Source organism: Streptomyces sp. NPDC059785, from assembly GCF_042732375.1.
Taxonomy (GTDB): Bacteria; Actinomycetota; Actinomycetes; order Streptomycetales; family Streptomycetaceae; genus Streptomyces.
This window is the reverse complement of sequence record NZ_JBHWHV010000059.1, coordinates 1-57,256: the sequence shown is the minus strand read 5'-3', so window position 1 is coordinate 57,256 and position 57,256 is coordinate 1. Positions and strand designations below refer to the sequence as shown.

At 71.9% G+C, this 57,256-nt stretch carries 46 protein-coding genes, 1 tRNA gene and 1 rRNA gene (1 of these 48 cut by a window edge); 17 read left to right on the top strand and 31 right to left on the bottom strand.

Going from position 1 to position 57,256, the window contains the following annotated elements:
• The 4 genes from ACFV6E_RS33905 to miaA all read right to left on the bottom strand — a co-directional run.
• On the bottom strand, positions 1 to 1,218 hold the 5' portion of the coding sequence (locus tag ACFV6E_RS33905) for a RelA/SpoT family protein (RefSeq protein ID WP_385164727.1). The gene continues 1,035 nt to the left of window position 1, outside the view; 1,218 of the gene's 2,253 nt are visible here — the first part of the coding sequence; its start codon is at positions 1,216 to 1,218; its stop codon lies beyond the left edge, outside the window.
• Between the two features lie 270 nt (positions 1,219 to 1,488).
• Positions 1,489 to 2,394 (bottom strand): diaminopimelate epimerase, encoded by a 906-nt coding sequence (gene dapF / locus ACFV6E_RS33900; protein WP_385164724.1) that lies wholly within the window; start codon positions 2,392 to 2,394, stop codon positions 1,489 to 1,491.
• A 182-nt stretch (positions 2,395 to 2,576) separates the two neighbouring features.
• Positions 2,577 to 3,086, bottom strand: a complete 510-nt coding sequence (locus tag ACFV6E_RS33895; protein WP_385164745.1) for a hypothetical protein — start codon at positions 3,084 to 3,086, stop codon at positions 2,577 to 2,579.
• A 107-nt stretch (positions 3,087 to 3,193) separates the two neighbouring features.
• Complete coding sequence (gene miaA / locus ACFV6E_RS33890; protein WP_385466944.1) at positions 3,194 to 4,132, bottom strand: tRNA (adenosine(37)-N6)-dimethylallyltransferase MiaA; 939 nt, start codon at positions 4,130 to 4,132, stop codon at positions 3,194 to 3,196.
• A 181-nt stretch (positions 4,133 to 4,313) separates the two neighbouring features.
• Between miaA and ACFV6E_RS33885 the strand changes: the two genes are divergently transcribed.
• Both ACFV6E_RS33885 and ACFV6E_RS33880 read left to right on the top strand, forming a co-directional pair.
• Complete coding sequence (locus ACFV6E_RS33885) at positions 4,314 to 4,676, top strand: hypothetical protein (RefSeq protein ID WP_385466941.1); 363 nt, start codon at positions 4,314 to 4,316, stop codon at positions 4,674 to 4,676.
• Between the two features lie 24 nt (positions 4,677 to 4,700).
• Entirely contained in the window at positions 4,701 to 4,970 is a 270-nt protein-coding gene (locus ACFV6E_RS33880) for an antitoxin (RefSeq protein WP_385164717.1), read from the top strand.
• Positions 4,971 to 5,047: 77 nt separating this feature from the next.
• Here ACFV6E_RS33880 and ACFV6E_RS33875 read toward each other — a convergent pair whose 3' ends face one another.
• From ACFV6E_RS33875 to ACFV6E_RS33865, 3 genes are all read right to left on the bottom strand, one after another.
• Positions 5,048 to 5,767: a class III extradiol dioxygenase subunit B-like domain-containing protein gene (locus ACFV6E_RS33875; RefSeq protein WP_385466938.1), complete on the bottom strand. Its 720-nt coding sequence runs from the start codon at positions 5,765 to 5,767 to the stop codon at positions 5,048 to 5,050.
• A 146-nt stretch (positions 5,768 to 5,913) separates the two neighbouring features.
• Positions 5,914 to 7,440, bottom strand: coding sequence for a tRNA (N6-isopentenyl adenosine(37)-C2)-methylthiotransferase MiaB (gene miaB / locus ACFV6E_RS33870; protein ID WP_385164711.1), 1,527 nt, complete (start codon positions 7,438 to 7,440; stop codon positions 5,914 to 5,916).
• A gap of 50 nt (positions 7,441 to 7,490) precedes the next feature.
• Positions 7,491 to 7,931: a MazG nucleotide pyrophosphohydrolase domain-containing protein gene (locus ACFV6E_RS33865; RefSeq protein WP_385466935.1), complete on the bottom strand. Its 441-nt coding sequence runs from the start codon at positions 7,929 to 7,931 to the stop codon at positions 7,491 to 7,493.
• Positions 7,932 to 8,284: 353 nt separating this feature from the next.
• Between ACFV6E_RS33865 and ACFV6E_RS33860 the strand changes: the two genes are divergently transcribed.
• A complete protein-coding gene (locus tag ACFV6E_RS33860; RefSeq protein ID WP_385466932.1) occupies positions 8,285 to 9,283 on the top strand; it encodes a TAXI family TRAP transporter solute-binding subunit in 999 nt (332 codons plus the stop codon).
• 19 nt (positions 9,284 to 9,302) lie between these two features.
• Here ACFV6E_RS33860 and ACFV6E_RS33855 read toward each other — a convergent pair whose 3' ends face one another.
• The gene (locus ACFV6E_RS33855; RefSeq protein ID WP_385164705.1) at positions 9,303 to 10,739 is read right to left on the bottom strand and encodes an ATP-binding protein; all 1,437 of its coding nucleotides are present in this window, start codon (positions 10,737 to 10,739) and stop codon (positions 9,303 to 9,305) included.
• A 9-nt stretch (positions 10,740 to 10,748) separates the two neighbouring features.
• Complete coding sequence (locus tag ACFV6E_RS33850) at positions 10,749 to 11,435, bottom strand: response regulator transcription factor (RefSeq protein ID WP_385466929.1); 687 nt, start codon at positions 11,433 to 11,435, stop codon at positions 10,749 to 10,751.
• A gap of 299 nt (positions 11,436 to 11,734) precedes the next feature.
• Here ACFV6E_RS33850 and ACFV6E_RS33845 point away from each other — a divergent pair, with 299 nt between their 5' ends.
• From ACFV6E_RS33845 to ACFV6E_RS33810, 8 genes are all read left to right on the top strand, one after another.
• Positions 11,735 to 12,511, top strand: a complete 777-nt coding sequence (locus ACFV6E_RS33845) for an amino acid ABC transporter ATP-binding protein (RefSeq protein WP_385164700.1) — start codon at positions 11,735 to 11,737, stop codon at positions 12,509 to 12,511.
• A 62-nt stretch (positions 12,512 to 12,573) separates the two neighbouring features.
• The gene (locus ACFV6E_RS33840; protein ID WP_385164697.1) at positions 12,574 to 13,416 is read left to right on the top strand and encodes a glutamate ABC transporter substrate-binding protein; all 843 of its coding nucleotides are present in this window, start codon (positions 12,574 to 12,576) and stop codon (positions 13,414 to 13,416) included.
• A gap of 86 nt (positions 13,417 to 13,502) precedes the next feature.
• The gene (locus tag ACFV6E_RS33835; protein ID WP_385164694.1) at positions 13,503 to 14,168 is read left to right on the top strand and encodes an amino acid ABC transporter permease; all 666 of its coding nucleotides are present in this window, start codon (positions 13,503 to 13,505) and stop codon (positions 14,166 to 14,168) included.
• Entirely contained in the window at positions 14,165 to 15,052 is an 888-nt protein-coding gene (locus tag ACFV6E_RS33830; RefSeq protein WP_385164691.1) for an amino acid ABC transporter permease, read from the top strand. Before ACFV6E_RS33835 ends, ACFV6E_RS33830 begins: the two co-directional genes overlap by 4 nt.
• A 175-nt stretch (positions 15,053 to 15,227) precedes the next feature.
• Complete coding sequence (locus tag ACFV6E_RS33825; RefSeq protein WP_385466926.1) at positions 15,228 to 17,108, top strand: FAD-dependent monooxygenase; 1,881 nt, start codon at positions 15,228 to 15,230, stop codon at positions 17,106 to 17,108.
• Between the two features lie 57 nt (positions 17,109 to 17,165).
• Positions 17,166 to 17,534, top strand: coding sequence for a putative leader peptide (locus ACFV6E_RS33820; protein ID WP_385466923.1), 369 nt, complete (start codon positions 17,166 to 17,168; stop codon positions 17,532 to 17,534).
• 101 nt (positions 17,535 to 17,635) lie between these two features.
• Positions 17,636 to 18,178 (top strand): cysteine dioxygenase, encoded by a 543-nt coding sequence (locus tag ACFV6E_RS33815; RefSeq protein WP_385164685.1) that lies wholly within the window; start codon positions 17,636 to 17,638, stop codon positions 18,176 to 18,178.
• Positions 18,175 to 18,573, top strand: coding sequence for a rhodanese-like domain-containing protein (locus tag ACFV6E_RS33810; protein WP_385466920.1), 399 nt, complete (start codon positions 18,175 to 18,177; stop codon positions 18,571 to 18,573). The genes ACFV6E_RS33815 and ACFV6E_RS33810 overlap by 4 nt, the downstream gene beginning before the upstream one ends.
• A gap of 249 nt (positions 18,574 to 18,822) precedes the next feature.
• Here the strand turns inward: ACFV6E_RS33810 and ACFV6E_RS33805 are convergent, their stop codons facing one another.
• From ACFV6E_RS33805 to recA, 4 genes are all read right to left on the bottom strand, one after another.
• Entirely contained in the window at positions 18,823 to 21,354 is a 2,532-nt protein-coding gene (locus ACFV6E_RS33805) for an ABC transporter permease (RefSeq protein ID WP_385466918.1), read from the bottom strand.
• The gene (locus ACFV6E_RS33800; RefSeq protein WP_385164675.1) at positions 21,351 to 22,016 is read right to left on the bottom strand and encodes a helix-turn-helix domain-containing protein; all 666 of its coding nucleotides are present in this window, start codon (positions 22,014 to 22,016) and stop codon (positions 21,351 to 21,353) included. Before ACFV6E_RS33800 ends, ACFV6E_RS33805 begins: the two co-directional genes overlap by 4 nt.
• 434 nt (positions 22,017 to 22,450) lie before the next feature.
• Positions 22,451 to 23,461 (bottom strand): recombination regulator RecX, encoded by a 1,011-nt coding sequence (gene recX, locus ACFV6E_RS33795; protein ID WP_385164673.1) that lies wholly within the window; start codon positions 23,459 to 23,461, stop codon positions 22,451 to 22,453.
• Positions 23,462 to 23,464: 3 nt separating this feature from the next.
• Positions 23,465 to 24,589 (bottom strand): recombinase RecA, encoded by a 1,125-nt coding sequence (gene recA / locus ACFV6E_RS33790; protein ID WP_385164671.1) that lies wholly within the window; start codon positions 24,587 to 24,589, stop codon positions 23,465 to 23,467.
• Positions 24,590 to 25,018: 429 nt separating this feature from the next.
• On the opposite strand from recA, the gene ACFV6E_RS33785 reads away from it, so the two are divergent.
• Positions 25,019 to 25,744: a hypothetical protein gene (locus ACFV6E_RS33785; protein ID WP_385164739.1), complete on the top strand. Its 726-nt coding sequence runs from the start codon at positions 25,019 to 25,021 to the stop codon at positions 25,742 to 25,744.
• A 53-nt stretch (positions 25,745 to 25,797) separates the two neighbouring features.
• On the opposite strand, the gene ACFV6E_RS33780 is transcribed toward ACFV6E_RS33785, so the two are convergent.
• Entirely contained in the window at positions 25,798 to 27,039 is a 1,242-nt protein-coding gene (locus ACFV6E_RS33780; RefSeq protein ID WP_385164669.1) for an AI-2E family transporter, read from the bottom strand.
• A 60-nt stretch (positions 27,040 to 27,099) separates the two neighbouring features.
• Positions 27,100 to 27,294: a DUF3046 domain-containing protein gene (locus ACFV6E_RS33775; protein ID WP_385164666.1), complete on the bottom strand. Its 195-nt coding sequence runs from the start codon at positions 27,292 to 27,294 to the stop codon at positions 27,100 to 27,102.
• A gap of 80 nt (positions 27,295 to 27,374) precedes the next feature.
• Between ACFV6E_RS33775 and ACFV6E_RS33770 the strand changes: the two genes are divergently transcribed.
• The gene (locus tag ACFV6E_RS33770; protein ID WP_385164664.1) at positions 27,375 to 28,328 is read left to right on the top strand and encodes a hypothetical protein; all 954 of its coding nucleotides are present in this window, start codon (positions 27,375 to 27,377) and stop codon (positions 28,326 to 28,328) included.
• 15 nt (positions 28,329 to 28,343) lie between these two features.
• Here the strand turns inward: ACFV6E_RS33770 and ACFV6E_RS33765 are convergent, their stop codons facing one another.
• The 3 genes from ACFV6E_RS33765 to ACFV6E_RS33755 are packed head-to-tail and all read right to left on the bottom strand — an operon-like array spanning position 28,344 to position 30,365.
• A complete protein-coding gene (locus ACFV6E_RS33765; protein WP_385164662.1) occupies positions 28,344 to 28,652 on the bottom strand; it encodes an AzlD domain-containing protein in 309 nt (102 codons plus the stop codon).
• Positions 28,649 to 29,434: an AzlC family ABC transporter permease gene (locus ACFV6E_RS33760; protein WP_385164659.1), complete on the bottom strand. Its 786-nt coding sequence runs from the start codon at positions 29,432 to 29,434 to the stop codon at positions 28,649 to 28,651. The genes ACFV6E_RS33765 and ACFV6E_RS33760 overlap by 4 nt, the downstream gene beginning before the upstream one ends.
• A 4-nt stretch (positions 29,435 to 29,438) precedes the next feature.
• Positions 29,439 to 30,365, bottom strand: coding sequence for an AraC family ligand binding domain-containing protein (locus tag ACFV6E_RS33755; RefSeq protein WP_385164656.1), 927 nt, complete (start codon positions 30,363 to 30,365; stop codon positions 29,439 to 29,441).
• Positions 30,366 to 30,482: 117 nt separating this feature from the next.
• Between ACFV6E_RS33755 and ACFV6E_RS33750 the strand changes: the two genes are divergently transcribed.
• The 3 genes from ACFV6E_RS33750 to ACFV6E_RS33740 all read left to right on the top strand — a co-directional run bounded on the left by ACFV6E_RS33750 (position 30,483) and on the right by ACFV6E_RS33740 (position 37,844).
• A complete protein-coding gene (locus tag ACFV6E_RS33750) occupies positions 30,483 to 35,567 on the top strand; it encodes an ATP-dependent helicase (RefSeq protein ID WP_385164654.1) in 5,085 nt (1,694 codons plus the stop codon).
• A gap of 587 nt (positions 35,568 to 36,154) precedes the next feature.
• Positions 36,155 to 36,976 (top strand): Fpg/Nei family DNA glycosylase, encoded by an 822-nt coding sequence (locus ACFV6E_RS33745; protein ID WP_385164651.1) that lies wholly within the window; start codon positions 36,155 to 36,157, stop codon positions 36,974 to 36,976.
• 106 nt (positions 36,977 to 37,082) lie between these two features.
• The gene (locus tag ACFV6E_RS33740; protein WP_385164648.1) at positions 37,083 to 37,844 is read left to right on the top strand and encodes an SDR family NAD(P)-dependent oxidoreductase; all 762 of its coding nucleotides are present in this window, start codon (positions 37,083 to 37,085) and stop codon (positions 37,842 to 37,844) included.
• 106 nt (positions 37,845 to 37,950) lie between these two features.
• On the opposite strand, the gene ACFV6E_RS33735 is transcribed toward ACFV6E_RS33740, so the two are convergent.
• The 10 genes from ACFV6E_RS33735 to ACFV6E_RS33690 form a co-directional block, all read right to left on the bottom strand.
• Positions 37,951 to 38,235: a hypothetical protein gene (locus ACFV6E_RS33735; RefSeq protein ID WP_385164646.1), complete on the bottom strand. Its 285-nt coding sequence runs from the start codon at positions 38,233 to 38,235 to the stop codon at positions 37,951 to 37,953.
• 103 nt (positions 38,236 to 38,338) lie between these two features.
• Complete coding sequence (locus ACFV6E_RS33730; protein ID WP_385164643.1) at positions 38,339 to 38,809, bottom strand: Dps family protein; 471 nt, start codon at positions 38,807 to 38,809, stop codon at positions 38,339 to 38,341.
• A 182-nt stretch (positions 38,810 to 38,991) separates the two neighbouring features.
• Positions 38,992 to 39,369, bottom strand: coding sequence for a helix-turn-helix domain-containing protein (locus ACFV6E_RS33725; RefSeq protein ID WP_055511872.1), 378 nt, complete (start codon positions 39,367 to 39,369; stop codon positions 38,992 to 38,994).
• A 109-nt stretch (positions 39,370 to 39,478) separates the two neighbouring features.
• Complete coding sequence (locus tag ACFV6E_RS33720; RefSeq protein WP_385466916.1) at positions 39,479 to 40,024, bottom strand: CinA family protein; 546 nt, start codon at positions 40,022 to 40,024, stop codon at positions 39,479 to 39,481.
• Positions 40,021 to 40,800 carry a CDP-diacylglycerol--glycerol-3-phosphate 3-phosphatidyltransferase gene (gene pgsA, locus ACFV6E_RS33715; protein ID WP_385466913.1) on the bottom strand — a complete coding sequence of 260 codons (780 nt, stop codon included), beginning with the start codon at positions 40,798 to 40,800 and terminating at the stop codon, positions 40,021 to 40,023. The genes ACFV6E_RS33720 and pgsA overlap by 4 nt, the downstream gene beginning before the upstream one ends.
• A complete protein-coding gene (gene rimO, locus ACFV6E_RS33710) occupies positions 40,797 to 42,278 on the bottom strand; it encodes a 30S ribosomal protein S12 methylthiotransferase RimO (protein ID WP_385164635.1) in 1,482 nt (493 codons plus the stop codon). The genes pgsA and rimO overlap by 4 nt, the downstream gene beginning before the upstream one ends.
• A gap of 92 nt (positions 42,279 to 42,370) precedes the next feature.
• Positions 42,371 to 43,222 (bottom strand): helix-turn-helix domain-containing protein, encoded by an 852-nt coding sequence (locus tag ACFV6E_RS33705; protein WP_385164633.1) that lies wholly within the window; start codon positions 43,220 to 43,222, stop codon positions 42,371 to 42,373.
• A gap of 334 nt (positions 43,223 to 43,556) precedes the next feature.
• Entirely contained in the window at positions 43,557 to 46,319 is a 2,763-nt protein-coding gene (locus ACFV6E_RS33700; RefSeq protein WP_385466911.1) for a DNA translocase FtsK, read from the bottom strand.
• A 233-nt stretch (positions 46,320 to 46,552) separates the two neighbouring features.
• Complete coding sequence (locus ACFV6E_RS33695) at positions 46,553 to 47,233, bottom strand: two-component system response regulator (RefSeq protein WP_385164628.1); 681 nt, start codon at positions 47,231 to 47,233, stop codon at positions 46,553 to 46,555.
• A gap of 331 nt (positions 47,234 to 47,564) precedes the next feature.
• Complete coding sequence (locus ACFV6E_RS33690; RefSeq protein ID WP_385466908.1) at positions 47,565 to 53,063, bottom strand: HAMP domain-containing protein; 5,499 nt, start codon at positions 53,061 to 53,063, stop codon at positions 47,565 to 47,567.
• A 343-nt stretch (positions 53,064 to 53,406) separates the two neighbouring features.
• Here ACFV6E_RS33690 and ACFV6E_RS33685 point away from each other — a divergent pair, with 343 nt between their 5' ends.
• The gene (locus ACFV6E_RS33685; protein WP_385164624.1) at positions 53,407 to 56,157 is read left to right on the top strand and encodes a SpoIIE family protein phosphatase; all 2,751 of its coding nucleotides are present in this window, start codon (positions 53,407 to 53,409) and stop codon (positions 56,155 to 56,157) included.
• A gap of 61 nt (positions 56,158 to 56,218) precedes the next feature.
• Here the strand turns inward: ACFV6E_RS33685 and ACFV6E_RS33680 are convergent.
• The 3 genes from ACFV6E_RS33680 to rrf all read right to left on the bottom strand — a co-directional run.
• Positions 56,219 to 56,291 (bottom strand) — tRNA-Thr (locus tag ACFV6E_RS33680).
• Positions 56,292 to 56,387: 96 nt separating this feature from the next.
• Positions 56,388 to 57,050, bottom strand: coding sequence for a DegT/DnrJ/EryC1/StrS family aminotransferase (locus ACFV6E_RS33675; protein ID WP_385164736.1), 663 nt, complete (start codon positions 57,048 to 57,050; stop codon positions 56,388 to 56,390).
• A 114-nt stretch (positions 57,051 to 57,164) separates the two neighbouring features.
• Positions 57,165 to 57,256, bottom strand: a 5S ribosomal RNA gene (rrf, locus tag ACFV6E_RS33670); the annotation flags it as partial.

Sequence of the window (57,256 nt, the reverse complement as noted above, 5' to 3'; positions counted from 1 at the left end):
GGCCTCGGCCGCCCGGTGCATCTGGTGTGTGCGGATGAGGACTTCGGCGACCTCGCCGTCCTCGCGCGCGACGGCCGTGTGCAGCGACTGGTACAGGTTGAACTTGGGGACGGCGATGAAGTCCTTGAACTCCGAGACCACCGGGGTGAAGCAGGTGTGCAGTTCGCCGAGCACCCCGTAGCAGTCGGCGTCCTCGCCGACCAGGACGAGCAGCCGCCCGAAGTCGGCGCCGCGCATCCGGCCGCGTTTGCGCGACACCCGGTGCACGGAGACGAAGTGCCGCGGCCGGATGAGGACTTCGGCCTGGATACCGGCCTCGCGCAGCACCGTGCGCACGTCCTCGGCGATCTCCGCGAGCGGGTCGCCGCCGTGCGCCGCGTTCTCGACGATCAGCTCCCGGGTGCGCTCGTACTCCTCGGGGTGCAGGATCGCGAAGACCAGGTCCTCCAGTTCGGTCTTCAGGGCCTGGACGCCGAGCCGTTCGGCGAGCGGGATGAGGACGTCGCGGGTCACCTTGGCGATGCGCTCCTGTTTCTCGGGGCGCATGACGCCCAGGGTGCGCATGTTGTGCAGCCGGTCGGCGAGTTTGATCGACATCACGCGGACGTCGTTGCCGGTGGCGACGAGCATCTTGCGGAAGGTCTCGGGCTCGGCGGCGGCTCCGTAGTCGACCTTCTCCAGCTTGGTGACGCCGTCGACCAGGTAGCAGACCTCGTCGCCGAACTCCTCGCGGACCTGATCGAGCGTCACCTCGGTGTCCTCGACCGTGTCGTGCAGCAGCGAGGCGGTCAATGTCGTGGTCTCGGCACCGAGTTCGGCGAGGATCAGGGTGACGGCCAGCGGGTGCGTGATGTACGGCTCGCCGCTCTTGCGCATCTGGCCGCGGTGCGAGGACTCGGCCAGCACGTACGCCCGGCGCAGCGGTTCCAGGTCGGCGTCGGCGTGGTGCGCGCGGTGGGCCTCGGCCACATGGCCGATCGCGTCGGGCAGCCGGTCGCGGGCGGCGGGGCCGAGCAGGGCGGCCCGGCCCAGGCGGCGCAGATCGATGCGCGGGCGGCCTCTCCGGCGGAGCGACGGGGACTTCCCCTGGGCGACCGCGCCCTCCCGCTCCAGCGACACCACGAGCGGCTCGGCGGCCGGGGCGCTGGGGACCGCTGGGGTCCTGGGGGACGACGTCACTGGGCCTGGCGTCGCGGAATTCGTCGCCTCCGCACTCATGGGCACCTCCGGCTGCGTAGACCGGCGGACGGGGTGCCCCAGGGCGTACACGGCTCGGGGGACGCTGTCGATCCCCCGTCCGGGCCGGTGCTTGATGCTACCGAGCCCACCACGCACCGCTGACCGCCTCTCGCCGAGCGTGAAACGGATCACCCATTCGAGCGACGTCGCAGGGGTTTACCGTTTCGATGTGTTCGGCAGGGCAAGGGTCGCGCCGTCCGGGAGCACGGCGCGGATGGTGAGGCATCGTACGACAGACCCGGCAGGCGCTCAGGCCCCGGCCGCGCGGAACCAGCCAGCGTCGATCTCGCCCTCCGCGACGATCACCGCGGGGCCCGTCATCTCGATCTCGCCGTCCGGGCGCTCGGTGATCACCAGCCTGCCGCCCGGGACGTCCACGGTGTACGTCGCCGGGACGCCCGTGACGGCCGGGTCGGCGCCGTCGCGTCTGGCCGCCGCCACGGCCACGGCGCAGGCGCCCGTGCCGCAGGAGCGGGTCTCGCCTGAGCCGCGCTCGTGCACCCGGAAGGCCACGTGCCCGGGGCCCCGGTCCACGACGAACTCCACGTTCACCCCGTCCGGGTAGACGGCCGCCGGGGTGAAGGGCGGCGGGGTGTACAGGTCGCCGGCGTGCGCGAGGTCGTCCACGAAGGCCACGGCGTGCGGGTTGCCCATGTTCACGTTGCGCGCGGGCCAGTGGCGGCCGCCGACGCTCACGGTCACCTCACCCTCGGGGAACGCGGCCCGGCCCATGCCGACGGTGATGTCCCCCTCGGCCTCGCCCGCACCGGAGCCGCTGCCGGCGTCGGCCTTGGCGATGTGCACGCGCTTGACGCCCCCGCGCGTGGCGATCGCGAGGTCCCCCTCGGTCACGAGCCCGGCCCGCTGGAGATAGCGGGCGAAGACCCGCACCCCGTTGCCGCACATCTCGGCGACCGAGCCGTCCCCGTTGCGGTAGTCCATGAACCACTCGGCCTCGGCCGCCATCGCGGTGGCCTCGGGGTGCGCGGCGGACCGCACGACGTGCAGCAGACCGTCGCCGCCGACGCCCGCGCGGCGGTCGCACAGCGCGGCGACGGCGGCCGGGGGCAGGTCGATGGCGTTCTCCGGGTCGGGGACGATGACGAAGTCGTTCTCGGTCCCGTGACCCTTGAGGAAGGCGATCCGCGTGCTCATGCCTCGATCGTACGGCGTGCGTACGACAGCCGACCGCGCTGTCCGGCGGGCGGACGGGAGGGCAGCTGTCCGGGACGGCAGGTGTGCGGGGACGACGGCGCGCGCGGATCCGGACGGCAGGTGTGCGGGGACGACGGTGCGCGCGGACCCGGGCCGGGCGGAGGGCGCGGACCGGTACGGGATCAGCGCAGGCGGGCCACGCGCCACACGGCGAGCACCGCCACCGCCGCGACCACCACGACGTACGCCGTCACGACCCGCCAGTCGGGGCGGCGTCCGGAGCCGCGCTGGGGCAGGCCCGGCCAGGTGGAGCCGACGCGGCGGGCGGCCATCATGCCCCAGCCCGCGGAGCAGGCGCAGATCAGCAGGCCGAGCATGGCGACCACGGCGCCGCCGTCACCGAACTCGAAGGCCAGCGGGAAGGCGAACATCAGCGAGCCGGTGGCCGCCAGCGCCACGATGGGGGCGAGCTGCCAGATCCGGAGCCTGCGCTGCGGGCGCAGCTCCACCTCGACCTCGGCCGCGGCGGACATCTCGCCCGGCGCGGGCCCGTCGGCGGTCACGCCGTCCGGCGCGTCCTCGGGACCGTCGGAGCTCAGCGGCTCGACGTCCGCCGCGAGCACCGGACGCTCCCCGCCCGGGTCGGCGCCGTGCTCGGTTTCTCGTGCAGTGTCGCGAGGGCCGGCCTCCATCGCCACGCGCCCTCCCAACTCGGACTTCACTGGTCGATCGAAGCTTGATGATGGCACGGCGCCGGAGGCCCGGATGACGGCCGGAGCGTCCCGATGCCATGACGTGATCAGGCTGTAACCGGTCGTTCGACCAACGCCAGCGCAAGCTGGGGAAGTTCTGTGACATCCGCCGCGGCACCACTGAGCCAGTGCACCCGCGGGTCGCGCCGGAACCACGAATCCTGACGGCGCGCGAAGCGCTTGGTGGCGCGTACGGTCTCGGCCCGCGCCTCGGCCTCGGTGCACTCCCCGGCGAGCGCCGCGAGCACCTGCTGGTACCCCAGCGCGCGCGATGCCGTACGCCCCGCGCGCAGCCCCTGCGTCTCCAGTCCGCGCACCTCGTCGACGAGCCCCGCCTCCCACATCCGGCCCACCCGGCGCGTGATGCGCTCGTCGAGCTCGGGGCGGGAGACGTCGACGCCGATCTGCACGGTGTCGTAGACCGAGTCGTGGCCGGGAAGGTTGGCGGTGAAGGGCTTGCCGGTGATCTCGATGACCTCCAGGGCGCGGACGATGCGGCGCCCGTTGCTGGGCAGGATCGCGTGCGCGGCCTCGGGGTCGGCGGCGGCGAGCCGGGCGTGCAGGGCGCCCGAACCGCGGAGGGTGAGCTCCTCCTCCAGGCGCGCCCGCACCTCGGGGTCGGTCCCGGGGAACTCCAGGTTGTCGACGGCCCCGCGCACGTAGAGGCCGGAGCCGCCCACCAGGATCGGCCAGCGGCCGTCGGCGAGCAGCGCGTCGATGCGGGAGCGTGCCAGCCGCTGGTACTCGGCGACACTCGCGGTGACCGTCACGTCCCAGATGTCCAGGAGGTGGTGCGGGATGTCGCCGCGCTCCTCGGGCGTCAGTTTCGCGGTGCCGATGTCCATCCCTCGGTACAGCTGCATGGAGTCGGCGTTGACGACCTCGCCGCCGAGACGCCGGGCCAGGAATACGCCGAGATCGGACTTTCCGGCCGCGGTCGGTCCGACGACGGCGATGACGCGGGGGGCGAGGGGTGCGCTGCTCACCGCCCCAGTCTCGCAAACATCACGGCCTCTTCACGAATGAGCTACGTGACGCGGGACGCCCGGAGTCGTTGCCTGTTGCGAGGTTTCAGCCGCCGGTTCGAGCGCCGGTCACCCGGGCGACGCAAACGGACGCACCGGTCGACGCGGGATTTCGCCCGCACGAGTAATGTATGGAGTGGATATGGGTGTTTTTGCACGGCTTCTCCGGAAGTCGAAGGCTACGGAGGAGGCGTCGGCCGCCGAGGCGGAGGCCGGTACAGCGACGGCCGGGGCCGCGGCCGATGTGACGGAGGCGGCGAAGAATGCAGAGGAGGCGCAGCCCGTGCCGGTGAAGACCTCACCCGAAGCCGCGACCGGGGCCGGGACCAACGCCGATACCGATATCGATGCCGACGCCGATGCCGATACCGGCACGGGGACTGCGGCCGAGGCTCCGGCGGAACAGGCCGCCGAGGCCGTCGCGCCGGACGGGCTGGACATCCCCAAGCAGCAGTCCGCCGACGAGGCCGCCGACAGTGAGGCCGGCGAAAGCGCCCGCAAATAACGGCCCCGCGCGGGAAGGTGCACCATGGGTCTCCTGGACAATTTGAAAGCCAAACTCGGCCCGGCCAAGGGCAGGGTCTCCGACCTCGCGCAGCAGCACGGGGGCAAGATCCACAGCGGTCTGGACAAGGCCGCGCGGATGGCCGACGAGAGGACCAAGGGCAAGTACAGCGACAGGATCCAGACGGGCACCGGCAAGGCGAAGGACGCCCTGGACCGGCTCGCGCACGAGGACGGTCACGGCACCGCCCACCGGACGGACGGACCGGACGGGCCGCCGCCCCCGACGTCCTGACGGAGTCCGACGGCGGACGGCCGAGGAGCACTGCCGGCTCCCGGCCGTCCGCCGTTTTCGTGTCCTCCGCGCGCCGGCTACGACCAGGCCGCCACCAGGTAGCCGACCCCGTACGGGGCGTCGTCGTACAGCAGGCTGCCGCCCAGTCCCGCGCCCTCCGCGGCGCCCGCGAGAACCTGCCAGCAGGACCGCCCTGACGCCTTGAGCTCGTGCGCGAGCTCGGCGTCCAGGGCCTTGAGGGCGGCCACGTCCGCCGCGGCCAGCGCGCGGGCCACCCCGGCGTCGAAGCCCTCCGCCCGCTCGTCGAGATAGCCCGGCGCCTTGACCGTCCGGCACGCGCTGGCGTCCCCCATCACCAGCAGCGCCATCCGGTCCGCCCGTACGGCGAGCTGTCCGCCCACCTCGACGCACCGCTCCGCGGCCAGCGGCTCGCCCACGCCCAGGCCCTCCACAGGGGCGTCGGCCCAGCCCGCGCGGTCCAGCAGCCAGGCGGCCACGGACAGCGAGGGCGGCAGCTCCCGCCCGGGCTCCCCCGCCTCCGTCACGGCTCCGGGCAGCCGTACGTCCAGATCGACGCCGAAGCCGCGGAACGTGCCGCGCGCACCGGCCGGGTGCGGGCCCCGCCCGCTCCGCCCGGCCGGACCGAGGACGATCAGCCGGTCGGGACGGGCCGCGGCGAGCACGCCGAGCGCGTCCGCGCACGCGGCACGCGCGGCGTCCAGCTCGGGTGCCGCGCCCGCGGCCACCCGGGGCACGAGCAGGGGCGGACAGGGGCAGACGGCGGCGGCTACAAGCATGATCCGCAGCGTACGCGCCCGGACCGTGACCGCCGGTCCGCCGTCGCCCGCTCCCCCGTGAGCGCGCGTGTCCCGCTCGGCCGGGTCCTGCGGTGAGCATCACGTGTCCCGCTCTGCCGGGTCCTGCCGGTCGCGGGCCGTGTGCGTCAGTCGCAGCCGCAGCCGCTGCCCGTGGCGGCCGGCAGCGGGGCGGGGACGCCGATCCTGGGGAGTCCCAGCATGACGCCCGCGGGCTTCGCGGCCTCGGCGGCGTTGCGCTTGTCCCAGGCGTCGCCCGCGCGCGTGGGACGCACGTTCAGGACCGGGCCCTCGGCGAGCAGGTGGTGCGGCGCCGCGTAGGTGATCTCGACGGTGACGACGTCCCCGGGGCGCACCTCCTGGTCCGGCTTGGTGAAGTGCACCAGGCGGTTGTCGGGGGCGCGGCCCGACAGGCGGTGGGTGGCGCCGTCCTTGCGGCCCTCGCCCTCGGCGACCATCAGCTCCAGGGTGCGGCCGACCTGCTTCTTGTTCTCCTCCCAGGAGATCTCCTCCTGGAGGGCGACGAGACGCTCGTAGCGCGCCTGGACGACCTCCTTGGGGATCTGGTTCTCCATGGTGGCCGCCGGGGTGCCGGGGCGCTTGGAGTACTGGAACGTGAACGCCTGGGAGAAGCGGGCCTCACGGACCACGTGCAGCGTCTGCTCGAAGTCCTCCTCGGTCTCGCCGGGGAAGCCCACGATGATGTCGGTGGTGATCGCCGCGTGCGGGATGGCGGCCCGCACCTTCTCGATGATCCCCAGGTAGCGCTCCTGGCGGTAGGAGCGGCGCATCGCCTTCAGGACGGTGTCCGAGCCGGACTGCAGCGGCATGTGGAGCTGCGGCATCACGTTCGGCGTCCCGGCCATGGCGGCGATCACGTCGTCCGTGAAGTCGCGCGGGTGCGGCGAGGTGAAGCGGACCCGCTCAAGGCCGTCGATCTGCCCGCAGGCCCGCAGCAGCTTGCTGAACGCCTCGCGGTCGCCGATGTCGGAGCCGTACGCGTTGACGTTCTGGCCGAGCAGGGTGATCTCGCTGACGCCCTCGCCGACCAGGGCCTCGATCTCGGCGAGGATGTCGCCGGTTCTGCGGTCCTTCTCCTTGCCGCGCAGCGCCGGGACGATGCAGAACGTACAGGTGTTGTTGCAGCCGACGGAGATCGAGACCCAGGCGGCGTACGCGCTCTCGCGGCGGGTGGGCAGCGTGGACGGGAACGCCTCCAGGGACTCGGCGATCTCGACCTGCGCCTCCTCCTGGACGCGGGCGCGCTCCAGGAGGACCGGCAGCTTGCCGATGTTGTGCGTGCCGAAGACGACGTCCACCCAGGGCGCCTTCTTCACGATGGTGTCGCGGTCCTTCTGGGCCAGGCAGCCGCCGACGGCGATCTGCATCCCGGGGCGCCGGGTCTTCATCGGGGCGAGCCGGCCGAGGTTGCCGTAGAGCCGGTTGTCGGCGTTCTCCCGGACCGCGCAGGTGTTGAAGACGACGACGTCCGCGTCACCGTCCGAGCCCTCGGGAGCGCGGACGTAACCGGCGTCCTCCAGCAGTCCGGAGAGCCGCTCGGAGTCGTGGACGTTCATCTGGCACCCGTAGGTGCGCACTTCGTAGGTCTTGGATTCCTGAACGCCCACTGCCTGGCTCCGGTCGCTGCTGCTCATGTGACAAGGGTAGGCGGTGCCCGGAGCGACTCCTGTCGCGCGTCCCGGGGCTACCCCTTCGCGGGCTCCCAGCCCTGGCGGCGCAGGATCGCGGCGACGTCCGGGGCGCGGTAGTGGTCCCCCTTGAGGACCTTGCCGTCCGCGCGGCGGGCGACCGAGCCGTCGGGCCCCACCTTCGTCATGTTGGCGCGGTGGATCTCGGCGATCACCGCGTCGAGGTCGATGCCGTGCACGAGGGCGGTGCCGTACGCCACGTACACGACGTCGGCGAGCTCGTGCGCCAGCCGGTCCAGCGGGCCGTCGACGGACACCTCGGCGACCTCGGCCGCCTCCTCGGCCAGCAGTTCCCCGCGATGGGCGGCCAGCTCCGGGGAGACCTCGGCCGGCACCGTACGGGCGTCGAGGCCGAAGGCCAGGTGGAAGGCGCGGACCAGGGAGGCGGGCGAGGGGACGGCGGGGGAAGAGTCGGGAGAGGCGGGAGACGGCTGCATCCGGCGATCCTAACGACGCGCCCGCCCGCACCGGTCCCGGTTCGTTGCCGGTGGCCGTGCGCGGCCCCGGGCCCCGCCGGTGGCTGTCCGCGGCCCCGGGCCCCGCCGGTGGCTGTCCGCGGCCCCGGTTCCCTGCCGGTGGCTGTCCGCGGCCCCGGTTCCCTGCCGGTGGCTGTCCGCGGCCCCGATCCCTTGCCGGTGGCACCCGCGGCTCCGGACCCCCGCCGGTGGCTGTCCGCGGCCCCGATCCCTTGCCGGTGGCACCCGCGGCTCCGGACCCCTGCCGGTGGCTGTCCGCGGTCCCGGGACGCCGCCCCTGGTCACCGGGGGGCCCGGCTGGCAGGATCGCGCCCATGGTCCAGGCATTCCCGCGCATCGGCAGACGTTCCGCACTGCTCGGCTCGGCGGCCGCGTTCGTGGTCTTCGCGCTGCTGCTCTGGTGGCTGCTCCCGCTGGGCGAGAAGTCCCCGGGGGGACGGATCACCTTCAGCACCGGGACGGTGACGGGGGTGTACCAGACCTACGGGGACCTGCTCCAGGAGGCCGCCGCCAAGGACATGCCCCGGCTCGACATGCGGCTGTGGACCAGCGACGGATCGCAGCAGAACGTGCAGCGGGTGGCCACCGGGAAGGCCGATTTCACCATCGCCGCGGCCGACGCGGTGCAGACGTACATCGCGGAGGACAAGCCGGGCGCGGACACGCTGCGCGGCTGCGCCCGCCTCTATGACGACTACGTGCACCTGGTGGTGCCGCGGTCGTCGCCGGTGCAGTCGGTGGCCGATCTGAAGGGCAGGCGGGTGGCCGTGGGTCCGGCCGGCTCCGGGGTGCGGCTGATCGCGGACAACGTGCTCAAGGCGGCCGGCCTGAATCCGCACAAGGACATCGAGCCGCTGCCCGACGGCATAAGCACCATGCCCGGGCTGCTGGAGCACCACGAGATCGACGCGTTCTTCTGGTCGGGCGGGCTGCCGACGAGCGCCGTGTCGAAGCTGTCGGAGAGGTTCGACATCCGGCTGGTCCCGATCGGCACCGACATCGCCGAGGAGCTTCAGGAGCAGGGCGGCGCCTCCCTGTACTACCGGCCCGCGGTGATGCCCGCCACGGCCTACACGGAGGCCCAGCAGGGCGCCACCGTGCAGACCCTCGCGGTGGCGAACCTCCTCATCACGCGCGCGGACATGGACACCGACCTCACGGAGGAGCTGACCCGCACGGTGATCGACAGCCGGGACGGGATCGGCCACAAGGTGCACGCGGCGCAATTCGTGGACCTGCGGACCGCCTTGTACACCGATCCCGTCGAGCTGCACGAGGGAGCGTCGCGCTACTACCGGTCCGTGAAGCCGTAGCAGCCCGCTCCGGGGGCCGTCACCGCGCGGGAGCGGCTCCGTCGGGACCGGCGGCGGCCGGCTCCGTACGCGGCACGGTGACGGTCACCTCAAGGCCGTGTGGCTCGTGCCGGGCGTACCCGATCGAGCCGCCGCCCGCCGCGAGCAGCGCCCGGCAGATGGACAGGCCGAGGCCCGACCCCTTGACGTTCTGGTGGGCGGCGCTGCGCCAGAAGCGGTCGCCGATGCGGGCGAGCTCCTCGTCGGTGAGCCCGGGGCCGCCGTCGGTGACGACGATCGTCGACGTCTCGCCGTTCGACCCGACCGTGACCCGAACGCTCTCGCTCTCGGGCGAGAACTTCAGGGCGTTGTCGATCACCGCGTCCAGGGCGCTGGACAGCGTGACCGGGTCGGCCCAGGCGGTGGTGGCCGGGCAACTGCCGCTCAGCCGGACGCCCTTGCTGTCGGCCACCGGCTGCCAGGCCGCGACCCGCTCTGCCGCCAGCTCCCCGATGTCGGTCAGCCGCAGGTGCGCCTCGGCGTGCTCGGCCAGTGCCAGGTCGAGCAGGTCGTCGAGGACCTGGGCCAGGCGCTTGCCCTCGGTGCGGACGGAAGCGATCTCCTCATTGCCCTCCGGCAGTTCCAGTGCGAGCAGTTCTATGCGCAGCAGCAGCGCCGCGAGGGGGTTGCGCAGCTGGTGCGAGGCGTCGGCGACGAAGGCGCGCTGCTGCTCCAGGACGTCCTCGACGTTGTCGGCCATCTCGTTGAACGAGCGGGCCAGGCGTCTGAGTTCCGGCGGGCCGCCGGCGGCCGCGACCCGCGACTTCAGGCGTCCGGTGGCGATGTCGTGGGTGGTCGCGTCCAGCACCCGTACGGGCTTCAGGACCCAGCCGGTCAGGCGGAGCGCGGCGCCGACGGCCAGCAGCATCGCGGCGATCTCGCCCGCCCCGATCAGCAGCCAGCCGTGCAGGGTCTTCGACCGCATCTGGCCGGTGGGCGAGTCGGTGACGACGACCGCGATGACGTCGCCGTCGCGGATGACCGGGGAGGCGACGACGAGCCGTCCGCGCTGCCACGGCCAGACCTGTTCGGGGTCGTGGCTGCGGCGCCCGAGGAACGCCTCGTCGAACGCGTCCCTGGCGTCGCCCTTCTGAGACGGGAACCAGCTCTGCGGCGCGTTGGCCATGGGCTCCTTGTTGCGGTAGAAGACGCCCGCCTTGATGCCGTAGACGCGGTTGTAGGTCTCGAGCTCCTTGCGCAGGGTCTCGCCGCGCTCGTCGATGGTGCCCACCCGGGAGCCCGTGGGGCGGTCGGTGACGAACTGGGCGAGAGCGGCGAACCGCGCGGTGTCGTCGATCCGGTCGACGACCACCTTCTGCTGCTGCGCGGCCGCCACGCTGGTGGCCAGCGGGACGCCGAGCGCGAGCAGCACGGCCGCCATCAGGACGATGAGCAGCGGGAGGAGACGCGTGCGCACCGGTGCCCGCTACGCCGCGGGGGCGACGAGCCGGTAGCCGACGCCGCGCACCGTCTCGATCAGCGCCGGCATCCGCAGCTTGGAACGCAGCGAGGCGACGTGCACCTCCAGGGTGCGCCCCGTGCCCTCCCAACTGGTGCGCCACACCTCGCTGATGATCTGTTCCCGGCGGAAGACCACGCCGGGGCGCTGGGCCAGCAGCGCGAGCAGGTCGAACTCCTTGCGGGTGAGCTGGACGACGGAGCCGTCGACGCTGACCTGCCGGGTGGGCAGCTCGATCCGTACGGAGCCGAGCCTGAGGGCGCCGTCGCCGGGCGCGGCGGAGTCCTCGGCGACGCTGCGCCGGCTGACGGCGTGGATACGGGCCAGCAGTTCGCCGGTGTCGTAGGGCTTGACCACGTAGTCGTCCGCGCCCAGGTTGAGGCCGTGGATCCGGGAACGCACGTCCGCGCGCGCGGTAACCATGATCACCGGTGTGCCGGTCAGCTTCCTGATCTTGCCGCAGACCTCGTAGCCGTCCTGGTCGGGCAGGCCGAGATCGAGCAGGACCACACCGTAACCGGCGCCTTCGGGGACGAGCGCCTGGAGCGCCTCCTCACCGCTGCGGGCGTGCGTGACGTCGAAGCCGTGCCGGGCGAGCACGGCGGACAGGGCTGCGGCGACATGGTTGTCGTCCTCGACGAGGAGCAGTCTCACCCCGGCCCCCTCCGGTTCATGGTTCGTACGCGGTAGGCGTGTAGAAGTCGGTTTGCGAAAGAGCGGGCACGCGCGCGTGCACCATGGCAGTCACGCCGATCGGCCAGGACGGCGTCAAGAGGCTTCGGGTCGCCCACGGCTTCCGTTACCCAGCCGGTACGCGCTCCGGTCACGCCCGTCACACATAGTGTCGAGGCGCTATCAGATCGTTATGCTCAATTCTCGCTCAGATGTAATGACGCTGGTCGTACGGGGTCACTACTGTCCTCCGAAACCGAGGAGGACGGAGCCAAATAGCGATGACCGAAGTATCGGTGGCCAAGGACGCCGTGGCCGCGACCGACGAACTGGTCGTCCTGAAGAGCGTCAACAAGCACTTCGGCGCGTTGCACGTGCTCCAGGACATCGACCTGACGATCGCCCGGGGTGAAGTCGTCGTGGTCATCGGACCCTCCGGGTCCGGGAAGTCCACCCTGTGCCGCACCATCAACCGCCTGGAGACGATCGATTCGGGCGACATCCTGATAGACGGCGACCCGCTGCCCGCGGAGGGCAAGGCGCTGGCCCGGCACCGGGCCGACGTGGGCATGGTCTTCCAGTCCTTCAACCTCTTCGCGCACAAGACGGTGCTCGAGAACGTGATGCTGGGCCAGCTCAAGGTCCGCAAGGCCGACAAGAAGGCGGCCGAGGAGAAGGCCCGGGGGCTCCTGGACCGCGTCGGCGTCGGCACGCAGGCGGACAAGTACCCCGCGCAGCTCTCGGGCGGCCAGCAGCAGCGCGTGGCGATCGCACGGGCCCTGGCGATGGACCCGAAGGTCATGCTGTTCGACGAGCCGACCTCTGCGCTCGACCCGGAGATGATCAACGAGGTCCTGGAGGTCATGCAGCAACTCGCGCGTGACGGCATGACCATGGTCGTGGTCACCCACGAGATGGGCTTCGCCCGCTCGGCCGCGAACCGCGTGGTCTTCATGGCCGACGGCCGCATCGTCGAAGAGGCGGTCCCCGACCAGTTCTTCAGCAACCCCCGCAGCGACCGGGCCAAGGACTTCCTGTCGAAGATCCTGCACCACTGACGTCCGGCCCTTCTCCCCTTGTAGAAGGCCCGTATCTCTTCACCACCAAAAGGATGTTCACCATGAAGCTCCGCAAGGTCACCGCCGCTTCGGCCGCCGTGCTCGCGCTTGCCGTCACCGCCACCGCCTGCGGCTCGTCGGACGACGACAAGGGCGACGGCGGCTCCTCGGGCGGCAACTCGATCACGATCGGCATCAAGTTCGACCAGCCCGGCCTCGGCCAGAAGACGGCGGACGGCAAGTACACCGGCTTCGACGTCGACGTGGCCACGTACGTCGCCAAGCAGCTCGGCTACAGCGCCGACCAGATCCAGTGGAAGGAGGCGAAGAGCGCCGACCGCGAGACCATGCTCCAGCGCGGTGACGTCGACTTCATCGCCGCCACCTACTCGATCAACGACGAGCGCGAGCAGAAGGTCGACTTCGCGGGTCCGTACCTCCTCGCCCACCAGGACGTCCTGGTCCGCGCCGACGAGAAGGACATCAAGTCGCCCTCGGACCTGAACAGCAAGAAGCTCTGTTCGGTGGCCGGTTCGACGTCCGCGCAGAACGTCAAGGAGAAGCTGGCGCCGAAGGCCCAGCTCCAGCAGTACCAGACGTACTCGCAGTGCCTCACCGGCCTGGAGAACGGCGCCATCGACGCGCTGACCACCGACGACTCGATCCTCGCCGGCTACGCCGCGCAGGCGAACTTCAAGGGCAAGTTCAAGCTCGGCGGCTTCAAGATGACGAACGAAAACTACGGCATCGGCGTCAAGAAGGGCAGCGATCTCAAGGCGAAGATCAACACCGCCCTGGAGAAGATGGTCTCCGACAAGTCGTGGGACAAGGCCGTCGAGGCCAACTTCGGCCCGGCGAACTACAAGAACGAGCCCGCCCCGACCATCGGTGACATCAAGAAGTGACGTAGGGCCTGACAGGTGCGTCGTCCTCGGGGGGACGGCGCACCTGCCCGCAAGTGCCCTCCACAGATGCGGAAGCGCGGGAGATCGTGTTCGACTTTCTTGAAGGTTACGACCTGCTGGGAGCCTTCTGGGTGACGGTGCAGCTCACCCTGCTCTCGGCCGTCGGCTCTCTCATATGGGGAACCCTGCTGGCCGCCATGCGCGTCGGCCCGGTGCCCCTGATGCGCGGTTTCGGAACCGCCTACGTCAACATCGTCCGGAACATCCCGCTGACGGTGATCATCCTGTTCACCTCACTGGGACTGAACCAGACCCTCAGCATCAATCTGGGGGCGAGCGATTTCGACACCATCAACTTCCGGCTGGCCGTGCTCGGCCTGATCGCCTACACCTCGGCCTTCGTGTGCGAGGCGCTGCGGTCCGGCATCAACACGGTGCCCGTCGGACAGGCCGAGGCGGCGCGCGCCATCGGTCTGAACTTCACCCAGGTCCTGACGCTGGTCGTGCTGCCGCAGGCGTTCCGCTCGGTGATCGGCCCGCTGACCAACGTACTGATCGCGCTGACGAAGAACACCACGGTGGCCGCAGCGATCGGCGTCGCCGAAGCGGCCCTGCTGATGAAGGAGATGATCGAGAACGAGGCTCAGCTCATCCTCATCGCGGCCGTCTTCGCCTTCGGCTTCGTGTGTCTGACGCTGCCGACCGGCCTGATCCTCGGCTGGGTGGGCAAGAAGGTGGCGGTGAAGCGATGAGCTCGGTCCTCTACGACGCCCAGGGCCCCCGGGCCAAGCGGCGCAACTGGATCTACACGGCCGTGTTCACGGTCGCCTTCGTCGCCGTCGCCTGGTGGGTGATCACCAGCCTTGCCGACAAGCACCAGCTCGACTGGGAGAAGTGGAAGCCCTTCTTCACCGACTCCCGCGCGTATACGACGTACATCTGGCCGGGCCTGAAGAACACGCTCATCGCGGCCGCCCTGTCGATGGTGATCGCGCTTCCGCTCGGAGCGCTGCTCGGTATCGCGCGGCTCTCGGACCACGCCTGGGTGCGCGGTCCGGTCGCGGTGATCGTCGAGTTCTTCCGCGCCATCCCGGTGCTGATCCTGATGCTCTTCGCCCTGGCGCTCTACGCCGAGTACGCGACGGGCATCAGCTCGGACGACCGCCCCCTGTACGCGGTCGTCACCGGACTCGTGCTCTACAACGCGTCGGTGCTCGCGGAGATCGTCCGCGCGGGCATCCTGTCCCTGCCCAAGGGCCAGTCCGAGGCGGCCCAGGCCATCGGCCTGCGCAAGAACCAGGTGATGCGTTACATCCTGCTGCCGCAGTCCGTCACGGCCATGCTGCCGGCGATCGTCAGCCAGCTCGTCGTCATCGTGAAGGACACCGCGCTCGGCGGCGCGCTGCTCACCTTCTCGGAGCTGCTCGCGACCGTCAGCACGATGAGCGCTTTCTACGGCGCGAACACCATCGCGAGCTTCACCGTCGTCGCGCTGATCTACGTGGCGATCAACTTCGCGCTGACCACCTTCGCGAGCTGGCTCGAGGGCCGGCTGCGGCGGCGCAAGAAGTCGACGGGCGCGGTGCTCCCGCCGGCCGCGGTGGGCGGCACGGAGGCGACCGGAGCCGCAACCTGACGGGTTGTCACCCGTTTCGCCCCCTACGGAGGCAGTGGCGTGATCGCCACTGCCTCCGTCGCTTGACGAGAGCACCGGCAATGGGTTGCATACGTTCTGTGATCGTGCACCCTGCTCCAACTCTGTGTTCATGTAAGTCACCGAGGACTCCGCTCCGGGCAGGGGGCAGCACGTCATGGATCCGGTGATCATCGTCGGAGCGGGTCCCGTGGGTCTCACGCTCGCCCTTGCGCTGGCGCGCCAGCAGGTTCCCTCCATCGTCCTCGACGAGGGCCCCGGCAAGGACGAACAGCGCCCCGCGCGCACCGTCGTCCTCCGCGAGGACACCGCCGCGCTGGTCGAGCGGCTGGTCGGCTTCCCACTCGCCGAGGCCGGCTTCCGTTGGGCCGGATGGCGGTCCATGCGGCGCAAGCAGGTGATGCGCGAGATCCGGTTCGGCGCGGGGGGCCCGCAGGGCGCGGACGGCGCGGCGGACGGTCACAGCGGCGTGAGCGGCCACGGCGAGACGGGCGGGCCGGGAGGCCCGGGCGGCCCGGGGCACGCGCCGGATCCGGGAGTCTTCGGTGGCCGAGGCGGTCCGGGCGGCGACGGATACGGCTTCGGGACCGCGGGAAGCGCCGGGGCGGCGGAAGCAGGTCCCCAGGACGCGCAGGAAGCGGGGGTGGCGGCACCGCTGCACATCACCCAGCACGTGCTGACGGCCGCGCTGCGCCGGGCCATCGCCGGTGAGCGGCTGATCAAGGTCGCCGTGGACAGCCGGCTCGACTCGCTGGAGCAGGAGAGGTCCGGGGTCACCGCCCACACCCGCGGGCCCAAGGGGACCTGGTGGCGCGGCAGTTACCTGGTCGGCTGCGACGGGCCGCGCTCGACCGTGCGCAAGCTCAAGGACATCCGCTTCCCCGGGCGCACGGCCGTGGAACGGCACGCCGTGGCCGCCCTGCGCACCGAACTCCCCTGGCACGGCGAGGCCTTGCTGCACCGGCAGCCGCCCTGGCGGACCTCCGGGCCCTGGGCGGGCGAGGTGACCGGGCGTCCGCTGCCCGACGGCGTGTGGCGCCTGGACTGGCTGCTGCCGCCGCGCAACGAGCTGGTGACCCCGGACATGCTGCTCAGCCGCATCCAGGAGACCCTCGCGGGCTGGGCCGGCGACTCCGCGCCGCCGTACGAACTGCTCGACACCGGAGTCCACACCGTGCACCACCGGCTCGCCCGCCGGTGGCGGGCCGGCCGGGTCTTCCTCGCCGGGGACGCCGCGCACCTGCTCGGCGCGCTCGGCACCCAGGGCCTGGACGAGGGCCTGCGGGACGCCGACAACCTCGCCTGGAAACTGTCCCTGGCCTGGCACCACGGGCCGCACGAGGCCCTGCTCGACAGCTACCAGGCGGAGCGCCGCGCGGTGGTCGCGGCCCGGCTGCGCGCCGCCGACCAGGCCCTGCCGGTACTGCGCGGAGGCGGCGGCCTGCGCTCGTACGTGCCCGGGTCGGCGCGCGGACACGACGCGCTGCTCACCGACGGCCACCTGGGGCGCGGGCCGCTGGGCGCGCCGGGGACGTACGGCGATTCGCCGCTCGCGCCGCCGCGCGCCGAGTCCGCGGCCGCCGTCGGCACCGCCCCGGGCGCCCCGGTGACCGATGTCCGGGTGACCGCCGAGGACGGCTCCTTCGTCCGGCTGCGGGACCGGCTCGGACGGGCGGTGCTGCTCGTCCTGCTCATCGCCCCCGGGACCGGCGTCTGGGAGCGCAAGCACTGGGTGTCGGCCGGGATCATGCCCCGGCTCGCGGCCGCCGTGACCGCGCTGCCGCACCCCGCCGAACTGCTCGTCGCCGAGAGCTACCCGGGCGCGGCCGCGCACACCGTGCTACTGATCCGCCCCGACGGCCACCTGGTCACCGCGCTGAGCGGGGTACGGCCGGCCGATCTCTACGAGGCCGCGGAAGCGACGCTGGGCGGGGCGGCGCCGACGGACTCGGGTGCGGAGGCGGAGCCGGACGCGGGGGCGGGTCCGGGCGCGGGGGCCGACAGGGGGGCGGGGACGGCGGCGGGGAGCCGGAGGTGACTGGGCGGAGGGGACTGGAGGGGACTGGCCTGAGGTGAGGGTGCGGGGCCGGGTCCCATGGGGGGCGTGTTTTGGGATGGCGGGTCCCATGGGGGCGGGCATTGGGACGGCGGGTCCCATGGGGGCGGGCTTCGGGCTTCGGGCGTCGCGGCTCTGAGGGCGGGCTTTGGGCGTCGGCTGCGGGGGCCTGGGGATTTGGGCTGGTCAGGGCCGTGCGGGGTACGGCCCGGTCGGCGCGGGCGGGGCGCGGAACGGTCTTCCGCACGCGGCGCCCGACCGTGCGGTCCACATAGTGACAGTGAGTTGAACGGTCCGCAGGGTCGTGGTGTACTCCGGATCGTGACCGACACCTGCGTGCGCCTTTGGCGGAGGGTCCACATGGACCTCATCCGCTATGCGGGCTGCGTGTGTCGTCCGTCCTGTTGATTTCGCCGCTTTTCCTTCCTCGCGCGCCCCTTGGTGCGGTGCCGCGCGCTCCCACGCGAAAACTCAGGACGGTACCCGTGTCCGTATCACCCGCATCTCCCGTGTCCCCTGCTGTCCCCTCGACCGCCGCTGTGGCCGCCTCGGTGCCGGCGCAGGCGCCCACCCAAGCCGAACTGCTGGAGTTCGTCCGCCGCACGGCCGCCGACAGCGAGCTGATCGCCTCCCTGCCGCTCGATCCCGAGGGCCGCACCTGGGTGCGGCTCGACGGCCCCGGCGGCAGCGAGGCGTGGCTCATCGGCTGGCCGCCCGGCACCGGAACCGGCTGGCACGACCATGCCGAGTCGATCGGCGCCTTCCTCACCGCCGCGGGCGAGCTCAGCGAGAACGCGCTCGCCGCCCGGCTGCCCACCGACGGCTGGCAGACCCTGGAGCTGTCCGAAGGGGTGGACCGCGAGCGGCGGCTGCCCGCCGGAAAGGGACGCGCCTTCGGCCGTCATCATGTGCACGAGGTCCTCAACGAGACGGATACGCACGCCGTTTCCGTCCACGCGTACTATCCTCCACTGCCGCAGATCCGCCGGTACAGCCGTACCGGCCGGGTACTGCGTCTGGAGCAGGTCGAGCGTCCGGAGGACTGGCAGTGAGCGAGCGTTCCGAAGCGGTCGGTATCGACGACTTGCTGGAGCGGGTGCGCGCGGGACTCGACCGCGTGGAGGCCGAGGAGGCGTACCGCGCCTTGCAGGCCGACGAGGCGCTGCTCGTCGACATCCGCTACGAGGCCCTGCGCGCGCGGGACGGGCTGATCCCGGGCGCCCTCGTCGTCGAACGCAACGAACTGGAGTGGCGCCTCGACCCCAGGGGCAGCCACCGCGCTCCGGAGGCGACCAGCCATGACCTGCGGGTGGTGGTCGTCTGCAACGAGGGGTACGCGTCCAGCCTCGCGGCCGCGTCCCTGAAACAACTGGGGCTGCACCGGGCGACGGATCTGATCGGCGGTTTCCAGGCATGGCGGGCGGCCGGTCTTCCGGTGACGGCCTGAGCCCGAGCGACGGGCACCCCCTCCGACCGGTTGAAGGGACGCCCCTTCGATGCGGTGCGAGGGGGTGCCCCCTTCGACTTGGTGCGAGGAGGCGCCCCCTTCGACTTGGTGCGAGGGGGTGCCCTTTCCGACTTGGTGCGAGGGGGCGCCCGCTATGGTCGTCTGCGGCTCAGTTCCGACGTGGCGTGAGGGGGCGCCCGCCGCGGTCGTCCGCGGCTCAGTCCGCGCTTCCTCGGTCGTTTCCGGCCGTCACTCCTGGACCGTCGCCGCGGTGACCGGGCGGGTCCGCAGGGCCACCCGGCCCGGGACGGCCGTGGCGGCCAGGGCCAGCAGCCCGGCGGTCGCGAGTACGGCGATGTAGACGAGCGGCCTGATCGCCGGGCCCGCGCCGCCCGTCATGCCGACGCTGAACGCGGTGAGCACGGCGAGGGCGACCGAACTGCCGAGTGCGGTGGCGAGCAGCAGGACCGAGAGCGCCTCGGTGCGCAGCATCCGCAGCACCTGGCGGCGGGTGGCCCCGGCCAGCCGGAGCAGCGCGAACTCGCGGACCCGTTCGGAGACGGACATGGCGAGCGTGTTGACGACCGCGATGGCGGTGAAGGCCAGGACCAGCCCCATGGCGAGGTAGTTGACCTCCGCGTTCGCCTGCTGCCGTTCGGCCTGGACCGAGTCGGCGGCCTCCGGCGCGAGAACCTCGACATCCGGGAACTTACGGAGCGTAGTCGCGAGTTGGGTCTGTGTGCGGGCGGACGAGACGAGCACGGAGGAGGCGAGCGGGTTGTCCACATGGCGTGCGACCAGGTCATGGGCGAGGGTGAGGTCGCCGAAGCCGAGACCCCTGGCGTAGACGGCGGCGACGGTGACTCTGACGGGGACGCCGTCACCGAGGGTCATTTTCAGTGTGCTGCCGGGTTCCAGGTGGAGTTGGTCGGCCGCAAGCCGGCTGACCGCGACGGTGTCGTTCGCCAGTCCGCCGAGGGAGCCCGCCGTGACGTCCGGGTCCCAGGTACGGGTGAGGCCGGCCGGGGTCATGCCCTGGGCCGCGTACTTGTCGAGGCCCACGCGGACCGTCGTACGGACCACTTCGGTGACGGTGTCGCGCTCCGCGCGGAGGGCGCGCGCCGCTTCGGCCGGGACGCCGGGGCCCTGGCCGGCCACCACCCAGTCGGCGCGGATCCCCTCCCGGGCCTGGGCCCGGGCGGCGTCGCCGAGGGTCGGCTGGACGAAGAGGACGGTGCAGGCCATGCCGATGAGGAGGGTGAGGGGTGTGACGACGGAGGCCATGCGCGTGGCGTTGCCGCGCAGATTGGCCGTGGCCAGCTTCCCGCCGGCGCCGGTCAGCCGCAGTGGTCCGCCGAGGACCGCGACGGCCGCCCTGACCAGCAGCGGGCCGAGCAGTGCCACGGCGCAGGCGAAGACGATGACGGCCAGGAACGTCACGGGGGTGGAGGCCGGTTCGGTGCGCAGCGAGCTGAGCACGCCGACGAGCACGGCGCCACCGGCCAGCAGGAGGAGACCGGCGAGCACCCGGCCCCGGGCGGTACGGGCGCCGTCGGTACGGGCCTCGGCGAGCGCTTCCGCCGGACGAATGCGGACGACCCGGCGGGACGAGATACGCGCGGCGGCCCAGGCGCCGAGCAGCGTCGCCCCGACGGCCGCGAACAGCGGGAAGACGCTGACCGTGTGCTGAAGTGTGGCGGGCACGGCGCCCATGGCGACGAACCGGCCGTGCAGCCAGGCGCCCAGCGGCAGCCCTGCGAAGGCACCCACCGTGCCGGCCGCGGCGCCGACGATCAGCGCCTCGCGTCCGAGGAGTCTGCGGATCTGGCCCGAGGTGGCGGCGACGGCCCGCAGCAGCGCGAGTTCACGGCGCCGCTGCTGCACGGACAGGGCGAACGTGCCCACGACCACGAGCACGGCCACGAGCAGGGAGGTGCCGCCCATGGCGCCGCCGATGCTGACCAGCTGAACTCGGGCCGCCGCCGCGTCCAGGAACTCGACCGGGCCCCGGTCGTCCCCGCCGGCGACCTGTGCGGTGGTGCCGCGCAGCGCCTCGGTGACCGCCCGCTCCAGGGTGGCCGTGTCCGTGCCTTCGGCCGGAAGCACGCCGAAGGCGGTGACCTTTCCGGGGTGCGCGGCGAGCCGCCGGGCCTCGGCCGCGGAGAAGAAGAGCGAGGTCTGGTGGCGGACGTCGTGGGCGGGCGCGGCGACTCCGCTGACGCGGTAGCGGCGCGGAGCCTGCGTCGACTGGACGGTCAGACGGTCGCCGGGCCGCAGACGGGCCCGCTCGGCGAAGTCCCGGTCCACGACCAGTTCGTCGTCCGCCACGGGCGCCCTGCCCGCGGTGAGCCGGTACGGGGTGAGCGCGGCGGACGTCCAGGCGTGGCCGTAGGCGGGCCGCTCCTCGTCCGTGCCGGTCCGTGTCGACGGCTGGGCGAGGAAGGTGAGTTCGGGGACGACCCGGTCGACGCCGGGGACCCGGGCGATCCGGGCTGCGAGGTCGCTCGGGATCCAGGCCCGTTCCGCGATGGGCTTGGCCTTGTGCTTGACCTTCGTCTTGCCCTTCTTGTGCTTGACGGTGGTCTGGTGGACGTACTGGTCGCCGGAGACCACGACGGGCGCGGCGGCGTAGCGTTCCGTGGCGATCCTGCCGCGCAGCCCCGTCTCCAGGAGGGTGCCGCAGGCCGCAATGAGAGCGGCCGCGCACATCAGGGCGAGGAAGGCGCCGAGGAAGCCGCCCTTACGGGCCCGGACGCTGCGGAGGGCGTAGCGGAACATCATGAGGGATCGGCCTCTCGTGAGGTGGCCTCATCGGCGGAAGCGGTGACGGAAGCTGCGACGGAGGCTGCGGCGGGAAAGGCCAGGAACCTGGTGAAGACCGTGCGCGCGTCCGGCGGGGTGTCGGCCTCGGCGCGCTTGTACCGGTTGACCAGGGCGATGTACTCCTCGAAGAACTCCCGGAGTTCGGCCGGGGTCAGCCGCATCGTGCCGCGCGAGTACGGAAAGGCGTCGGCCCAGGGGTCGTCGGCCGCACCCGGCCGGAGCTGCAACTGCTCGAAGAGTTCGAGGTCCGCGGCGTACGCATGATGGTTCAACTCGTCCATGACGAGCCGCATCTCGGGGCTCTGGCGGCTGCGCGGCGGGAAGCGCCGGTCGCCCGGGACGGCCCGCCACCAGCGCTCACGGCCATGGCCGCCCGCCTCGGCGGTCTCCTCCACGAAGCCGTACCGCTCCAGTTCCCGCAGGTGGTAGCTGGTCGCCCCGGTATTGAGGCCGAGCGCCCGGCCGAGCATCGCCGAGGTGGCCGGACCGTGCACGGACAGATGCTGGAGCACACGCTGTCTACGAGGCTGGGCCAGCGCCCTCAGCGCGGCGATGTCGGAGAGCTCGATCGGCGGACGCGTCGCCTCTGCCGGATCCTTCGCGCCGGGTTCCTGTGCCATGCGTACACAGTCGTCTGTGCACACCTGCCTGTGCACTGCGGTGCCCCGGCGTCTCCATCGGGGGGTTAACCCCACCACGGGGCCCACCACGGGGCCCACCACGGGGCCCACCACGGGGTCCCACCATGGGACTCCACCGTGGGAAGCGGGAGTTCGAGAAGCCAAGGAACTCGAGTGGACCGAGAAGCCGGGATGCTTCGAGCGGTCCGGGAAGCCGGGATGCTTCGAGCGGTCCGGGAAGCCGGGAAACTTGCAACGGTCCGGGAAGGCCGGGAAGTCCGGGCCCTGAACGCGATCGGCGCCCCCGCGCGTCTACCGAGTCCAGGGCCCGCGATCGGATCCCCGTGGTGCACGTCCGGCCGGAGGCCGCCAGAGTCTCCAGAGGCCGCCGAAGTCTCCAGAGGCCGTCAGAGTCTTCCGTCTTGCGGAGGCCTTCAGAACCCTCCGTCCTCCAGCCCCTCCGTGTCCTCCCCCTCTTCCTCCAGCGCCTGTCGGACCACCCGTAGGGCCATGCCCTCGGAATAGCCCTTCCTGGCGAGCATGCCCGCGAGGCGGCGCAGCCGTTTGTCACGGTCGAGCCCCCGCGTGGAGCGGAGCTTGCGGGCAACGAGCTCCCGCGCCGTCGCCTCCTCCTGCTCGGAGTCGAGCTGCCCGACGGCCTCGTCGATCAGCGTCGAGTCGACACCCTTGGTCCGCAGCTCCCGCGCGAGCGCCCGGCGGGCCAGCCCCCTGCCGTGGTGCCGGGACTCCACCCAGGCGTCCGCGAAGGCGCCGTCGTTGATCAGCCCGACCTCCTCGAACCGTGACAGCACCTCTTCCGCCACGTCCTCGGGGATCTCGCGCTCGCGCAGTGCGTCGGCGAGCTGCTTCCGCGTGCGCGGGGTCCCGGTGAGCAGACGCAGGCAGATCGCCCGCGCCCGCTCAGCCGGGTCCCCCGGGGGCTCCTCCTTCTCGGCCCTCGACGAGGGTGTGGAGCCTCCGTCCTGCGGGCCGCCGAACGGGGCGTCGGTGCCACCGCGCCGCCGGCCACGACTTCGTCCGCCCCCGCGCGGACCGCCGTCACCACGTCTGCCATCGTCACGCCGAGCGCCGCCACGCCGACCGCCGTCGCGCCGTCCGCTGTCGCGCGTCCCGTCGGACGACGAGCCCGCGCCGTCCCACGGATCCGCCCCGCCCCACGGACTCTCGTCGCCCCACGGGTCCGGGCCGTCCGACGGACCCGCTTCGTCCGCCCCGTACCTCTCGTCACCGGGGCCGCCGCCGTAGCCGCTTTCGCTGCCGTCAGAGGCATTGCCAGCGCCGCCGCCGTACGTCCCTTCCCCGCCGTAGACCTCGCCGCCGTACGGATCCGCCTCCGCTCGGGCCCGGGCGCCGTCCCCCTGGGACGCCCGGCCGTCGGAGGCGACCGGACGGGCGTACTCCGCCCAGTCGGTTCGTCGCGTCACGGGCTAGCTTTTCGCGGCGGCGGCCTTGGACTTGGTGGCCTTGGCCGCGGGAGCCGGCACCGTCTTGGCGGCGTCGTCCGCGGCGGCCGGGGCCGCTGTGTCCGCACCCGCTTCGGCGGTGGCCTCCTCGGGCCGCACACCGACGCCCAGCTTCTCCTTGATCTTCTTCTCGATCTCGTTGGCCAGGTCGGGGTTGTCCTTCAGGAAGTTGCGCGCGTTCTCCTTGCCCTGGCCGAGCTGGTCGCCCTCGTACGTGTACCAGGCGCCGGCCTTGCGGACGAAGCCGTGCTCCACGCCCATGTCGATCAGACCGCCCTCGCGGCTGATGCCCTGCCCGTAGAGGATGTCGAACTCGGCCTGCTTGAAGGGCGGCGCGACCTTGTTCTTGACGACCTTGCAGCGGGTGCGGTTGCCGACCGCGTCCGTGCCGTCCTTGAGGGTCTCGATGCGGCGGATGTCGATACGCACCGAGGCGTAGAACTTCAGCGCCCGGCCACCGGTCGTGGTCTCCGGGGAGCCGAACATCACACCGATCTTCTCGCGCAGCTGGTTGATGAAGATCGCGGTGGTCTTCGACTGGTTGAGCGCGCTGGTGATCTTCCGGAGCGCCTGGCTCATCAGACGGGCCTGGAGACCCACGTGCGAGTCACCCATCTCGCCCTCGATCTCCGCGCGCGGCACCAGGGCTGCGACGGAGTCGATCACGATGAGGTCGAGGGCACCGGAGCGGACCAGCATGTCCACGATCTCCAGGGCCTGCTCGCCGTTGTCCGGCTGGGACAGGATCAGGTTGTCGATGTCGACGCCGAGCTTCTTCGCGTACTCGGGGTCGAGGGCGTGCTCCGCGTCCACGAAGGCGACCTGGCCGCCGGCCTTCTGCGCGTTCGCCACCGCGTGCAGGGTCAGGGTCGTCTTACCGGAGGACTCCGGCCCGTACACCTCCACCACGCGGCCGCGCGGCAGGCCGCCGACCCCGAGGGCGACGTCGAGGGCGGTCGATCCGGTGGGGATGACCTCGATGGGCTCGTTCGGCCGCTCGCCCAGGCGCATCACCGCGCCCTTGCCGAATTGCCGTTCAATCTGTGCGAGCGCGGCGTCGAGCGCCTTCTCGCGGTCGGTTCCTGCCATGGGTTCCACCCGGTTTGCTTGAGTCGATCGCTTCACGTCAAAGACGCTAGCGCCTGCCACTGACAATGCGTCCCGACGCCCGCCCAGCCTGTGGATAACTCGGACACTTCTGCCTGAAATCCCCGTCCAAGAGGCCTGTCGGCGCCTCTATAAGAATGGATGTTCGATTTTGGTGTCAAGCGCACCACACGGCACCCGCCCACCATCCACACCTGCTTCCCCGCTTCTGCTTCCCCTCTCCCGCTGCCCTCCTCCCCGTCCCTGCTTCTCCGGTCGTACGGCAGGAGCCTCCGCCCGTACGACGACCGCCGGTCCCGCCCCGCCGAAGCTGTCCCCGTGGAACCTCGCAGCAGCGCCACTCGTACCCCGCACGGAGCCCCCGCCACGGATCCGGCCGTCGCGCCGCGCACCCGGTGGGCGGCGGCGCGCGTGTCCGAGCGCGTCTGCTACGGCACCGGCGTCGTACTCGTGCTCTCCGGTCTGGCGCATCTGGTGGTGTTCGCCGTCGACGGCGGCCCCTGGGACGGGCCCGTGTCCTGGCGCAAGCCCGTCACCTTCGGGCTCTCCTTCGGGCTGACGCTCGCCGCGGCCGCCTGGGTCACCTCGTACCTGCGGATCGGGGCACGCCTGCGCGGCGCCCTGCTCCTCGTGTTCGCCGCCGACTGCGTCGTGGAGGCCGGCGGCATCACCCTCCAGGCCTGGCGCGAAGTGCCCTCGCACCTCAACATGGAGACCCCCTTCGACAGCCGGGTCTCGATGACGCTCGCGGCGGGCGGCGGCGTCCTCGTGGTGCTGCTCACCGTGTTCGCCGTCGCCTCCTTCCGGCGCCGGCCGGACGGTCCCGTGGGGATGCCGCTCGCGCTGCGGTCCGGTTTCGCGATCCTGCTCGTCGCGCTGGCCTCCGGGGCCGCGATGATCGCGCGCGGTGTCGTCCTCACCCGGACCGGCCACCAGGAGGCCGCCTACCACTCCACCGCCCCGCTCAAGCCGCTGCACGGCGTCAGCCTGCACGCCGTGCTCGTCCTGCCCGCACTGGCCCGGCTGCTCGACCGCACCCCCTGGAGCGACGCGGCGAAGCTACGGCTCGTCCGCGCGGCGGTGTGCTGCTGCGCGGCGGCGGTCCTCGGCGCGGGAGCGTGGGCACTGCTTTCCTAGCCCTCCCGGCCCTCCCTGTGGGGCGCCGCCTTCCCTGGCCTCCCCATGGGGCGCTACGTGGAGGAGCCGCTCCCGGTGTCCTCCTCGCGCCGCTCCCACATCCGGCGCAGCCGTCCGAGCGAGCGCCGCCGTGTCCGGTGGCCGTGCACGCGCGGGTCGTCCATCACGTCGTACCGCTTCACGTACGCGCCCAGGAACGCCTGGAGCGTGGCGACCGCCGGGATGGCGATCAGCGCGCCGACGGCTCCGAGGAGGGCGGTGCCCGCGATGACCGACCCGAAGGCGACGGCGGGGTGGATGTCCACGGTCTTCGAGGTCAGCTTGGGCTGAAGCACGTAGTTCTCGAACTGCTGGTAGATCACGACGAAGATCAGCACCCACAGCGCGTACCAGGGGTTGACCGTGAAGGCGATCAGCATCGGCAGGGCGCCCGCCAGATAGGTGCCGATGGTCGGGATGAACTGCGAGACCAGACCGACCCAGACACCGAGCACGGGCGCGTAGGGGATGCTCAGGATCTGCAGCAGTATGTAGTGCGCGATGCCGGAGATCAGCGCCATCAGACCGCGCGAGTACAGGTATCCGCCCGTCTTGTCGACGGCGATCTCCCACGCGCGCAGCACCTCGACCTGCCGGGAGGGCGGCAGCACGGAACACAGCGCACGGCGCAGCCGCGGTCCGTCCGCGGCGAAGTAGAACGAGAACAGAGTGATCGTCAGGAGCTGGAACAGTCCGCCCAGGACCTGCGCGGACACGTCCAGGACGCCCGTGGCGCTGTTCTGCACGTACTTCCGCAGCCAGTCGGAGTGGAGCAGGCCTTCCTGGACGTCCACCCGTCTCAGCTCGGTGTGGAAGGTCGAGTTGATCCAGCTGATGACCGAGTCGAGGTATTCCGGGAAGCCCTCGACCATCTTGATGATCTGGCCGGCCAGCATCGAGCCGAGCAGTGTGATGAAACCCGCCGTGACGATCATCGTGCCCAGGAAGACGATGAAGGTGGCCAGCCCCCGGCGCATGCCGTGCGAGGCCATCCAGCTGACCGCGGGCTCTATGGCGAGCGCCAGGAAGAAGGCGATGAGGACGTTGATCAGCAGACCGGTGAGCTGATGGAACGCCCAACTGCCCAGCTGGAAGACGGCGATGAGCGTGAGGGCGAGCACCATGGCGCGCGGCAGCCAGCGGGGCATGCGCCCGCCCTGCCCGGCGGCCTCCCCGGCCGGGGGACCGGCGGGCGGCGTCGTGCCGAACGGCGATGCGTGCTGGACGACCGGTGAGGTCTCGTCTGTCGGGGCCACGGTGCAAGTTTCGCCCACGCCACCGACAATCGGTGGCCGTCCGGGGATCTTCGTGGGCCCTCAGCGGTCCTCGTGCGGAACGTTCATGGTCGTGCACACCGCACGCCACACGTCCTTGGCCTCCCAGCCGGCATCCAGGGCCTCGTGCACGGTACGCCCGCCGAGCTCCGTCATCACATGATCGCGCGCGAAGGTGTCGGCGTACCCCGCGCCGAAATGATCCGCCATCCGCTGCCAGAAGACCGTCAACCGCATGACTTCAGTATCCCGCTTCCGAGGGTGGGCCCGAGCCCGGACCGGTTGCCGGAAACGCTTTCCGTCCTACGGTCTGACGCATGGTCGATACCGGAGCACCCGAACTCTCCCCGACGCCCCGGGCGCGCACCCCGCTCTCGCGCGCCGAGCACTTCGTGTGGCTCACCGCGCGCGTCCTGGAGCAGCGGCGGTTCGAGTACCACTTCCTGAGGGGCGACGACGCGTGCGCCGACGCGGTGGAGACCGCGCTCGCGGCCTACCGCAACGACGACGACGGTTACGGCCACGCGCTCGGACCCGATCTGCGGGGCCCCGTCAGCCAGCCCCTGCACACAGCGCACGCCCTGCGCGTCCTGGACTCGATCGGGCGCTGCGGCGGGCAGCGGGTGGAGCGCGTCTGCCGCTTCCTGACCTCGGTGTCGACCCCGGACGGTGCCCTGCCCGCGATCCTGCCGAGCCAGCGCGGCTACCCGACCGCTCCGTTCGTCCCGATCGTCGACGACCCGCCCAGCGAGCTGCTGGCCACCGGCCCCGTGGTGGGCCTGCTGCACCGCAACGCGGTGTGGCACGCCTGGCTGTTCCGGGCCACGGACTTCTGCTGGCAGGCGGTGGAGTCGCTGGAGCACTCCCATCCCTACGAGATCGAGGCCGCGGTGGCCTTCCTGGACTCCGCACCCGACCGCCCGCGCGCGGAGGCGGCCGCCGACCGGCTGGGCCGTCTCGTGCGCGAGCACCGGCTCGCGGTCCTGGATCCCGGCCGCCCGCACGCCTGTCCGGTGGCCCCGGGGTACGCGCCCGGCGAACACCACCTCCCGTATGACTACGCGCGCACGCCGGACTCGCTCGCGCGCGCGTGGTTCACCGACGAGGAGATGGGCCGCTCGCTGGACCACCTGGCGGGCGATCAGCAGGAGGACGGCGGCTGGCCGCTCCGTCGGCGCCAGTGGGCGCCCGGCACGGCCCTGGAGTGCCGCCCCACGGTGACCATCGACGCCCTGCTCACGCTGCGGGCGTACGGGCGGTCCATCGGCTGACGGCCGCTCCGGGCTTCAGCCCGTCACCGCCCGCACTCCCGCTGTCACCACCACCGCGGCGGCCACGACGAGCAGGAACGGGGCGCGCAGCAGCAGCGCCACCGCTGCCGCTGCGACCCCGGCGGCCTTGGCGTCGAGGACCAGCTCCCGCCCGTCGGAGAACGTCTGCTGGGCCGTGAGGGCGGCGAGGAGGGCCACGGGCAGCAGTGCCGCGAGCCGCTGCACCAGGGGCCGTTCCAGGACGCCGGCCGGGACCATGAGGCCGATGAGCTTGACGGCGTAGCAGCCGACCGCGGTGACGCCGATCGCGATCCAGATGTTCAACGGTCTTCCCCTTGGGACGCTTCCTGTACTTCTTCGGTGGGTGCCTTGCTGCGGCGGCCCTCCGCCCAGAGGGCGACCGGGGCGGCCAGCGCGGCGACCAGGACGGGCACGCCGGAGGGCAGGACGGGCAGCAGGCCGAGTCCCAGGACGACGGCCGCACCGGCGGCGGCGCGCTCCGTCGTGGACTTCAGCATCGGCGCGAGCAGGGCCAGGAAGACGGCGGGCCCGGCCGCGTCCAGCCCCCACGCGTCGGTGTCGCCGATCGCCTCGGCACCCATCGCGCCGAGCAGTGTGGTGAGGTTCCAGAGCACGTAGAGGGCGGCTCCGGTGACGGTGAAACCGATACGGACGCCGCGTCGCGTGGGCTGGGCGAGCGCCACGGCCGTGGTCTCGTCGATGACCCACTGTGCGGCGAACGGCCGCACCGCGCGCGGGAGGGCCAGCAACTGGGACAGCCGCAGCCCGTAGAACGCGTTCCGCACGCCGAGGAAGAACGCTCCGGCCGCCGCCGTGAACGGGTTGCCCCCGGCCGCGAGCGCGCCGACCAGTGCGAACTGGGAGGCCCCGGTGAACACCAGGAGACTGAGCAGGCAGGTCTGGAGCAGGGTCAGTCCGCTGCCCGCGGAGGTCACTCCGAAGGCGAAACCCGACAGCCCGACGGCGACACCGACCCCCAGGGCGTCCCGTACCACCGCGGAGTCGGGCTTCGTACCGCCCTGGTCCGCTCCGCCGTCCGCCCCGTCCCCGGCACGTATGTCCGCAAGTGCTGTCTGTTCTGCCACGCCGTCAACGTAGGAGCCGGTGGTCCGACGGGTCTTGTACGTTCTTGCGACCGCCACGACCGCCACGACCGCCACGGTCGCCCCGACCGCCCTGGCCGTCCGCGCGCGGGGGCGTGCGCTCGCGCTGGTAGGCGCCCGGGGGCACCCCGACGATCCGGGTGAAGTGCCGGTTGAGGTGCGGCTGGTCGGTGAAGCCGACGGCGACAGCCGCCTCGGCGGGTGCGACGCCGGTGTCCAGCAGGCGGCGCGCCCGGCGGACCCTGGCGTCGGTCAGCCACGTGTGCGGCGGCATCCCGTAGGCGTCCCGGAAGGCGCGCAGCAGCGCGAACGGGCCGGTGCCGAGGTCGGTGGCGAGCCGTTCCAGGGACGGCGGGTCCGCCATCCGCTCCTCCAGTACGGCCCGGGCGCGGACGGCGACGGAGGTGCCCGCCGCGCGCACGGCGCGGGGCGGCAGCGACCCGCCGTTCAGTCTGAGCAGCCGGGTCACGGCGACCCGCAGCAGGGTGTCGGCGGCGAGCGCGTTGCCCTCGTCCGCCGCGCGCAGCACCTGGTGGACCAGGCCGACCGCGTACGGATCGTCGAGCACCGGACTGGTGAAGCCGGGCGTGCCGCGGATCGTCGTGGTCTCGGCGGCTATCTCGGCCACCAGCGCGGGCGACGGGTAGACGGCCCCGTAGCGCCAGCCCTCGGGGACACCCGCCCGGCCGGTGTGCGGGGTGTCGGGATTGACCAGGGCCAGGGAGCCCGGGCCCGCGTACTGGTCGGCGCCGCCGTGGTGGAAGACCTCGACACCGCCGACGATGGCGGCGATCACGAAGTTCTCATGGGTGTGGCGGACGAACCGCTTCTCGACGTAGCGGGCGCGCAGCAGGTCGACACCGGGCAGTTCCGCGTACTGCCAGTGCCGCGCCCGCTCACCGGAACCCGCCATGCCTCCCATTCTGCGACAGGGCCGGAAGCACCCCGCCGCACGGATCCGGGAGCACCTCGGATGCCCGCATTCGCGCAGGCCAGGCGTTTTGTCAGTGGTCGGGTGCACGATGGGTGCATGGTCAGCTCCACTCATCCGGCCCTCGAAGGCTTCTCCCCCGCGACCCGCGGCTGGTTCACGGGGGCCTTCTCCGCGCCCACCGCGGCCCAGGCCGGGGCGTGGCAGGCGATCCGCGAGGGCTCGGACGTGCTGGTGGTGGCCCCGACCGGGTCCGGCAAGACGCTGGCCGCGTTCCTCGCCGCGCTCGACCAACTGGCCTCGACCCCGCCGCCGGCCGAGCCCAGGAAGCGCTGCCGGGTGCTGTACGTGTCGCCGCTCAAGGCCCTGGCGGTCGACGTGGAGCGGAATCTGCGCAGCCCGCTGACCGGTATCCGGCAGGAGGCGGTCCGGCTCGGCCTGCCCGAGCCCGAGGTGAAGGTGGGCATCCGTTCCGGGGACACCCCGGCCGCCGAGCGCCGTGCCCTGGCCACGCGCCCGCCGGACATCCTGATCACCACCCCGGAGTCCCTGTTCCTGATGCTGACCTCGGCCACGCGTGACGCGCTGACCGGCATCGAGACGGTGATCCTGGACGAGGTGCACGCGGTCGCGGGCACCAAGCGCGGCGCCCATCTCGCGCTCACCCTGGAGCGGCTCGACGAGCTGCTGCCCAGGCCCGCGCGCCGCATCGGCCTGTCGGCGACAGTGCGTCCGGTGGACGAGGTCGCCCGTTTCCTCTCCCCGCGACGCAAGGTGGAGATCGTCCAGCCCGTCTCGGGCAAGGAGTTCGACCTCTCCGTGGTCGTCCCGGTCGAGGACCTCGGCGAGCTGGGCGCCTCCCCGGCGGCCGACGCGAGCGAGGGCGCCGAGAAGCCCTCCATCTGGCCGCACGTCGAGGAGCGGATCACCGACCTCGTCCAGTCCCACCGCTCGACGATCGTGTTCGCCAACTCGCGCCGCCTGGCGGAGCGGCTGTGCAACCGGCTCAACGAGATCGCCTACGAGCGGGCGACCGGTGAGCCCCTGGAGGAGTCCCACTCCCCGGCCGAGCTGATGGGCGGCTCGGGCGCGGCCCAGGGTGCCCCCGCGGTGATCGCCCGGGCCCACCACGGCTCGGTCTCCAAGGAGCAGCGGGCGCTGGTCGAGGAGGACCTCAAGGCGGGGCGGCTGCCCGCCGTCGTCGCCACGTCCAGCCTGGAGCTGGGCATCGACATGGGCGCCGTGGACCTGGTCGTCCAGGTCGAGTCGCCCCCCTCCGTGGCCTCGGGCCTGCAACGCGTCGGCCGCGCGGGCCACCAGGTGGGCGCGGTCTCCACGGGCGTCGTCTTCCCCAAGTACCGGGGCGATCTGGTCCAGGCGGCCGTGGTCACCGAGCGGATGCGCTCCGGCTCCATCGAGTCCCTGCGGGTGCCCGCGAACCCGCTGGACGTGCTGGCCCAGCAGATCGTCGCCATGACCGCCCTGGACGGCTGGCAGTTCGACGACCTGCTCGCCGCCGTCCGCCGTGCCGCCCCCTTCGCCTCGCTCCCGGAGTCGGCGTTCACGGCCGTGCTCGACATGCTGGCGGGCCGCTATCCCTCGGACGCCTTCGCGGAGCTGCGCCCGCGCGTGGTCTGGGACCGGGTGACGGGCATGATCACCGGCCGCCCCGGGGCCCAGCGCCTCGCCGTCACCTCCGGGGGCACCATCCCGGACCGCGGCCTCTTCGGGGTCTTCCTCGCCGGTTCCGACCCCAAGAAGGGCGGCGGCCGGGTCGGCGAGCTGGACGAGGAGATGGTCTACGAGTCCCGGGTGGGCGACGTCTTCACGCTCGGCACCAGCTCCTGGCGCATCGAGGACATCACCCGCGACCGGGTCCTGGTGTCGCCCGCGCCCGGCGTACCGGGCCGGCTGCCCTTCTGGAAGGGCGACCAGCTCGGGCGCCCGCTGGAGCTGGGCCGCGCGCTCGGCGCGTTCCTGCGCGAGATCGGCTCCCTGCCCCAGGACGACGCCCGGCTGCGGCTGCACGCCGCGGGCCTGGACGACTGGGCCGCGGGCAACGTGCTGTCGTACCTCGCCGAGCAGCGGGAGTCCTGCGGGCACGTCCCGGACGACCGCACCATCGTCGTCGAGCGCTTCCGTGACGAGCTGGGCGACTGGCGGGTCGTCGTGCACTCCCCCTTCGGCGCCCAGGTGCACGCCCCCTGGGCGCTCGCGCTCGGCGCCAAGCTCGCCGAGCGGTACGGGATGGACGCCCAGGTGATGCACGCCGACGACGGCATCGTGCTGCGGCTGCCCGACGCCGACCTGATGGGCCTCGACCTGCTGGACCAGGACCCCGCGAGGCCGGGCACGGAGTACGACGCGGAGCAGGCGCCCCTGGGTGCGGCGGACGTCGCCTTCGACAAGGACGAGGTCGACCAGATCGTCACCGACCAGGTCGGCGGCTCGGCGCTGTTCGCGTCCCGGTTCCGCGAGTGCGCCGCCCGCGCGCTGCTGCTGCCGCGCCGCAACCCGGGCAAGCGCACCCCCCTGTGGCAGCAGCGCCAGCGCGCCGCCCAGCTCCTCCAGGTCGCCAGCGAGTTCGGCTCGTTCCCCATCGTCCTGGAGGCCGTCCGTGAATGCCTCCAGGACGTCTTCGACGTGCCGGGGCTCAAGGAGCTGATGGGCGACATCGAGTCCCGCAAGGTGCGCCTCGTGGAGGTCACCACCCCGGAGCCGTCCCCGTTCGCCCGCTCCCTGCTCTTCGGCTACGTGGCCCAGTTCCTCTACGAGGGCGACTCGCCGCTGGCCGAGCGGCGCGCCGCCGCGCTGTCCCTGGACTCGCGGCTGCTGTCCGAGCTGCTCGGCCAGGCCGAGCTGCGCGAGCTGCTCGACGCCGAGGTCCTGACCGAGCTGGAGCGGGAGCTGCAATGGCTCACCGAGGACCGCCGTGTGAAGGACGCCGAGGGCGTCGCGGATCTGCTGCGGCTGCTCGGCCCACTGACCGACGCCGAGCTGGCCGAGCGCGGCGCCGAGCCCGAGTGGGCGCGGGAGCTGGCCTCGGCCCGCCGCGCCATCGGCGTCCGGATCGCGGGGCGCGACCACTGGGCCGCGATCGAGGACGCAGGGAGGCTGCGCGACGCCCTGGGCACGGCCCTGCCCGTCGGCGTCCCCGAGGCCTTCACCGAGCCGGTCAAGGATCCGCTGGGCGACCTCCTGGCCCGGTTCGCGCGCACCAACGGCCCGTTCACCTCCGCCGCCGCGGCGGCCCGCTTCGGACTCGGAACGGCGGTCACCGAGGGCGCGTTGCAGCGGCTCGCGGCGAACGGCCGGGTCGTACAGGGCGAGTTCCACCCGGCGGGCATCGGCCAGGAGTGGTGCGACGCGGCGGTGCTGCGCAGACTGCGACGCCGGTCCCTGGCGGCCCTGCGCCACGAGCTGGAGCCGGTGCCGCCCACAGCACTCGCCCAGTTCCTGCCGCAGTGGCAGCACGTGGACAGCGGGCACGGGCTGCGCGGCGTCGACGGACTACTGCGGGCCGTCGAGCAGTTGCAGGGGGCGTCGGTGCCCGCGTCCGCCCTCGAGAAACTGGTCCTGCCGACCCGCGTCGCCGACTACACGCCCGCGATGCTCGACGAGCTGACCTCGGCGGGCGAGGTCGTCTGGGCGGGCGCAGGCGCACTGCCCGGCAAGGACGGCTGGATCTCCCTCTACCTGGCGGACGCGGCCCCCCTGCTGCTGCCCGCGCCCCACCCGCTGGAGCTGACGGCGCTGCACCAGTCCGTCCTGGACACCCTCTCCGGGGGCTACGGACTGTTCTTCCGGCAGATCGCCGACCAGGTCCGCGCCACCACCCACCCCGAGGCCACCGATCCCCAACTGGCCGACGCCGTCTGGGACCTGGCCTGGTCGGGCCGGCTAACCAACGACACGCTCGCACCGATGCGGTCCCTCCTGGGCTCCGGACGCACGGCGGGTTCCACGGCGCACCGCGCGAAGCGCCCGGTCCCCCGCGGCCGGTACGGCTCGCTGACGGCGGCCGCGCGTGTCCAGTCCCGTAACGGCCCGCCGACCGTCGCGGGGCGCTGGTCGGTGCTCCCCGGCCGTGAGGCAGACCCCACCGTGCGCGCGCACGCGCTGGCCCGCACCCTGCTCGACCGGCACGGCGTGGTGACCCGGGGCGCCGTCGCCGCCGAGGGCATCGAGGGCGGCTTCTCCGCGGTCTACCGCGTCCTGTCCGTCTTCGAGGACAGCGGCCAGGCCCGGCGCGGGTACGTGGTCGAGGGTCTCGGCGCCGCGCAGTTCGCGATGGACGGCGCGGTGGACCGGCTGCGCGCGGCGGCGAACGCGCTGGAGCGGGGTACGTCGCCCGCACCCGCCGACGCGCAGGGCTCCCTGCGAGGCGGCCCGAGCTTCCAGGCGGACTCCCCCGGTGACTTCGGCACGCCCGCGGGACCGGGCCTCCTGGACGACCTCGACGCCCTGCCCGACCCGTACACCCCCGGCGGCCCGGACAGTGCCGTCCCCTTCCCGGGCGACTTCGGCACACCGGACGGCACCGATCCCTTCGCCACCGGTCCTTTCGCCACCGGTCCTTCCGCGACCGGCCCCTTCGCGACCTACCCGTTCGGCGCCGGTTCCGGCCCGGCAGGCGCGGGCGCTCCCGGTCGTCGGCCCCGGGGCGGCGCGGGCACCTACGGTGGTCCGCCCGGCGCCGGTGGCTTCCCGGCCGCCGGTTCCGCTTCCCGGGGCGGACACCGCTACGACTACGGCAGCGGCCGCTCCCGCCCGAACACGAGCGGCCGGGCCGTGGTCCTCGCCGCGGCCGATCCGGCGAACGCGTACGGTGCCGCCCTGCCCTGGCCCGAGCCCCCGACCGGCGCCGGACACAAGCCCGGCCGCAAGGCCGGCTCGCTGGTCGTCATCGTCGACGGCGAGCTGACCCTGTACATGGAGCGCGGCGGCAAGACGCTGCTGGCCTGGCCCACCGATCCGGCCGCGAGCAGCACGGAGACCGTCACGGAAGACACCCGGCTGCACGCCGCCGCGGAGGCACTGTCGGCCGCCGCGCGCGCGGGCTCCCTCGGCACGGTCACGGTGGAGCGGATCAACGGCGGCTCCGCCCTCACCTCGCCCCTCGGCCCCCTGCTGGAAGGAGCCGGCTTCATCGCGACCCCACGCGGCTTGCGCATCCGCGCCTGAGCGCGCCCGCGCGCGCTCGACCGGGCCACGCCCAACCGACCGGACCGCGCACCAACCGCCCAAGCCTCGCCCGCCGACCGGCCCGCACCAAACCACCGGGCCCGCCAGCCCGCCCAACCGACCGGACCGCGCACCGACCGCCCAAGCCTCGCCCGCCGACCACCAGGCCCCGCCGGCCCGCCCACCGGCAGTCCAGACCCAGCCCGCCGACCAGACCGCACACCGACCACCAGGCCCCGCCAGCCTGCCCGCACCCGAGCCGCCGGCCCCGCCAACCTCCCCGACCGAGCGAACCTCACACCGACCACCGGGCCTCCGCCTGCCAGCGCGCGCGTCCGACCCAAGCAGGCCGCCTGCCCGACCGGCGCAGATCGGCCTGCCCGACCGATGCGGTCCGACCTCCCCGACCCGTGCGGGCCGGCCCGCCGACGTGCCCGCACACACTCGCCACAAGCCGCCCGGCCCGCCGACGTGCCCGCACACACCCACCGCAAGCCGCCCGGCCCGCCCGCCCCGCGCACCCGCAGGGCGGGCCGGGGCCGGCTCCCCGAACGCGCCCCCGTCTCCCCCATGCCACCCTTGACCCCATGCCCGAAGGAGACACCGTCTGGCAGGCCGCGAGGCGGTTGCACACCGCCCTCGCGGGCCACGTGCTGGTCCGTTCCGATCTGCGCGTGCCACGGTTCGCCACGGCCGACCTCACCGGCCGCACCGTCCTGGACGTCACCCCGCGCGGCAAGCACCTCCTGACCCGGATCGAGGGCGGCCTGACCCTCCACTCCCATCTGCGCATGGACGGCGCCTGGAAGGTCTTCGAGAACGGCCGGCGCTGGAAGGGCGGCCCCGCGCACCAGATCCGCGCGATCCTGGGCACCGAGGAGCGCACGGCCGTCGGCTACCGCCTACCCGTACTGGAACTGCTGCGCACCGCCGACGAGGACCGCGCCGTCGGCCACCTCGGGCCCGACCTGCTGGGCCCCGACTGGGATCCCGCGCTCGCCCTGGACAACCTGCTGCGCGACCCCGCCCGCCCGCTCGGCGAGGCCCTGCTCGACCAGCGCAATCTGGCGGGTATCGGGAACGTGTTCAAGTGCGAGCTGTGCTTCCTCCTGGGCGTCACGCCCTGGCTCCCGATCGGGGACCTCCCCGCCGAACGCGCCGCCCAGCTCCCCGCCCTGTCCAAGAAGGTCCTCGACGTCAACCGGGAACGCCCGATGCGCATCACCACGGGCCTCACCGAGCAGCGGCTCTTCGTCTACGGCCGCGCGCCCCGCCCCTGCCTGCGCTGCGGCACCCCCATCCGCTGCGCGGACCAGACCGACGGTTTCGGCGAGCGCCCCACCTACTGGTGCCCGACCTGCCAGGCGGGCCCAGCCCCCGCGCACACGCCCCGGCTCGCACGCCCCTGAAAGCCTGCGTCCCGCCCCGTCGGCCCACTTCCCACGCCCGACCTCCCGCCCACTTCCCACGCCCGCACAATTGACGACCCGTCAGAAATTCTCGTACCGTCCGTTCATGCCCCTCACGGCGTACGACCTCACCGGCCGCACCGCGTTCGTCACCGGCGCGGCCAGCGGTATCGGCCGCGCCTGCGCCGTGCTGTTCGCGGAGGCGGGAGCGACGGTCCACTGTGCCGACCGCGACGAACCGGGCCTGTACAGGACGGCAACCCTGATCAAGAGCCGCGGCGGCACCGCCCGTACCCACCACCTGGACGTGACCGACCGGTCCGAGGTCGAGCGCGCCGTCGAGGCACCCGAGCGGCTCGACGTCATGGCGGCGGTCGCGGGCATCATGCACAGCAGCCCGGTCCTGGAGACCCGCGACGAGGATTTCGACCGGGTCCTCGGCGTCAACTTCAAAGGCGTCCTGCACGCCTGCCGGGCGGCGGCCCGCCGTATGATCGCGCAGGACGTCCCGGGCAGCATCGTCACGATGGCCTCCGGCGCCGTGGACACCGGTGCGCCCGGACTCCTCTGCTACGGCGCCGCCAAGGCAGCCGTCGTCCAGCTCACCAGAACGCTGGCCAGCGAGGTCGGCGCGCACGGCATCCGCGTCAACGCCGTCGCGCCCGGCTGGGTCCGTACGCCGATGACCGACCGGCACGGCGAGGCACAAGCGCACACCGAGGCGGCCATGGCCCGCATGTCACCGCTGGGGCGGGTCGGCGAACCCGAGGACGTGGCCCACGCGGTACTCCACCTCGCGTCGGACGCGTCCCGCTTCACCACGGGCCAGATCCTCCGCCCGAACGGCGGCGTAGCGATGCCCTGGTGACTACCGAAGCACCTCCTAAGCACCCCAGAGGCGCCCCAGACGCACCCCGTCCCACCCCGTCAGCCCCACAAACCGGACAGCCGCACCCCGCCCCGTCACCGCCCCGTCACCGTCTCCAAAATCCGGACCACCGCACCCCCCAGCACCCACGCTCACGCCGGCGCCCGCGTCCACGCCCGCGCTCACCCCCGCGCCCAGAACCCTTCCGCGCTCCCACCACCCTGGCCCTCGGCATGCAGTGCACGGGCAGCAGGCTCAATCCCCATCCCCCGGCGGTGACCGCGCCCTCCAGCGCCCCCGCGTCGGACGCCAGCGCGAGCCGGAGCGCCCCCCACCACCACAGGGCAGCGAGCGCCAGCGCCGCCCCCCGGCGCGCCGTCCGACCCGCCATGGCCGCCACCTCCACTCCGGCACCGGACCGCCACCCGGCCGGCCCGCTCCACCGCGCTGCCTGGACTCCTGGACTCCTGGGCCTTTGCGCTTCCTGGACTCCCTCAGTTGTTCTCCGCCTGGAACATCCAGTGGTGTTTCTCGAGGTCGGCGGTGATCTGGATGAACATGTCCTGGCTCACCGGGTCCGGCGACTCCGTCTCCGTCACCCGCTCCCGCATCCGCCCGATCGCCGCGCCCAGGGCGTCCACCAGCGTGCCCACCGCGTCCGAGTCCTTGATCCAGCCGTCGTTGACGCCACCGAGGCCGCTGCCCGAGGCGACCGTCGCGGCGCGCCCGTCCGGCGAGACGCCCAGCGCCGAGGCGCGCTCGGCCACCGTGTCGGTGTACTGCCGCGCCATGTCGACCACCTCGTCGAGCTGGAGGTGGATCGAGCGGAAGCGCGGCCCGACGACGTTCCAGTGGACCTGCTTGGCCACCAGGGAGAGATCGATCAGGTCGACCAGCGCGCCCTGGAGCGCGTTGGCGACGATCTTCAGGTCCGCGTCCGGCAGCGGGCTCTTCACTACGTACATCCGGTCCTCCGGCTCAAGATTGCCTGGCACTGCCCCGAGCCCCCGCCACCTCCCACGATGACCGCCCCGGCAGCCACCGGCAACAAGAAACAGCCCCGGCCACCCTCCCCGGATCGCTCCGGAGAGGCCCCGGCCGGGGCTCTCACAAAAATCGTCAGCTCACGAGCACGGACTCGAAAGGCTCAGGCGGCGACGACGTCGACCGCCTCCGTGGGCGCCTTGATGGTGACCCGTTCCGGCGGCACACCGGCCACCGATACGGAATTGAGCATCGGGCGACGCACCGGTGCGGGCACCGGTTCGGTGGCCGCAGCCGACTGTGCCAGCTCGGCGAGGGCGAGCTCGTCGCTCACTTCCCGCATGAGCTCGGACATCCGTACGTCAAGCGCGTCGCAGATCGCGGAGAGCAGTTCGGAGGACGCCTCCTTCTGCCCCCGCTCCACCTCGGAAAGATAGCCGAGTGAGACTCGGGCGGACGAGGAGACTTCGCGCAGAGTACGGCCCTGGCGCTGGCGCTGCCGACGCAGCACGTCACCCAGCAGGCGACGGAGCAGAATCATCGGTGGCTCCCTCCTCGGACCGCGTAGCCGCATCCTTCTCGCCCCACCGTACCGCCTTGCGCCGCGGCCGTGCGGGGAGCGATGTCGTGTTCACTCAGGGCTGCAAACATCAAAACCCCCCGTTCTGTTCCGTATCCTGTGCCCGCTCATTCTTGGTCTGTTCGCCCGCAAGCTCCTCGAGGAGCAGTGCGAGTACGCTCCGTACACTCTCCATACGAATTTCCGCCCGGTCGCCGTTCAACCGCAGCGAGGCCACTTTCCCGCCATGAACGGAACCGGGAACCCCGCTCGACGGGCCGTCGACGGCCACGAAAACGGTGCCCACCGGCTGTCCGTCCTGCGGCTCGGGCCCGGCGACGCCCGTGGTGGCGATGCCCCAGTCCGCGCCGAGCGCCTTGCGCACTCCGGCCGCCATCTGGGCCGCGACCTGCGGATCCACCGCTCCACGCTCAGCCAGCAGGGTGGCGTCGACGCCGAGCAGCCGGTGCTTGAGGTCGGTGGCGTAGGCGGTGACCGAGCCACGGAACGCCTTCGACGCCCCGGGCGCCGCGGTGAGCTCGGCCGCCACGAGGCCGCCGGTCAGCGACTCAGCGACGGCGACCGTCCCGCCCCTCACCGTCAGTAGTCGCACCACCTCAGCGGCCGCGGAATTCACCGTTCCGCCTCCTCGGCTGCGGCTCGGCGCTCGGCGATTCCGCGTCTGCGGAGCACAATGGCCTGTCTCACATAGTCGAGTCCGGTCACCACGGTCAGGACGACCGCCACAGCCATCACCCAGAACCTCAGGGTCGCCAGCGGCCCCGTCAGTGCCAGGACGTACATCCCGACGGCGGTGCCCTGGGCCAGCGTCTTCAGCTTGCCGCCGCGGCTCGCCGGGATCACGCCGTAGCGGATCACCAGGAAGCGCAGCAGCGTGATCCCGAGCTCGCGCCCGAGGATCACTCCGGTCACCCACCACGGCAGATCGCCGAGCGCGGACAGACAGATCAGCGCCGCACCCATGATCGCCTTGTCGGCGATGGGGTCGGCGATCTTCCCGAAGTCGGTGACGAGGTTGTAGGTCCGCGCCAGATGGCCGTCGAAGATGTCGGTGATCATGGCGACGGCGAACGCGGCCCAGGCCCAGGCGCGCCAGGCCGGGTTGTACCCGCCGTCGGCGAGCATCAGCGCCACGAAACCCGGCACGAGCACGAGGCGGAGCATGGTCAGCAGGTTCGCCACGTTCCACAGGCTGGCCTCGTTGACGGCCGCGGCACCCAGCTTCCCGCCGCGCACCGCTTTGGTGTCGTCACCCCGCGCCGGTGCCGTGCCTTCGCTCCGCACCGGCTTCATGCCTCCCGGAGCCCCGGACGTGCCCGCCGCGCCCTTCGCGCCCGCCGCGCCTTTCGCGCTGGGGGAGCCGCCCGCCGCGGATGCCGGGACTCCCGTCATCTGGCCGCCTCCTCAGTACACGCGAGCGAGCCCGGCAGGGGCTCGGCCACCAGGTCGACACCTTCCGTACCGACCACCTTGGCTTCGACGATACGGCCGACCGTCAGACCGGCGCCGCTCGTGAACACCACCTGGCCGTCCGTCTCGGGGGCCTGGTGGGCGGCGCGGCCGACCGCGCCCCACTCGTCGTCGCCGGAGTCCACCGACTCGATCAGGACGTGCACGGTCTCGCCGACGCGCTCCTCCGCGCGCTGCGCGACCAGTTCCTCGGCGAGCCGGGAGACGCGCGCGAGGCGCTCGGCCACGACCTCCTCGTCGACCTTGTCCTCGTACGTCGCGGCCTCGGTGCCCTCCTCGTCCGAGTACCCGAAGACGCCGATCGCGTCGAGGCGCGCGCCGGTGAGGAAACGCTCCAGCTCGGCCAGGTCCTCCTCGGTCTCGCCGGGGAAGCCCACGATGAAGTTCGACCGGACGCCGGCCTGGGGGGCCTTGGAGCGGATCGTGTCGAGCAGCTCGAGGAACCGGTCGGTGTCGCCGAAGCGGCGCATGGCGCGCAGCACACCGGGGGCGGAGTGCTGGAAGGACAGGTCGAAGTACGGCACGACGTTCGGCGTCGAGGTCAGCACGTCGATCAGGCCGGGGCGCATCTCGGCGGGCTGGAGGTAGCTGACGCGTACCCGCTCGACGCCCTCGACCTCCGCGAGCTCGGGCAGCAGCGTCTCCAGGAGCCGGATGTCGCCGAGGTCCTTGCCGTACGAGGTGTTGTTCTCGGAGACCAGCATGATCTCCTTGACGCCCTGCTCGGCCAGCCAGCGGGTCTCGCCGAGGACGTCGCTGGGCCGCCGCGAGATGAAGGAGCCGCGGAAGGACGGGATGGCGCAGAACGAGCAGCGCCGGTCGCAGCCGGAGGCGAGCTTCACCGAGGCGACCGGCGAACCGCCCAGGCGCCGGCGCAGCGGCGCGCGGGGGCCGGAGGCCGGCGCGACACCCTCGGGGAGATCGACCGGGGCGTGCCCCGGGAGCGCCACCGCGGTGCCCGCGTCCTGCCGCTCGGCGGGGCTGATCGGCAGCAGCTTGCGGCGGTCGCGCGGGGTGTGCGAGGCGTGGATGCCGCCGTTCAGGATGGTCTGGAGGCGGTCGGAGATGTCCGCGTAATCGTCGAAGCCGAGCACGCCGTCGGCCTCGGGCAGCGCCTGGGCGAGCTCCTTGCCGTACCGCTCGGCCATGCAGCCCACCGCCACGACGGCCTGGGTTCTGCCATGGTCCTTGAGGTCGTTGGCCTCCAGGAGGGCGTCCACGGAGTCCTTCTTGGCGGCCTCGACGAAGCCACAGGTGTTGACGACGGCGACGTCCGCGTCCTGGGCGTCCTCCACGAGCTGCCAGCCGTCCGCCTCCAAACGGCCTGCGAGCTCCTCCGAGTCCACCTCGTTACGGGCGCAGCCAAGGGTGACGAGTGCGACGGTACGGCGTTCAGGCATGGGCTCAAGACTACTTCGTCCCGCTGACAGCCCACGTCGACGGGGTTGGCCGTTCCTGGCCAACCCCGTGATCGCACGCGCCCCCGGTGTCCTCAGCCGACCTCGGGGTCGCCCTTCGTGTACGTCAGCCGCTCGACCTGACCCGGCTGGAAGTCGTCCTCGATCTGCTTGCCGTTCACGTAGAGCTGGATGGCGCCGGCGTCGCCGAGGATGAGGTTGATCTTCGTGCTGTCCTGGAAGGTCTTCGACTCGCCCTGCTTGAGGAGTCCGTCGAAGAGCATGCGGCCGTTGTGGTCCTTGGCGGAGATCCAGCTGCGGCCGTCGGTGGCGCTCACCTGGACCGTGACCTTGTCCTGGGGCGCGGCCGCGATGGCGCTGTCCGAGGGGTCAGGCTTCGGGTCGGTGGTCTTCGTCGCGCTGGGCTTGCTGGTCACCTTGGACTTCGTGGGCGTGGAGCCCTCGGCGACCTGGGTCTTGGAGTCGCTGTCGTCGCCGCCCTTGACCAGGGTGAACCCGACGAAACCGATCACCGCGACGATCGCGGCCACCATGGCGGCCGTCCAGTTCGGCCCGCGGCGCTCGGGGCGGATCCGTTCCGCCTCGAACAGCGGGGCGGCCGGGGTGGGTGCGGGGCGCCCGCCGTGATCCTCGGCGTACTGGGCGAGCAGGGGCTCGGGATCGAGGTGCACGGCACGCGCCAGGGTCCGGATGTGACCGCGCGCGTACACGTCACCGCCGCAGGGGGCGAAGTCGTCCTGCTCGATCGCGTGCACGATGGCGATGCGGACCCGGGTGGCGTTGCTGACGTCGTCGACGGTCAGTCCGGCGTCGATGCGCGCCTGCCGGAGGGCGTGACCGATCGAGGGGCGTTCCGCCTCGCGCTCTTCTTCGAACGGACGCTCTTCTTCGGGTGAATTGCCGTCGGGGGAGTTGCCGATGGACACGGGGGCGCCTTTCGAGCGTGTAGCCACCTGTGCTGGAAGTTCAGTCTATGGGGGGTACGAAAGGGTGGGGCAACCGGGCGGTAGGACTTTGTACGCCATCAGAATGGCCGGTCATCCTGATGTGGGGACATGTGCTTGTCCCCTCCCTCAACTTGACGTACGCCGAAGGGAAACGGTTGCTCACGGATCCCTTACGGAGAGGTCACGTTCGGATACCCGCCGGTCGCGGTTTCATCCCTGCCTCGACCGGCCGCCCGTATTTCCTCGGCCGTCACTCCCACCCCTGCCTCAGCCGTCACTCAGGTCCCGGTCGGCCTTCACTCCCGCCCCGGTCTCAGCCTTCGCTCTCGCCCCGGATCACCGCGAGCACCCCGTCCAGCTCGTCGGCCTTCACCAGGACGTCGCGCGCCTTGGAGCCCTCGCTCGGGCCGACGATGTTGCGCGACTCCATGAGGTCCATCAGACGCCCCGCCTTGGCGAAGCCGACGCGCAGCTTGCGCTGAAGCATCGAGGTGGACCCGAACTGCGTGGAGACGACCAGCTCGGCCGCCTGGCACAGCAGGTCGAGGTCGTCGCCGATGTCCTCGTCGATCTCCTTCTTCTGCTTGGTGCCCACCGTGACGTCGTCCCGGAAGACCGGCGCCATCTGGTCCTTGCAGTGCTGGACCACGGCGGCGACCTCGTCCTCAGTGACGAAGGCGCCCTGCATACGGGTCGGCTTGTTCGCGCCCATCGGCAGGAAGAGCCCGTCGCCCTTGCCGATCAGCTTCTCGGCGCCCGGCTGGTCGAGGATGACCCGGCTGTCGGCGAGCGAGGAGGTGGCGAAGGCGAGCCGGGAGGGCACGTTCGCCTTGATCAGGCCGGTCACGACGTCCACGGAGGGCCGCTGGGTGGCGAGCACCAGGTGGATACCGGCCGCGCGCGCGAGCTGCGTGATGCGCACGATCGCGTCCTCGACGTCGCGCGGCGCCACCATCATCAGGTCCGCCAGCTCATCGACGATCACCAGCAGGTACGGGTACGGATGGAGCTCGCGCTCGCTGCCCTCGGGCAGCTTCACCTTGCCTTCCCTGACGGCCTCGTTGAAGTCGTCGATGTGCCGGTAGCCGAACGCCGCGAGGTCGTCGTAGCGCAGGTCCATCTCGCGCACCACCCACTGGAGCGCCTCGGCGGCCCGCTTGGGGTTGGTGATGATCGGCGTGATCAGGTGCGGGATGCCCTCGTAGGCGGTGAGTTCCACGCGCTTGGGGTCGACGAGGACCATGCGCACGTCCTCGGGGGTGGCGCGCACCATGATCGAGGTGATCAGGCAGTTGATGCAGGACGACTTGCCGGAGCCGGTGGCGCCGGCGACCAGCACGTGCGGCATCTTCGCCAGGTTGGCCATCACGTAGCCGCCCTCGACGTCCTTGCCGAGCGCGACCAGCATCGGGTGGTCGTCCTCCGCGGCGTCCGCGAGCCGCAGCACGTCACCGAGGTTGACCATCTCGCGGTCGGTGTTCGGGATCTCGATGCCCACCGCGGACTTGCCGGGGATCGGGCTGATGATCCGTACGTCGGGGCTGGCGACCGCGTAGGCGATGTTCTTGGTGAGCGCCGTGATCTTCTCGACCTTCACCGCGGGGCCGAGCTCGATCTCGTAACGCGTGACCGTCGGGCCGCGGGTGAAGCCGGTGACGGAGGCGTCGACCTTGAACTCGGTGAAGACGTTCGACAGCGAGGCCACTATGGCGTCGTTGGCGGCGCTGCGCGTCTTGCCGGGCCCGCCGCGCTCCAGCAGGTCCAGGGACGGCAGCGAGTAGGTGATGTCCCCGGAGAGCTGGAGCTGCTCCGCGCGCGGGGGCAGCTCCCGGTGCTCGTCGGGCGCGGCCTTGGTCAGGTCCGGCACAACCCGCTCGGCGTCGTCCGCCTCCTGCCCGGCCGCCTTGGCGGCGGGCTTCTTCCCGGGCGCCGGGACCGGGGCGGCCTTGGCGCGCGCGGCGGGTACGGGCGTGGTCTCCTCGTGCCCGTCCCGCTCGACGCGGACGCCCTGGGTGAGGTCGGCCACGACGGGCGAGGGCGGCATCCCATGGAGCACGGCCCCGTCCAGCGCGGCGGCGGCCGCGGCCGCGACGTCGACGGCGTCCTTCGGCCGGTCGAAGTCGGGCTGCTGCGCGGCGGAGCGGCGGGGCCTGCCACGGCGCTTGCTCAGCGCCTCCTGCTCCGCGCCGTCGGGGTCGTACCCCTGGGTGGCGGGCGAGCGCCGCCTCGAGCGCGCGGGCAGCGCCTCGCGCCACTGCTCCTCGTAGCGCTCGTCGTCCTCCCCGACAATGTCGGCGTCGTCGTAGGACTGGAGGATGCCGAGCTTCTGGCCGAGCAGCCGCAGCCGCTGCGGGATCGCGTTGACCGGGGTGGCCGTCACGACCAGTAGGCCGAAGACGGTCAGCAGCACCAGCAGAGGTACGGCGAGGACGTCACCCATCGTGTACGTCAGCGGGGTGGCCGCGCCCCAGCCGATGAGCCCGCCCGCGTCCCTTATGGCCTGCATGCCATCGCTGCGCGCGGGCGAGCCGCACGCGATGTGCACCTGGCCGAGCACGCCGATGACGAGCGCCGACAGGCCGATCACGATGCGTCCGTTGGCCTCGGGGCGCTCCGGGTGCCGGATCAGGCGTGCGGCGATGATGCCGATCAGTATCGGGACGAGCAGGTCGAGCCGGCCGAAGGTGCCGGTCACCAGCATCTCGACGAGGTCGCCGACGGGGCCGCGCAGGCTCGACCAGGTGCCGGCCGCGGTGATCAGCATGATGGCGATCAGCAGCAGCGCGACGCCGTCCTTGCGGTGCGCGGGGTCGAGCCCCCTGGCGCCCTGCCCTATACCGCGGAACATCGCCCCGATGGCGTGGGCGACGCCGAGCCAGACGGCGCGGACGAGCCGGTACACGCCCGAGGTGGGGCTGGGAGCGGGCTTCGGCGGGGCCTTCTTCGCCACGGCCCGCCTGGCGGGCGCCTTCTTGGCCGCCACCTTTTTCGCGGGGGCCTTCTTCGCCGGAGCCTTCGTCGGAGCGGCCGCCTTCTTCGCGGGCGGCTTCTTGGCTGCGGACTGACGTGAGGCCATGTGTGTGAGGTTACCGGGGGAGACGACAGCGGACACGTGTGCCTACTGCTTCACCCGTTCGTGTCGCCTTCGGCAAGTACGGGAACTGACGGCGGTGACGGGCACGGGAACTGACGGCGACTCATCGGCCGTACCCGGTCCGGCGACCGCCGGAGAGGGCGGCACCGCCCGCGCCCCTTACGGGACTTGCCCCACGTCCTGGCGGGCCCTGCCCCGCGCTCTGAGGGGCTTGCTCAGCTCTGGGAGGGCACCGAGGGAGCGCCGTTCCCGGCGCCCGGCTCGAGGGCGTCCAGCGCTCTGCGCAGGCCCGTGAGTTTGCGTTCGAGATGGGCTGCCGTCGCCACGGCCGCCGCGTCCGCCGCGTCGTCGTCGAGCTGTTTGGAGAGCGCCTCCGCCTGCTCCTCGACCGCCGCGAGCCGCGCGGAGAGCTCGGCCAGCAGACCGGCCGGCTCCCTGGTCTCGCCGACCGCGGGCTTGCCGCCCTCCAGTTGCAGACGCAGCAGCGCGGCCTGCTCCCGGAGCTGGCAGTTCTTCATGTACAGCTCGACGAACACGGACACCTTGGCGCGCAGCACCCAGGGGTCGAACGGTTTGGAGATGTAGTCCACCGCGCCTGCCGCGTACCCGCGGAACGTGTGGTGCGGACCGTGGTTGATGGCGGTGAGGAAGATGATCGGGATGTCCCGGGTCCGCTCCCGCCGCTTGATGTGGGCGGCTGTTTCGAAGCCGTCCATGCCCGGCATCTGGACGTCCAGCAGGATCACCGCGAAGTCGTCCGTCAACAGCGCCTTGAGTGCTTCCTCCCCGGACGATGCCCGCACCAGTGTCTGATCGAGCGCGGAGAGGATCGCCTCCAGCGCCAGCAGATTTTCCGGCCGGTCATCGACCAGGAGGATCTTGGCCTTCTGCACCATGGCCCGCCCTCCTCGCCCCGGCATGGGGCCTCCCCTGTCCGAAGGACTTGGGGAAGCACCGGGGGCCGCCCCACGGAACGGCTCCCTTGCGCCGCCCGTCCTTGTGCCGGTCATGGTAGCCGCACCCCGCCTGTCGCCACACCCTGTCACCGCGATGTCACTGTGCACGTAGCAGAAACGCAGCAGGGGACCAGAAGGTTCCCCGAATTGCGGGTTCCTACACTGCCTTGACCACGGTCAGTTATGCCACCCCGGGTCCGGCCGACCGTACGGCGGGGTCGCCGAACGATGCGATCCGGCCATGAACGGCGGCCGGCGGGGCGGACTTCGATCACCTCTCCTGCATCCACTGTTCCATCACGGTGAGCAGATGATCAGGGTCGACGGGCTTGGTCACGTAGTCGGACGCGCCCGACTCGATGGCCTTCTCCCGGTCGCCCTTCATCGCCTTCGCGGTGAGCGCGATGATCGGCAGACCGGCGAACTGCGGCATCCGACGGATCGCGGTGGTCGTCGCATACCCGTCCATCTCGGGCATCATGATGTCCATGAGGACGACGGTCACATCGTCGTGCTGCTCCAGGACCTCGATGCCCTCGCGGCCGTTCTCGGCGTACAGCACGGACAGGCCGTGCTGCTCCAGGACGCTGGTGAGCGCGAAGACGTTGCGGATGTCGTCGTCGACGATCAGCACCTTCTCGTTGTCGAACCGGATGCCGCGGCGCGGCTGCGCCGTCGCGTCCTGCTGCTGCCCGTTGCCCGTCCAGTGGTCCTGCGCCGCGGGCAGGGATGCGGCCGTTCCGAGGGCAGGCAGACGCGGCCGCTCGTGCCCGTCGGACACCGTCCTGCGGCGCCTGCGGAAGAGCGCCGCGGGCCCGTTCTGCGTCTCCTGGTACGACTTCACCTCGGCCGGCATCTCGACGCAGCCCTCGGCGAGCTCCGGCTCTGAGGCGACCAGCTCACCGGCCTCCAGGGCCGGGAGGAGCTGCCCGTAGCCCTGGGGCGGCAGTTCGCTGGGGTGCAGCGGCAAATACAGCGTGAACGTCGAGCCGCGGCCCGGTTCGCTCTGCGCGTGAATCTCGCCGCCCAGCAGCCGCGCGATCTCCCGGGAGATGGACAGCCCCAGACCCGTACCGCCGTACTTGCGGCTCGTGGTGCCGTCCGCCTGCTTGAACGCCTCGAAGATCACCCGCATCTTGCTGGCCGCGATCCCGATGCCGGTGTCGGCCACCGAGAACGCGATCAGTGCGTCGCCCGCCTCCCGCAGCGAGCCGGACTCCAGGAGCTGCTCGCGGATGGCCACCGGGACGTCCGCGCCGGCCGGCCTGATGACCAGCTCGACGGCTCCGGTGTCGGTGAACTTCACCGCGTTGGACAGCAGGTTGCGCAGCACCTGAAGCAGCCGCTGTTCGTCGGTGTGCAGCGTGGCGGGCAGCTCCGGCGAGACCCGTACGGAGAAGTCGAGGCCCTTCTCGGCGGTCAGCGGGCGGAACGTGGCCTCCACGTAGTCGACGAGCTGGACCAGCGCGATCCGGGTCGGGGAGACGTCCATCTTGCCCGCCTCGACCTTCGACAGGTCGAGGATGTCGTTGATGAGCTGGAGCAGGTCGGAGCCCGCGCCGTGGATCGTCTCGGCGAACTCGACCTGCTTCGGCGTCAGGTTGGTGTCCGCGTTGTCGGCGAGCAGCTTGGCGAGGATCAGCAGCGAGTTGAGCGGCGTGCGCAGTTCGTGCGACATGTTGGCCAGGAACTCGCTCTTGTACCGCATGGAGACGGCGAGTTGCTCGGCGCGCTCCTCCAGGACCTGCCGCGCCTCCTCGATCTCGGTGTTCTTGACCTCGATGTCGCGGTTCTGCTGGGCCAGCAGCTCGGCCTTCTCCTCCAGCTCCGCGTTGGACTCCTGGAGGGCCTTCTGCCGGTTCTCCAACTCGGCCGACCGCTCGCGCAGTTGCTCGGTCAGCTCCTGCGACTGCTTGAGCAGCACCTCGGTCTTGGTGTTCACCGAGATGGTGTTGACGCTCGTCGCGATCATCTCGGCGATCTGGTTCAGGAAGTCCTTCTGGATCTGCGTGAACGGCGTGAACGACGCCAGCTCGATCACTCCGAGCACCGTGCCCTCGAACAGCACCGGCAACACGATGACCTGCGCGGGCGGCGCCTCACCGAGCCCGGAGGAGATCTTCAGATAGCCGCTCGGCGCGTTCTCCACGAGGATCGTGCGCTTCTCCTTGGCGGCCGTCCCGATCAGCGCCTCGCCCGGCCGGAACGACGTCGGCATGGAGCCCATCGAGTACCCGTAGGAGCCGAGCATCCGCAGCTCGTACGCATCCTCGCCGACCGCGTCGGTGTCCACCAGGGGCATGGACAGGAAGAACGCGCCGTGCTGGGCGGAGACCACCGGCGTCAGCTCGCTCATGATCAGCGAGGCCACGTCGTCGAGGTCGCGGCGGCCCTGCATCAGCGCGGAGATGCGCGCAAGGTTGCCCTTGAGCCAGTCCTGCTCCTTGTTGGCGATCGTGGTGTCGCGCAGGTTGGCGATCATCTTGTTGATGTAGTCCTGGAGCTCCGAGATCTCGCCGGAGGCGTCCACGTCGATCTTCAGATTCAGGTCGCCGCGGGTCACGGCGGTCGCCACGCGCGCGATGGCGCGCACCTGCCGGGTCAGGTTCCCGGCCATCTCGTTCACCGACTCGGTGAGGTCGCGCCAGGTGCCGTCGACGTCACGCACGCGTGCCTGGCCGCCGAGCTGGCCCTCGGTGCCCACCTCGCGGGCGACCCGGGTGACCTCCTCCGCGAAGGACGAGAGCTGGTCGACCATCGTGTTGATGGTGGTCTTGAGCTCCAGGATCTCGCCGCGCGCGTCGATGTCGATCTTCTTGGTCAGATCGCCCTTGGCGATGGCCGTGGTGACCATCGCGATGTTGCGCACCTGGCCGGTCAGGTTCGACGCCATGCCGTTCACGGACTCGGTCAGGTCCTTCCACGTACCGGAGACGCCCGGTACGCGTGCCTGGCCGCCGAGGATGCCGTCCGTGCCCACCTCGCGGGCCACCCGCGTGACCTGGTCGGCGAACGAACTCAGCGTCTTGACCATCGTGTTGACCGTGTCCGCGAGCTGGGCGACCTCGCCGCTCGCCTCGACCGTGACCTTCTTGGTCAGGTCGCCGTTGGCGACCGCGGTCGCGACCTGCGAGATGTTGCGCACCTGGCTGGTCAGATTGGCCGCCATCACGTTGACGTTGTCGCTCAGGTCCTTCCAGATGCCGGTGACGCCCGGCACCCGCGCCTGACCGCCCAGCTGCCCCTCGGTGCCCACCTCACGGGCCACGCGCGTGACCTGCTCGGCGAAGTTGGAGAGCTGGTCGACCATCGTGTTGACGGTCGTGACGAGCTCGAGGATCTCGCCCTTCGCGTCGACGGTGATCTTCTTCGACAGGTCGCCCTTGGCGACGGCGGTCGTGACCTCGGCGATGTTGCGCACCTGGATGGTCAGGTTGTTGGCCATGCCGTTCACGGACTGCGTGAGGTCCTTCCAGGTGCCGGAGACACCCTGCACCTCGGCCTGCCCGCCGAGCATGCCCTCCGTACCCACCTCGCGGGCCACCCGCGTCACCTGCTCGGCGAAGTTCGAGAGCTGGTCCACCATCGTGTTGAGGGTGTTCTTCAGCTCCAGGATCTCCCCGCGCGCGTCCACGTCGATCTTCTGCGACAGGTCACCGCGCGCCACCGCCGTGGCGACCTGCGCGATGTTGCGCACCTGGGCGGTGAGGTTGCCCGCCATGCCGTTCACGGAGTCCGTCAGATCGCGCCACACGCCGGCCACGCCGGGCACCTGCGCCTGGCCGCCGAGCCGGCCCTCCGTGCCCACCTCACGGGCCACTCGTGTCACCTGGTCCGCGAACGCGGAGAGCTGGTCGACCATCGTGTTGATGGTGTTCTTCAGCTCCAGGATCTCCCCGCGCGCGTCCACGTCGATCTTCTGCGACAGGTCACCGCGCGCCACCGCCGTGGTCACCTGCGCGATCTGGCGGACCTGCGAGGTCAGGTTGCCCGCCATGAAGTTGACGGAGTCCGTGAGCTCCTTCCACGTACCCGAGACGCCGTCCACGCGGGCCTGGCCGCCGAGGCGGCCCTCCGTGCCCACGTCCCTGGCCATCCGCGTCACCTGGTCGGCGAAGCTGGAGAGCTGGTCCACCATCGTGTTCACGGTGTTCTTGAGCTGGAGCATCTCGCCGGAGACGTCCACGGTGACCTTCTGCGACAGATCGCCGTTCGCGACCGCCGTCGTCACCTGCGCGATGTTGCGCACCTGGCCCGTCAGGTTCCGGAAGGCCGTGTTGACGGAGTCCGTGAGGTCCTTCCACGTCCCGGCCGCCCCCGGCACCTGCGCCTGACCGCCCAGCTCGCCCTCGACGCCGACCTCGCGCGCCACGCGTGTCACCTCGGCACCGAACGCCGAGAGCTGGTCGACCATCGTGTTGACGGTGTTCTTCAGCTCCAGCATCTCGCCGGCCACGTTCACGGTGACCTTCTGCGAGAGATCACCGTTGGCCACCGCCGTCGTCACCGCGGCGATGTCCCGCACCTGCGTGGTCAGGTTCCGGAAGACCGTGTTCACCGAGTCGGTGAGGTCCTTCCACGTCCCGGCCGCGCCCGGCACGTTCGCCTGGCCGCCGAGCTGGCCCTCGGCGCCGACCTCGTTCGCGACGCGGGTGACCTCGTCGGCGAACGTACGCAGCGTCTCGGTCATCTGATTGATCGTCTCGGCGAGCTGGGCGACCTCGCCCCGTGCCGACACCGTCACCTTCCGCGACAGATCACCGCTGGCGACCGCGGTCGTCACCTCGGCGATCCCGCGCACCTGCGCCGTCAGGTTCCCGGCCATCAGGTTCACCGAGTCCGTGAGGTCCTTCCAGACCCCGGCCACGCCCGGCACCTGCGCCTGACCGCCGAGCTCGCCCTCGGTGCCCACCTCGCGCGCCACCCGCGTCACCTCGGACGAGAACGAGGAGAGCTGGTCGACCATCGTGTTCACGGTGTTCTTCAGCTCGAGCATCTCGCCGGCCACGTGCACCGTGACCTTCCGCGACAGATCACCCTTGGCGACCGCCGTCGTCACCAGCGCGATGTCCCGCACCTGCGCCGTCAGCCGGTGCGCCATGGTGTTGACCGAGTCCGTGAGGTCCTTCCACGAACCGGACATCCCGCGCACCCGGGCCTGACCGCCCAGCTTGCCCTCGGTGCCCACCTCGCTGGCCACCCGGGTCACCTCGTCGGTGAACGTCGACAACTGGTCGACCAGGTTGTTCACCGTCCGCCCGACCTTCAGGAACTCCCCGCGCAGCGGATGCCCGTTCCCGTCCGCCGCCTGCGCCCGCAGCTCCATGCGCGGCGACAGATCGCCCTCGGCCACCGCGGACAGCACCCGCCCGACCTCGGAGACCGGCCGTACGAGATCGTCGACGAGGGCGTTGGACGCGTCGATCGCCGAGGCCCAGGAACCCTCGCAGGCGCCCGTCTCCAGCCGCTCCGTGAGCTTTCCCTCACGCCCGACCATGCGGCGCACCCGCGACAGCTCGCCCGTCAGATGCAGATTCCGGTCCGCGACCTCGTTGAAGACGGCCGCGATCTCGGACATCACCCCGTCGCCGGAGACCGTCAGACGCTTGCGGAAATTCCCGTCCCGCATCGACACGAGAGCCGCCAGCAGCCGGTTCAGCGCAGCCGTATCCACCGCGGTGGTCCCATTGCGCGGTTTGCGCTGCTTACTGGGGGACTGTCCGCCCTTCGCGCGCGCTTCCGTGCCCCGCGTCGCTGCGCCAGACTCCACTGTGTCCCTCCCGCAGGGGTCGACCATTACTGCTCTGCGTGCTCAGGTACTCCCGCTCGGCGTACCGTGTGTACTTCTGCTCGGCAGTTCCGGAAGGCACTCGGCCTGTCCGGACCTTCTCATAGAGCCTGCCCAGTGTTTCACCCCGGCCGAACCAGGCCATAACAGTTCGGCAGCTTCGCACATCGTCCGCACACCCTCTGGACGGAAACACTGGTGACCGGCATCCGCATGGACGGCGAAGGTAAGTAACCTTGCATGCGGCTGTCCAGCCGTGCCGGTGTCGTCCGGTCTGGGCGGTGGCACGAGCACGAGCGGGCAGGCATCGGAGGGGCGCCGCACCATGACCACCGGACTGCATCCTGGGGGACCGCCGAAGGATCCCCGGCCCACGGGGGACCAGCCCCTGCCCCGGCAGGAGCGGACGCACGACGACTGCCCGCCCGCCGACAACCGCACGAGGAGTTCTGTGATCACCGCGCGCGCGGCCGCCAGTTTCGAGCCCGTGGGACGGTCGGTCGCGATCGCCCGTGGTTTCGTCCGTGACACCCTCCAGGGCTGGGGCTTCGCCGACATCGTCGACGACGCGGTCGTCCTCACCAGCGAGCTGGTCACCAACGCCGTGGTGCACGCGGGCACGGCCGCGGACGTCCTGTGTCTGCGCAGTGAGGAAGGCGTGCGCATCGAGGTGGCGGACCGCTACCCAGAACGCGAGGTTCCACTCCAGGGAGCCCCGGCCGACATGGGCAGCCCCGACCGCGAGGGCGGCCGCGGACTCCAGCTCTGCGCCGCCCTTGCGGGCCGCTGGGGCGTCGAGTACACCCCCACCCACAAGCAGGTCTGGTTCCAGCTCGACCTTCCGCAGCGCCCGGTCGGCACCCGCGCCGCCGGCCCCTCCCTGCCCGCCGACCTGCTGCCGCTCGCCGACGGCCGGGTCCGCGTCGCGGTCGTCCAGATCGACCGCACCGGCGCCATCGCCGCCTGGAACGAGGACGCCGAGGAGCTCTTCGGCTACACCGCCGACCAGGTCATCGGCAAACCTCTCACCGACCTCGCCGCCTGGCCGCACACCCCCGGCACCAGCACCGGCATCGCCGAGGCGCTCCAGCTCTCCCGCTGGGAGGGCAGCTACGGCCTGCGCGCCGCCAACGGCCGCGTCACCCCGGTGTACGCCTCCCACCTCCGCGTCCGCGACACCGACGGCGAACCGTCCACGGTCTGCCTCCTCGTGCGCAACCACGAACGGGCCGTCCTGCAGACCCCGTTGCGCGGCTCCGCCGGCGACCCGGCCGCCCTGCCCGAGACGCAGACGGCCGACCCCTTCGAGATCTTCATCGGCTCGCCGGCCCCCGACGACCTCGACGGCCTGCTCCAGCGCACGGTCGAGCGCGCCCGCGACATGCTCGACGCCGACTCCGCGTTCCTGCTCCTCGCCACCGACGACGAGACGGAACTCGAGGTACGGGCCTCGACAGGCCTGCCCTCCGCCCGCCAGCGGTTCGCCCGCGTCCCCGTCGAGGCGGGCCCGGGCCGCTACGGCTCCGCCCGCATGCCCGCCGTCCACGACGACCTCATGGCCGTACCCGGCGCCGTTCCGCTGCTGAACGGCACCGGCATGCGCTCCGTGGTCACCGTCCCGCTCAAGGTCGAGGGCCGCCTCACCGGCTCCCTCGGCGTCGCGGCCGAGGGCGCGGGCAGATACTCGAACGAGGAGGCGCTGCGCCTCCAGTTCGCCGCCGACCGCATCGCCCTGGCCGTCGAGTCCGCCCGCCTCGGCGAGCTGGAGCGGCTGCGCCGCGGCTCCCTGTCCTTCCTCGTCGAGGCCTCCGACCTGCTCGCCGGCACCCTGGACCGGGACCAGACGCTGGCCCTGATGGCTCAGATGACCGTCCCGACCCTGGCGACCTGGTGCGCCGTCTACACGATCGCCGACCAGGCCTCCGAGCCCTACCTGTCGTACGTGCTGCACGAGGACGAGGAGCGCATCGACGGCCTCAAGGCGCTGCTCGCCAAGGTCGCCCCGCCGGACCCGGTGCCGACCCCCGGCGCCCGCGTCTGGTCCGCCCCCGCGGAGGCAGCCCACCAGGCGGCGCTGCGCACCTCCATGCGCAGCCTCGGCCTCGGCGAACAGCCCCCGGTCAGCTCCGGCATCGGCCCCACCCTCGCCACCGCCTCCGCCGTCGGCGGCGAGACCGTCGTCCTCCCCCTGGTGGCCCGCAACCGCGTCATCGGCATGCTGACCCTCGGCAAGCCCTCGGACGAACACTTCCGGCAGGAGATCCTCGAACTGGCCGAGGACCTGTCCCGACGGGCCGCCCTGGCCCTGGACAACGCCCGGCTGTACTCGGAGCGCACCGCCATCAGCCAGTCCCTCCAGCGCAGCCTCCTGCCGCCGGAGCCACTGCCCGACGTCGACGGCGTCGAGGTCGAGGTCATCTACCGCGCGGCCGGCGAGGGCAACGAGGTCGGCGGCGACTTCTACGACCTCTTCCCCATCCGCGACGGCGCCTACGGCTTCGCCATCGGCGACGTCTGCGGTACGGGCCCGGAGGCGGCGGCGGTCACCGGCCTCGCCCGGCACGCCCTGCGCCTCCTGGCCCGCGAGGGCTTCGGCGGCCCCGCGGTCCTGGAGCGGCTGAACTCCGCCATCCTCGACGAGGGCGCCCGCAGCCGCTTCCTCACCCTCCTGTACGGCGAGCTGTGGCCCCAGGAGGACGGCTCGGCGGTCCTGAAGGTGGTCTGCGCCGGCCACCCGCTCCCCCTCCGCCTCCGCCAGGACGGCACGGTCGAACCGGCCGCCGAACCCCAGCCGCTCCTCGGCGTCATGGACGACCTGGAGCTGTACGAGGAGACGGTCACGCTCGACCCGGGCGACGTCCTGCTGTGCGTCACCGACGGGGTCACCGAGCGCCGCGAGGGCACCCGCATGCTCGGCGACGACGGCCTGTCCGACGTCCTCACGACCTGTACGGGCCTGACGGCCGGCGCGGTCGCCGCACGCATCATGCGTGCCGTCGAACGCTTCGCCTCCGACGCCCCGTCCGACGACATGGCGATCCTCGCGATGCGCGTCCCGGGCCACCACAAGGACTGACGGGAAAGGCCCGGACACGACGAAGGCCCCCGCCCGAAAGGGCGGAGGCCTTTTGTTTCGGAGCCCCCAAACGGAATCGAACCGTTGACCTTCTCCTTACCATGGAGACGCTCTGCCGACTGAGCTATGGGGGCCTGTCGCCTTTCGGGGTTTCCCCCGCGGCAACGGAATAGATCATACCCCGAACAGAAGGGTGCGCCCAACCACTTCCCGCTGCCCGGTCGGCCCGCTCAGAAGGCCGGCTGCAACAACCCGCCGAGCGCATTGCAGGCGGACACGATCCGCTGCATTTCGCGCCGCGTCAGCGCCGCGTCGACCGGCAGCGCGAGCGTCTCGTCCGCGGCCCGCTCGGTCTCGGGAAGGCATATGTCCTGCCGGAATCCCGGCATACGGTGCACGGGCGTCTTCACCGGCACCCCACAGTCGACTCCCCGCGCCCGGACGGCCCGAGCGAAGGCGTCCCGGTCCGGCCGCCCATTGCCGGGCACGCGCACCACGTACTGCTGATAGGTGTGCCCGTCCCCACCCGCCGGCGTCCGCACCCCGCTCAGCCGCCCGTCGAGATAGGCGGCCCGCTCCCTGCGCTGCGCGATCTCGTCGTACGGCGCCTCGGACTCGCCGTGCTCCAGGATCAGCAGCTCATGCCGCTGGCCCACCGCGTGCAGCCCGGCGATGTCGGCCGGCCTGCCGAAGCGGTGTACGACGACCACGGCGGCGGTCCGCGACGTGACGGCCGCGTCGACCGCACTCACGTCGAGGCAGTACGTGGCGGGATCTATGTCGGCGAAGACCGGCAGCGCACCGGCCTGGGTCACGGCCTCGGCGATCTCCACGTGACCGAAGGCCGGCACGATGACCTCGTCGCCGGATCCGACGCCCGCGGCTCTGAGCATTGCAGCAGTACCCATGTGTCGGATGCTCGTCGCGGAACGTGAACACCAAGTGACACACAATAAAAAAGAGCTGGTCCCCTAACCGAAGTTCGGGGACCAGCTCTATCAATATTAGTTCGGCGGCGTCCTACTCTCCCACAGGGTCCCCCCTGCAGTACCATCGGCGCTGTGAGGCTTAGCTTCCGGGTTCGGAATGTAACCGGGCG

What these genes read in the sequence shown, in the direction of transcription:
- ACFV6E_RS33895 (WP_385164745.1), bottom strand. Translation starts at nt 3,086, where the DNA reads ATGGAGGCCGGCCCTCGCGACACTGCACGAGAAACCGAGCACGGCGCC.
- dapF (WP_385164724.1), bottom strand. Translation starts at nt 2,394, where the DNA reads ATGAGCACGCGGATCGCCTTCCTCAAGGGTCACGGGACCGAGAACGAC.
- ACFV6E_RS33880 (WP_385164717.1), top strand. Translation starts at nt 4,701, where the DNA reads ATGGGTCTCCTGGACAATTTGAAAGCCAAACTCGGCCCGGCCAAGGGC.
- ACFV6E_RS33865 (WP_385466935.1), bottom strand. Translation starts at nt 7,931, where the DNA reads ATGCAGCCGTCTCCCGCCTCTCCCGACTCTTCCCCCGCCGTCCCCTCG.
- ACFV6E_RS33830 (WP_385164691.1), top strand. Translation starts at nt 14,165, where the DNA reads ATGAGCTCGGTCCTCTACGACGCCCAGGGCCCCCGGGCCAAGCGGCGC.
- ACFV6E_RS33845 (WP_385164700.1), top strand. Translation starts at nt 11,735, where the DNA reads ATGACCGAAGTATCGGTGGCCAAGGACGCCGTGGCCGCGACCGACGAA.
- ACFV6E_RS33840 (WP_385164697.1), top strand. Translation starts at nt 12,574, where the DNA reads ATGAAGCTCCGCAAGGTCACCGCCGCTTCGGCCGCCGTGCTCGCGCTT.
- ACFV6E_RS33730 (WP_385164643.1), bottom strand. Translation starts at nt 38,809, where the DNA reads ATGTACGTAGTGAAGAGCCCGCTGCCGGACGCGGACCTGAAGATCGTC.
- recA (WP_385164671.1), bottom strand. Translation starts at nt 24,589, where the DNA reads ATGGCAGGAACCGACCGCGAGAAGGCGCTCGACGCCGCGCTCGCACAG.
- pgsA (WP_385466913.1), bottom strand. Translation starts at nt 40,800, where the DNA reads ATGACGGGAGTCCCGGCATCCGCGGCGGGCGGCTCCCCCAGCGCGAAA.
- ACFV6E_RS33725 (WP_055511872.1), bottom strand. Translation starts at nt 39,369, where the DNA reads ATGATTCTGCTCCGTCGCCTGCTGGGTGACGTGCTGCGTCGGCAGCGC.
- ACFV6E_RS33820 (WP_385466923.1), top strand. Translation starts at nt 17,166, where the DNA reads ATGGGGGGCGTGTTTTGGGATGGCGGGTCCCATGGGGGCGGGCATTGG.
- ACFV6E_RS33860 (WP_385466932.1), top strand. Translation starts at nt 8,285, where the DNA reads ATGGTCCAGGCATTCCCGCGCATCGGCAGACGTTCCGCACTGCTCGGC.
- ACFV6E_RS33800 (WP_385164675.1), bottom strand. Translation starts at nt 22,016, where the DNA reads ATGGCACAGGAACCCGGCGCGAAGGATCCGGCAGAGGCGACGCGTCCG.
- ACFV6E_RS33745 (WP_385164651.1), top strand. Translation starts at nt 36,155, where the DNA reads ATGCCCGAAGGAGACACCGTCTGGCAGGCCGCGAGGCGGTTGCACACC.
- ACFV6E_RS33695 (WP_385164628.1), bottom strand. Translation starts at nt 47,233, where the DNA reads ATGGTGCAGAAGGCCAAGATCCTCCTGGTCGATGACCGGCCGGAAAAT.
- ACFV6E_RS33805 (WP_385466918.1), bottom strand. Translation starts at nt 21,354, where the DNA reads ATGATGTTCCGCTACGCCCTCCGCAGCGTCCGGGCCCGTAAGGGCGGC.
- rimO (WP_385164635.1), bottom strand. Translation starts at nt 42,278, where the DNA reads ATGCCTGAACGCCGTACCGTCGCACTCGTCACCCTTGGCTGCGCCCGT.
- ACFV6E_RS33750 (WP_385164654.1), top strand. Translation starts at nt 30,483, where the DNA reads ATGGTCAGCTCCACTCATCCGGCCCTCGAAGGCTTCTCCCCCGCGACC.
- ACFV6E_RS33775 (WP_385164666.1), bottom strand. Translation starts at nt 27,294, where the DNA reads ATGCGGTTGACGGTCTTCTGGCAGCGGATGGCGGATCATTTCGGCGCG.
- ACFV6E_RS33885 (WP_385466941.1), top strand. Translation starts at nt 4,314, where the DNA reads ATGGGTGTTTTTGCACGGCTTCTCCGGAAGTCGAAGGCTACGGAGGAG.
- ACFV6E_RS33740 (WP_385164648.1), top strand. Translation starts at nt 37,083, where the DNA reads ATGCCCCTCACGGCGTACGACCTCACCGGCCGCACCGCGTTCGTCACC.
- ACFV6E_RS33875 (WP_385466938.1), bottom strand. Translation starts at nt 5,767, where the DNA reads ATGCTTGTAGCCGCCGCCGTCTGCCCCTGTCCGCCCCTGCTCGTGCCC.
- ACFV6E_RS33770 (WP_385164664.1), top strand. Translation starts at nt 27,375, where the DNA reads ATGGTCGATACCGGAGCACCCGAACTCTCCCCGACGCCCCGGGCGCGC.
- ACFV6E_RS33755 (WP_385164656.1), bottom strand. Translation starts at nt 30,365, where the DNA reads ATGGCGGGTTCCGGTGAGCGGGCGCGGCACTGGCAGTACGCGGAACTG.
- ACFV6E_RS33825 (WP_385466926.1), top strand. Translation starts at nt 15,228, where the DNA reads ATGGATCCGGTGATCATCGTCGGAGCGGGTCCCGTGGGTCTCACGCTC.
- ACFV6E_RS33675 (WP_385164736.1), bottom strand. Translation starts at nt 57,050, where the DNA reads ATGCTCAGAGCCGCGGGCGTCGGATCCGGCGACGAGGTCATCGTGCCG.
- ACFV6E_RS33700 (WP_385466911.1), bottom strand. Translation starts at nt 46,319, where the DNA reads ATGGCCTCACGTCAGTCCGCAGCCAAGAAGCCGCCCGCGAAGAAGGCG.
- ACFV6E_RS33735 (WP_385164646.1), bottom strand. Translation starts at nt 38,235, where the DNA reads ATGGCGGGTCGGACGGCGCGCCGGGGGGCGGCGCTGGCGCTCGCTGCC.
- miaB (WP_385164711.1), bottom strand. Translation starts at nt 7,440, where the DNA reads ATGAGCAGCAGCGACCGGAGCCAGGCAGTGGGCGTTCAGGAATCCAAG.
- ACFV6E_RS33685 (WP_385164624.1), top strand. Translation starts at nt 53,407, where the DNA reads ATGACCACCGGACTGCATCCTGGGGGACCGCCGAAGGATCCCCGGCCC.